At 67.4% G+C, this 56,431-nt stretch carries 52 protein-coding genes, 1 pseudogene and 1 riboswitch (2 of these 54 only partly in view); of the genes and pseudogenes, 31 read left to right on the top strand and 22 right to left on the bottom strand.

From position 1 onward, the window contains the following. Positions 1–23: the start of a WhiB family transcriptional regulator gene (locus tag LGY53_RS36770; RefSeq protein ID WP_167472252.1), read on the bottom strand. 271 nt of this gene lie to the left of the window's left edge; the window shows 23 of its 294 coding nt (coding positions 1–23); the start codon lies at positions 21–23; its stop codon lies beyond the left edge, outside the window. A gap of 625 nt (positions 24–648) precedes the next feature. On the opposite strand from LGY53_RS36770, the gene LGY53_RS36765 reads away from it, so the two are divergent. The 3 genes from LGY53_RS36765 (at position 649) to LGY53_RS36755 (ending at position 3,845) form a co-directional block, all read left to right on the top strand. Then, complete coding sequence (locus tag LGY53_RS36765; protein ID WP_225731308.1) at positions 649–1,992, top strand: hypothetical protein; 1,344 nt, start codon at positions 649–651, stop codon at positions 1,990–1,992. A gap of 184 nt (positions 1,993–2,176) precedes the next feature. Beyond that, positions 2,177–2,755, top strand: coding sequence for a sigma-70 family RNA polymerase sigma factor (locus LGY53_RS36760; RefSeq protein ID WP_225731307.1), 579 nt, complete (start codon positions 2,177–2,179; stop codon positions 2,753–2,755). Continuing rightward, positions 2,748–3,845, top strand: a complete 1,098-nt coding sequence (locus tag LGY53_RS36755) for an anti-sigma-D factor RsdA (protein WP_225731306.1) — start codon at positions 2,748–2,750, stop codon at positions 3,843–3,845. The genes LGY53_RS36760 and LGY53_RS36755 overlap by 8 nt, the downstream gene beginning before the upstream one ends. A 119-nt stretch (positions 3,846–3,964) precedes the next feature. Here the strand turns inward: LGY53_RS36755 and LGY53_RS36750 are convergent, their stop codons facing one another. After that, complete coding sequence (locus tag LGY53_RS36750) at positions 3,965–4,378, bottom strand: DUF5319 domain-containing protein (RefSeq protein WP_011207424.1); 414 nt, start codon at positions 4,376–4,378, stop codon at positions 3,965–3,967. 229 nt (positions 4,379–4,607) lie between these two features. Here LGY53_RS36750 and guaB point away from each other — a divergent pair, with 229 nt between their 5' ends. Both guaB and LGY53_RS36740 read left to right on the top strand, forming a co-directional pair. Continuing rightward, entirely contained in the window at positions 4,608–6,152 is a 1,545-nt protein-coding gene (gene guaB / locus LGY53_RS36745) for an IMP dehydrogenase (RefSeq protein ID WP_174867279.1), read from the top strand. Between the two features lie 152 nt (positions 6,153–6,304). Beyond that, entirely contained in the window at positions 6,305–7,465 is a 1,161-nt protein-coding gene (locus LGY53_RS36740) for a GuaB3 family IMP dehydrogenase-related protein (protein WP_225731305.1), read from the top strand. On the opposite strand, the gene LGY53_RS36735 is transcribed toward LGY53_RS36740, so the two are convergent. Then, positions 7,466–8,266, bottom strand: a complete 801-nt coding sequence (locus LGY53_RS36735; RefSeq protein WP_167472257.1) for an alpha/beta fold hydrolase — start codon at positions 8,264–8,266, stop codon at positions 7,466–7,468. Positions 8,267–8,332: 66 nt separating this feature from the next. On the opposite strand from LGY53_RS36735, the gene guaA reads away from it, so the two are divergent. After that, complete coding sequence (gene guaA / locus LGY53_RS36730; protein ID WP_225731304.1) at positions 8,333–9,904, top strand: glutamine-hydrolyzing GMP synthase; 1,572 nt, start codon at positions 8,333–8,335, stop codon at positions 9,902–9,904. A gap of 33 nt (positions 9,905–9,937) precedes the next feature. Here guaA and LGY53_RS36725 read toward each other — a convergent pair whose 3' ends face one another. The 4 genes from LGY53_RS36725 to LGY53_RS36710 form a co-directional block, all read right to left on the bottom strand. Beyond that, positions 9,938–10,183 (bottom strand): type II toxin-antitoxin system Phd/YefM family antitoxin, encoded by a 246-nt coding sequence (locus LGY53_RS36725; protein WP_225731303.1) that lies wholly within the window; start codon positions 10,181–10,183, stop codon positions 9,938–9,940. A 79-nt stretch (positions 10,184–10,262) separates the two neighbouring features. Continuing rightward, positions 10,263–10,472: a hypothetical protein gene (locus LGY53_RS36720; RefSeq protein ID WP_167472259.1), complete on the bottom strand. Its 210-nt coding sequence runs from the start codon at positions 10,470–10,472 to the stop codon at positions 10,263–10,265. Next, a complete protein-coding gene (locus LGY53_RS36715; protein WP_225731302.1) occupies positions 10,462–11,979 on the bottom strand; it encodes a PspC domain-containing protein in 1,518 nt (505 codons plus the stop codon). Before LGY53_RS36715 ends, LGY53_RS36720 begins: the two co-directional genes overlap by 11 nt. A 92-nt stretch (positions 11,980–12,071) precedes the next feature. Next, positions 12,072–12,725, bottom strand: a complete 654-nt coding sequence (locus tag LGY53_RS36710) for an MspA family porin (RefSeq protein ID WP_225731301.1) — start codon at positions 12,723–12,725, stop codon at positions 12,072–12,074. A gap of 241 nt (positions 12,726–12,966) precedes the next feature. Between LGY53_RS36710 and LGY53_RS36705 the strand changes: the two genes are divergently transcribed. The 4 genes from LGY53_RS36705 (at position 12,967) to LGY53_RS36690 (ending at position 17,238) form a co-directional block, all read left to right on the top strand. Beyond that, a complete protein-coding gene (locus LGY53_RS36705; RefSeq protein ID WP_225731300.1) occupies positions 12,967–13,632 on the top strand; it encodes a transcriptional regulator in 666 nt (221 codons plus the stop codon). An 81-nt stretch (positions 13,633–13,713) separates the two neighbouring features. Beyond that, complete coding sequence (locus LGY53_RS36700; RefSeq protein ID WP_225731299.1) at positions 13,714–14,967, top strand: MFS transporter; 1,254 nt, start codon at positions 13,714–13,716, stop codon at positions 14,965–14,967. A gap of 34 nt (positions 14,968–15,001) precedes the next feature. Next, positions 15,002–16,369 carry an ATP-binding protein gene (locus LGY53_RS36695; protein ID WP_225731298.1) on the top strand — a complete coding sequence of 456 codons (1,368 nt, stop codon included), beginning with the start codon at positions 15,002–15,004 and terminating at the stop codon, positions 16,367–16,369. A gap of 233 nt (positions 16,370–16,602) precedes the next feature. Further along, positions 16,603–17,238 (top strand): response regulator transcription factor, encoded by a 636-nt coding sequence (locus tag LGY53_RS36690; RefSeq protein ID WP_167479006.1) that lies wholly within the window; start codon positions 16,603–16,605, stop codon positions 17,236–17,238. 18 nt (positions 17,239–17,256) lie between these two features. Here LGY53_RS36690 and LGY53_RS36685 read toward each other — a convergent pair whose 3' ends face one another. After that, positions 17,257–18,372, bottom strand: coding sequence for a serine/threonine-protein kinase (locus LGY53_RS36685; RefSeq protein ID WP_225731297.1), 1,116 nt, complete (start codon positions 18,370–18,372; stop codon positions 17,257–17,259). Between the two features lie 330 nt (positions 18,373–18,702). Here LGY53_RS36685 and LGY53_RS36680 point away from each other — a divergent pair, with 330 nt between their 5' ends. After that, positions 18,703–19,440 (top strand): hypothetical protein, encoded by a 738-nt coding sequence (locus LGY53_RS36680; RefSeq protein WP_225731296.1) that lies wholly within the window; start codon positions 18,703–18,705, stop codon positions 19,438–19,440. Between the two features lie 125 nt (positions 19,441–19,565). Here the strand turns inward: LGY53_RS36680 and LGY53_RS36675 are convergent, their stop codons facing one another. Continuing rightward, a complete protein-coding gene (locus LGY53_RS36675) occupies positions 19,566–19,790 on the bottom strand; it encodes a hypothetical protein (RefSeq protein WP_225731295.1) in 225 nt (74 codons plus the stop codon). Positions 19,791–19,859: 69 nt separating this feature from the next. Here LGY53_RS36675 and LGY53_RS36670 point away from each other — a divergent pair, with 69 nt between their 5' ends. Further along, positions 19,860–21,464 carry a DNA polymerase Y family protein gene (locus LGY53_RS36670; RefSeq protein WP_225731294.1) on the top strand — a complete coding sequence of 535 codons (1,605 nt, stop codon included), beginning with the start codon at positions 19,860–19,862 and terminating at the stop codon, positions 21,462–21,464. Positions 21,465–21,470: 6 nt separating this feature from the next. Here LGY53_RS36670 and LGY53_RS36665 read toward each other — a convergent pair whose 3' ends face one another. Next, positions 21,471–22,169: a class I SAM-dependent methyltransferase gene (locus LGY53_RS36665; RefSeq protein ID WP_225731293.1), complete on the bottom strand. Its 699-nt coding sequence runs from the start codon at positions 22,167–22,169 to the stop codon at positions 21,471–21,473. Between the two features lie 86 nt (positions 22,170–22,255). Here LGY53_RS36665 and LGY53_RS36660 point away from each other — a divergent pair, with 86 nt between their 5' ends. Beyond that, positions 22,256–23,047 carry an alpha/beta fold hydrolase gene (locus LGY53_RS36660; RefSeq protein ID WP_225731292.1) on the top strand — a complete coding sequence of 264 codons (792 nt, stop codon included), beginning with the start codon at positions 22,256–22,258 and terminating at the stop codon, positions 23,045–23,047. Positions 23,048–23,061: 14 nt separating this feature from the next. Next, positions 23,062–23,970: a sucrase ferredoxin gene (locus LGY53_RS36655; RefSeq protein ID WP_225731291.1), complete on the top strand. Its 909-nt coding sequence runs from the start codon at positions 23,062–23,064 to the stop codon at positions 23,968–23,970. A gap of 173 nt (positions 23,971–24,143) precedes the next feature. Here the strand turns inward: LGY53_RS36655 and LGY53_RS36650 are convergent, their stop codons facing one another. Further along, complete coding sequence (locus LGY53_RS36650; RefSeq protein ID WP_225731290.1) at positions 24,144–25,130, bottom strand: SDR family NAD(P)-dependent oxidoreductase; 987 nt, start codon at positions 25,128–25,130, stop codon at positions 24,144–24,146. Between the two features lie 159 nt (positions 25,131–25,289). Here LGY53_RS36650 and LGY53_RS36645 point away from each other — a divergent pair, with 159 nt between their 5' ends. From LGY53_RS36645 to LGY53_RS36630, 4 genes are all read left to right on the top strand, one after another. After that, a complete protein-coding gene (locus LGY53_RS36645; protein ID WP_225731289.1) occupies positions 25,290–25,763 on the top strand; it encodes a hypothetical protein in 474 nt (157 codons plus the stop codon). Between the two features lie 15 nt (positions 25,764–25,778). Then, positions 25,779–29,162, top strand: coding sequence for an error-prone DNA polymerase (locus LGY53_RS36640; protein ID WP_225731288.1), 3,384 nt, complete (start codon positions 25,779–25,781; stop codon positions 29,160–29,162). A 78-nt stretch (positions 29,163–29,240) separates the two neighbouring features. After that, a complete protein-coding gene (locus LGY53_RS36635) occupies positions 29,241–30,221 on the top strand; it encodes a DUF4349 domain-containing protein (protein ID WP_225731287.1) in 981 nt (326 codons plus the stop codon). Beyond that, on the top strand, positions 30,175–30,408 hold the full coding sequence (locus LGY53_RS36630) for a DUF167 domain-containing protein (protein ID WP_225731286.1): 234 nt from the start codon (positions 30,175–30,177) through the stop codon (positions 30,406–30,408). Before LGY53_RS36635 ends, LGY53_RS36630 begins: the two co-directional genes overlap by 47 nt. Here the strand turns inward: LGY53_RS36630 and LGY53_RS36625 are convergent. Together LGY53_RS36625 and LGY53_RS36620 are read right to left on the bottom strand one after the other, a co-directional pair. Then, positions 30,405–30,869: a tRNA (cytidine(34)-2'-O)-methyltransferase gene (locus LGY53_RS36625; protein ID WP_225731285.1), complete on the bottom strand. Its 465-nt coding sequence runs from the start codon at positions 30,867–30,869 to the stop codon at positions 30,405–30,407. The two genes, LGY53_RS36630 and LGY53_RS36625, sit on opposite strands and share 4 nt — an antisense overlap. Positions 30,870–30,933: 64 nt before the next feature. Beyond that, on the bottom strand, positions 30,934–31,554 hold the full coding sequence (locus LGY53_RS36620) for a hypothetical protein (protein ID WP_225731284.1): 621 nt from the start codon (positions 31,552–31,554) through the stop codon (positions 30,934–30,936). 250 nt (positions 31,555–31,804) lie between these two features. Between LGY53_RS36620 and LGY53_RS36615 the strand changes: the two genes are divergently transcribed. After that, the gene (locus LGY53_RS36615) at positions 31,805–32,050 is read left to right on the top strand and encodes a DUF3017 domain-containing protein (RefSeq protein ID WP_225731324.1); all 246 of its coding nucleotides are present in this window, start codon (positions 31,805–31,807) and stop codon (positions 32,048–32,050) included. A 126-nt stretch (positions 32,051–32,176) separates the two neighbouring features. After that, positions 32,177–32,251, top strand: a pseudogene (locus LGY53_RS44295) (transcriptional regulator); the annotation flags it as partial. 140 nt (positions 32,252–32,391) lie between these two features. On the opposite strand, the gene LGY53_RS36605 reads toward LGY53_RS44295, so the two are convergent. Beyond that, complete coding sequence (locus tag LGY53_RS36605; protein WP_225731283.1) at positions 32,392–33,339, bottom strand: oxygenase MpaB family protein; 948 nt, start codon at positions 33,337–33,339, stop codon at positions 32,392–32,394. A gap of 126 nt (positions 33,340–33,465) precedes the next feature. Here LGY53_RS36605 and LGY53_RS36600 point away from each other — a divergent pair, with 126 nt between their 5' ends. Next, complete coding sequence (locus tag LGY53_RS36600; RefSeq protein WP_225731282.1) at positions 33,466–34,137, top strand: TetR/AcrR family transcriptional regulator; 672 nt, start codon at positions 33,466–33,468, stop codon at positions 34,135–34,137. Positions 34,138–34,158: 21 nt separating this feature from the next. Here the strand turns inward: LGY53_RS36600 and LGY53_RS36595 are convergent, their stop codons facing one another. From LGY53_RS36595 to LGY53_RS36585, 3 genes are all read right to left on the bottom strand, one after another. Further along, a complete protein-coding gene (locus LGY53_RS36595; RefSeq protein ID WP_225731281.1) occupies positions 34,159–35,322 on the bottom strand; it encodes a homoserine O-acetyltransferase in 1,164 nt (387 codons plus the stop codon). Next, the gene (locus LGY53_RS36590; RefSeq protein WP_225731280.1) at positions 35,319–36,632 is read right to left on the bottom strand and encodes a bifunctional o-acetylhomoserine/o-acetylserine sulfhydrylase; all 1,314 of its coding nucleotides are present in this window, start codon (positions 36,630–36,632) and stop codon (positions 35,319–35,321) included. Before LGY53_RS36590 ends, LGY53_RS36595 begins: the two co-directional genes overlap by 4 nt. An 81-nt stretch (positions 36,633–36,713) precedes the next feature. Beyond that, positions 36,714–36,825, bottom strand: a riboswitch (SAM riboswitch). Positions 36,826–36,877: 52 nt separating this feature from the next. Further along, positions 36,878–37,585, bottom strand: a complete 708-nt coding sequence (locus LGY53_RS36585) for a TetR/AcrR family transcriptional regulator (RefSeq protein WP_225731279.1) — start codon at positions 37,583–37,585, stop codon at positions 36,878–36,880. A 148-nt stretch (positions 37,586–37,733) separates the two neighbouring features. Between LGY53_RS36585 and LGY53_RS36580 the strand changes: the two genes are divergently transcribed. The 3 genes from LGY53_RS36580 to LGY53_RS36570 all read left to right on the top strand — a co-directional run bounded on the left by LGY53_RS36580 (position 37,734) and on the right by LGY53_RS36570 (position 41,775). Next, positions 37,734–39,203 carry an MFS transporter gene (locus LGY53_RS36580; RefSeq protein ID WP_225731278.1) on the top strand — a complete coding sequence of 490 codons (1,470 nt, stop codon included), beginning with the start codon at positions 37,734–37,736 and terminating at the stop codon, positions 39,201–39,203. Positions 39,204–39,508: 305 nt separating this feature from the next. Continuing rightward, positions 39,509–40,726 carry an NADP-dependent isocitrate dehydrogenase gene (locus LGY53_RS36575; RefSeq protein WP_225731277.1) on the top strand — a complete coding sequence of 406 codons (1,218 nt, stop codon included), beginning with the start codon at positions 39,509–39,511 and terminating at the stop codon, positions 40,724–40,726. A gap of 227 nt (positions 40,727–40,953) precedes the next feature. Beyond that, positions 40,954–41,775, top strand: coding sequence for a class I SAM-dependent methyltransferase (locus LGY53_RS36570; RefSeq protein ID WP_225731276.1), 822 nt, complete (start codon positions 40,954–40,956; stop codon positions 41,773–41,775). Positions 41,776–41,796: 21 nt separating this feature from the next. Here the strand turns inward: LGY53_RS36570 and LGY53_RS36565 are convergent, their stop codons facing one another. Beyond that, on the bottom strand, positions 41,797–43,212 hold the full coding sequence (locus LGY53_RS36565; protein ID WP_225731275.1) for an FAD-binding oxidoreductase: 1,416 nt from the start codon (positions 43,210–43,212) through the stop codon (positions 41,797–41,799). 665 nt (positions 43,213–43,877) lie between these two features. On the opposite strand from LGY53_RS36565, the gene LGY53_RS36560 reads away from it, so the two are divergent. Beyond that, the gene (locus tag LGY53_RS36560; RefSeq protein ID WP_225731323.1) at positions 43,878–45,017 is read left to right on the top strand and encodes an MFS transporter; all 1,140 of its coding nucleotides are present in this window, start codon (positions 43,878–43,880) and stop codon (positions 45,015–45,017) included. 3 nt (positions 45,018–45,020) lie between these two features. Here the strand turns inward: LGY53_RS36560 and LGY53_RS36555 are convergent, their stop codons facing one another. Together LGY53_RS36555 and LGY53_RS36550 are read right to left on the bottom strand one after the other, a co-directional pair. Beyond that, entirely contained in the window at positions 45,021–46,430 is a 1,410-nt protein-coding gene (locus LGY53_RS36555; protein ID WP_225731274.1) for a hypothetical protein, read from the bottom strand. Between the two features lie 11 nt (positions 46,431–46,441). Further along, complete coding sequence (locus LGY53_RS36550; RefSeq protein WP_225731273.1) at positions 46,442–48,655, bottom strand: serine/threonine-protein kinase; 2,214 nt, start codon at positions 48,653–48,655, stop codon at positions 46,442–46,444. Positions 48,656–48,854: 199 nt separating this feature from the next. Here LGY53_RS36550 and LGY53_RS36545 point away from each other — a divergent pair, with 199 nt between their 5' ends. After that, the gene (locus LGY53_RS36545) at positions 48,855–49,499 is read left to right on the top strand and encodes a TetR/AcrR family transcriptional regulator (RefSeq protein WP_225731272.1); all 645 of its coding nucleotides are present in this window, start codon (positions 48,855–48,857) and stop codon (positions 49,497–49,499) included. A 61-nt stretch (positions 49,500–49,560) separates the two neighbouring features. On the opposite strand, the gene LGY53_RS36540 is transcribed toward LGY53_RS36545, so the two are convergent. Next, entirely contained in the window at positions 49,561–51,285 is a 1,725-nt protein-coding gene (locus LGY53_RS36540; protein WP_374111286.1) for a cytosine permease, read from the bottom strand. Positions 51,286–51,480: 195 nt separating this feature from the next. Between LGY53_RS36540 and LGY53_RS36535 the strand changes: the two genes are divergently transcribed. Genes LGY53_RS36535 through LGY53_RS36515 form a run of 5 tightly spaced genes read left to right on the top strand, consistent with a single transcriptional unit; the run spans position 51,481 to position 56,247 of the window. Next, positions 51,481–52,686 carry a lipid-transfer protein gene (locus tag LGY53_RS36535; protein WP_225731270.1) on the top strand — a complete coding sequence of 402 codons (1,206 nt, stop codon included), beginning with the start codon at positions 51,481–51,483 and terminating at the stop codon, positions 52,684–52,686. 58 nt (positions 52,687–52,744) lie between these two features. Beyond that, the gene (locus LGY53_RS36530) at positions 52,745–53,179 is read left to right on the top strand and encodes an SRPBCC family protein (protein WP_167472288.1); all 435 of its coding nucleotides are present in this window, start codon (positions 52,745–52,747) and stop codon (positions 53,177–53,179) included. Continuing rightward, positions 53,176–54,051, top strand: coding sequence for a MaoC family dehydratase (locus tag LGY53_RS36525; RefSeq protein WP_225731269.1), 876 nt, complete (start codon positions 53,176–53,178; stop codon positions 54,049–54,051). Before LGY53_RS36530 ends, LGY53_RS36525 begins: the two co-directional genes overlap by 4 nt. Positions 54,052–54,081: 30 nt before the next feature. Beyond that, positions 54,082–54,960 carry an SDR family oxidoreductase gene (locus LGY53_RS36520; RefSeq protein ID WP_225731268.1) on the top strand — a complete coding sequence of 293 codons (879 nt, stop codon included), beginning with the start codon at positions 54,082–54,084 and terminating at the stop codon, positions 54,958–54,960. A gap of 36 nt (positions 54,961–54,996) precedes the next feature. Continuing rightward, on the top strand, positions 54,997–56,247 hold the full coding sequence (locus LGY53_RS36515; RefSeq protein ID WP_225731267.1) for an acyl-CoA dehydrogenase family protein: 1,251 nt from the start codon (positions 54,997–54,999) through the stop codon (positions 56,245–56,247). A gap of 46 nt (positions 56,248–56,293) precedes the next feature. On the opposite strand, the gene LGY53_RS36510 is transcribed toward LGY53_RS36515, so the two are convergent. After that, positions 56,294–56,431, bottom strand: the 3' end of a protein-coding gene (locus LGY53_RS36510) for a hypothetical protein (protein WP_225731266.1). It continues 483 nt past the right edge of the window; the window shows 138 of its 621 coding nt (coding positions 484–621); its start codon lies off the right edge, out of view — the gene reads right to left on this strand; it ends in the stop codon at positions 56,294–56,296.

The following is a 56,431-nucleotide window of genomic DNA, read 5'->3' as shown; positions in this document are numbered from 1 at the left end:
GGAAGGTGGGTGGGCATGGGCATGGTTGTGAACTCCTCGTGGTGCGAGCTCGTCGGCGTTGTCGAGCAGTCGTTCTGCAACAGTTGTCGGGCCACACGCCGGATGGGCGTGCTCTCGGCCTCGCCCGTTGCGGTCGCTGCAATTTCGCGCGGCGCCGACCGTGGCGTTGAGCTACGTTAGGTCCAGGCGCGAAATTCCGTCAATAGTTCGGCGCGGTAGTTTTCCAAATCTTTGGCGGACAAATTTAACCTCCGAGCTGTTTACTTTTCGCATTGGTTCCGGCGATACTGTTCGGTTGACCAATGCGCGGCGATGCCGTCATGCTCTTGTTGATCCCTCGTTTTCGCAGGTGAGAGCGTATTTTTGGGCGGAGCGGCCGGTCGGGATGGTGTCCGGTGCGACAGTGCTGGTCGCAAGCCCTTCCGTGACCCGTCAACTGCGGGCTTGTCGGAGATGGCGGAATCGGGGCGCCGAGGTTAATTGCGCGATAAGCGTGTGAATTTATCTGCCGCGCCCGATCGCATTCCGAAGATGAGTTTTACCTGATGGAAACATGATGTGAAGAGCGAAAATGCTACGGGTTTGCCCCACTCGCATACGGCGCTCCGATCCGGTGCTCGGCGACCTCGGCCGGGATAGAGTTCGGCGGTGCTCGCGCCAGTTCCGCTGACAGATTCACCCACCGCCCGCCTCGCCGCGGCCGCATTCGGCGAACGCCCAGGCGACGCCGCTGCCGAGTTGCCCACCGCCGCATCCGCACTCGATTCGTGGTATCGCGCGGTGATTCTCGGCGGCCAGGGAAGTTATGCCGCGGCGCGCGTGGAACTGCGCATTATTCGGGCGCGTCGCGCAGATTCGATACTTCTTTCGCTGGCCGCCAGCACCGAAGGTTCACTGCTGCGTCAACTCGGTTGGCACGCCCGCGCCGCCGTCCTCGACGGTCACGCCGCCGCCATCGCCCTGCCCCTGCTCCGCTCGCACCCCGACGCTCCGCGACTCCGAACCACCGTCACATCGCCCGATTCCGGCCGCCCGGGCGAGCCGGGATCCAATCGGCAACAGCCCGGGGAGCTCTCGGCACGGTCGGGCGCCGCCACATCCGGCGCTGCGATTCCCGGTGGTGGCCGAGCCGACCACGGGTACGCACCGGACGGCCCGGAACGACAAACCGCATACGCCGACCTCGCATACCGAGTCCATTCGGCCGCGCCGTCCGACTCGGTGCCCACGGACGACGCAGCCGCAGCGTCCGGCTCGGTGCCCCCGCTCGATTCGGTCCTAGCGTCCGGCTCGGCGCGCCCGCTCGATTCGGCCGCGGCGTCCGGCTTGCTGCCTCCGGATGACGCGGCCGCGGCGTCCGACTCGCTGCCCCCGGCAGATTCGCCGCTGTTGGGAATAGCTCTGCCTCGCGAGATTGTGCGCCCCGACATTCGCGACGCCGCGTGCGACGCGCTGACCGGCCTGGCCGCCGACGCGCTCGGCACCGGGCGGTTGGCGCTGGCGCGGCGGTTGTTGCGGCGCTCGGGGGAGCTCTTGCTCGTCGACGAGACCCGTTGGCGCGCATGGATTCGCTGGCACTGGGTGTGCGCCGAGACCGCACTGGCCGGTGGCTCGCCCGTGGCGCTCGCGCACGCCGAGGCCGCCATGGCGCTCGCCGAACGCGCGCCGTCGGTGCGGCACCGGGTCAAATCCCGGCTGCTGGTCGCCGCGGCCAACGCGGCTGCCGGACAACCCGATCGAGCCGCCGCACTCGCCGAGGCGGTGGCGGTGGACTGCGCGCGGCACGATCTGTTGCCGCTGCGCTGGGCCGCCGCGATGCTGCGTGCCGGCCTCGGGCCGGGATCGGATGCGCACCGCGCGGGCGCCGATATCACCCGGCCGGAAAACGATTCGGCCGCAACATCGCTCACCGATCTCACGGACGATCCGGTCGCGGAGGCGGCCATGTGCGCCGCCCGCATCGCGCGCCGCGGGGGCCGGTTCCGGGCCTAGTCGAACGGATTTCCGGTCGCTTCCTGGGAGAATCCTGGGCAAGCGGCGTGAGGTCGCGTCGAACACGACCGTGTTGCCCGGCTGCGTCTGTCGTATCGCTATTGTTAGACCCGTTCCGCCCCTTCGGCGGAAGCACTGGTCTTCACCGGCCGTGCCACTTGTAACGCCAGGAAATTCTCTGACGATGACGCACACGGGCGAAGAGTTGGACCTCGCCGTCGCTGCCGCTGCGCAGGGCGACAGATCCGCTTTAGCTCAGGTACTCGAGATGATCCGCCCGCTGGTGGTGCGTTATTGCCGCGCGCGGATCGGCGCCGCGGAGCGTGGGCAGCTCTCCGCGGATGACGTTGCGCAGGAGGTTTGTCTGGCCGTGATGACAGCCTTGCCCCGGTATCAAGACCAGGGCAGGCCCTTCATGGCTTTCGTGTACGGAATCGCTTCGCACAAGGTCGCCGACGCACATCGCAACGCCAGCCGTAACAAGGCGGAGGCGATGGCCGAAGTACCAGATGTCATATCCACCGACCAAGGGCCGGAACAGCGAGCTCTCGAATCCGAAGCCAGCACGCAGATGAACAAACTGCTGGCGACGCTTCCGGAAAAGCAGCGAGACATCCTGATCCTGCGTTTGGTTGTTGGTTTGTCAGCGGAAGAAACCGCGGTCGTCGTGGGCAGTACGGCGGGCGCTATACGAGTGGCTCAGCACAGGGCGCTCGCGAAACTCAAGTCTCAAGTGGCGAGGGCAGGTGAAATGTATGGCTAGGGATGGCGAGCGCGGTCGGGGCGACTGGAAGGCGCGGCGTGGATCGCGAAACAGCGGTCCCTACGCCGAGGCGTCCGGGGAGACCGGTCCGGTCGACATCGCCGCGGTACGTCGCGACGATGCGCTGATCGAAGCCATCGCCAGCGATGGGCCGGTGCCGACCGACAGCGCGGAGGAGTATCAGCTCGCTACGCTGCTGGCCAGCTGGCGTGCCGAACTTCTCTCCGAACCGCTGCCGAGCGACCCGGGTCTCGATGAGATCGTCGCGGCGGTGAATCAAGAGATCGGTGCGCGCAAGGTCCGTGTGGGCGCGCAGACCAGCAAGGGGCGACTACGGCTACTGCGCCCGCTCGCCGGGGCTGCGGCGGCGCTCGCCCTGGTCATCGGCGGTTTGATGGCGTTCTCCTACAACTCGGGTCCCGGCGATCCGCTGTGGGGAGTCAAGCAGGTCGTGTTCAGCGAGCAGGCGCAGAGCACCGTTGTGCAGCGCGCCAACGACGACCTGACCGCGGCGGCGGCCCTGCTGAACAGCCCGAATCCGAGTCAGCAGGACGTGCAGCAGGCGAAGGCGAAGCTGGAGCAGGCGCGGTCGAACGCGACCTCGGTCAACGACACCGGCAAGCAGGATCAGTTGGCGGAGCAGTTCAATCGACTGCTGGAACGGCTGAAGTCGGTGGCCAAGGACACGAATATCCCGATCCCGGAGATCACCACCGCACCGCATCCCAGCGATAAGCCGACCAGCTCCGGTTCGACGACGGTGCCGGTCACGCCGAATCCTGCGGTGGACGGCACCGTTTCGAATCCGGTCAAGCCGACGCCGTCCAACGGTAGCGAGCCGACCGGAACCGGAACGGGTTCGGGCACGTCGACCGGTTCGGAACCCAGCACCATCGGCAATCCGACCACCGCTCCGGTCACCGTGCCGCCGACGAGCGCGGCCGGGCCGACCTCGGTGCCCAGCCACCCCACCGTCGTGCCGACCACCGTGGCCTCGCCCACGGTGGTCGAGCCGACCGTGGATGGAAACCCCATCACCCGCCCGCATGTGAACCCGGGCACACCGGATAAGGCACCGGGCACTCGATAGTTACGAGCGCCAGCAAACAACTGGAAAACGCCATAATGCAAGACATCAACCGATCGCCGGATGGCGGTCGGCTTTTTGTCTTGTCACGGTGGGTCGTGCTGCGCGTGCCGTGACGAACGTCAGCTGTCGAACCCGTCGAATCCGTCGCCGTGGAACGCCTCGTTCATCGAGGCGTCCGCGTAGCCGCGGCAGTAGTCCCAGGTGACGTAGGCCTCGGGCGTCGGATCGTACGCGGGCTCGTGCGGGCGCACCGTGCCGTCGACCAACAGCTGAAGTAGGTTGGCGCGCAACATGTCCCAGTCGTGGTAGTGGTCTTGCCGGCAATCCTCGCAGCTGACCACGAGCCCGCGGATCCCGCGATGGGCTAGTAGCGCCTCATAGACCGCGAGGTCGGCGAGATCCTCCTCGACCGCAAGGCGCTCGTGGGGATCCAGCGGCTCGCCGGGCTCGATGGCGTCGAGCGCGGCGGACGGGTCGGAGGGGTCTCCGGCGAACGGATCCGGCGGCAAGCCAGGTGGTAGATGGTCACGCACATCCCCACGGTACGCAGAACAGGGTGGTCTGCGCCAGCTATGCGGCGTGCCAGTTTCGGTGGTGGCCTCAGTTGTTCGCGTGATTTGCCGGACAGATACCATGGGGGCAGGCGCGGGGCGGGTACCCGACACCATTCGCCCGGCCTCCACCGTCCATTCCATCAGCTGTCCGCCACGCCGGATCGGTCCGGCGTACGTGCTTTCGACGTTCCAGGAGGGGTCGATCCGAATGAGTGTTCCCGTAACGGGCGAACGAATCGCAGTCCGCCCTCCTACGGGTGGCGACGATCCGAACAAGATCGCCATGCTCGGCCTCACGTTCGACGATGTCCTGTTGCTGCCTGCGGCCTCGGATCTCATTCCAAGCTCGGTGGAGACCACCAGCTACCTCACCCGCGAGATCAAATTGCGCACGCCGCTGGTCAGTTCGGCCATGGACACCGTCACCGAGGCGCGAATGGCCATCTCGATGGCCCGCGCCGGCGGTATGGGCGTGTTGCACCGCAATCTGGCGACCGCGGATCAAGCCGCCCAGGTGGAGACGGTGAAGCGGTCCGAGGCGGGCATGGTGACCGATCCGGTCACCTGTCGTCCCACCGACACCCTCGCCGAGGTGGACGCGATGTGCGCTCGCTTCCGCATCTCCGGCCTGCCGGTGGTGGACGAGACCGGCGCGCTCGTCGGCATCATCACCAACCGCGACATGCGTTTCGAGGTCGATCAGGACCGCAAGGTCGCCGACGTGATGACCAAGGCACCGCTGATCACCGCGCAGGAGGGAGTCACCGCCGAGGCGGCGCTCGGCCTGCTGCGCAGGCACAAGGTGGAGAAGCTGCCGATAGTCGACGGCAACGGCAGGCTGCGCGGGCTCATCACCGTCAAGGATTTCGTCAAGACTGATCAGTACCCGAACGCCACCAAGGATCGCGACGGCCGCCTGCTGGTCGGCGCGGCGGTCGGCGTCGGCGAGGACGCCTGGTCGCGCGCCATGACGCTGGCCGACGCGGGTGTCGATGTGCTGATCGTCGATACCGCGCACGGCCATCAGGCCGGCGTGCTGCAGATGGTGGCCAAGGTGAAGGCCGAGGTCGGCGATCGCATCCAGATCGTCGGCGGCAATGTCGCCACTCGCGCCGGCGCGGCCGCACTGGTCGAGGCGGGCGCGGACGCGGTGAAGGTGGGTGTCGGTCCCGGCTCCATCTGCACCACCCGGGTGGTCGCCGGTGTCGGCGCCCCGCAGATCACCGCGATCCTGGAGGCCGTGGCGGCGTGCAGGCCGCACGGTGTTCCGGTGATCGCCGACGGCGGCATCCAGTTCTCCGGCGATATCGCCAAGGCGATCGCGGCGGGTGCGTCGACCGTGATGCTCGGCTCGCTGCTGGCGGGCACCGCGGAATCGCCCGGCGAGCTGATCCTGGTGGGCGGCAAGCAGTTCAAGAGCTATCGGGGTATGGGTTCGCTCGGCGCGATGCAGGGGCGCGGCCAGGCCAAGTCGTACTCCAAGGACCGCTACTTCCAGGACGACGTGCTCGCCGAGGACAAGCTGGTCCCCGAGGGCATCGAGGGCCGGGTGCCGTTCCGCGGCCCGGTCAATCAGGTGATCCATCAGCTGGTCGGCGGCCTGCGTGCGGCCATGGGCTACACCGGTTCGCAGTCCATCGCGGATCTGCAGCAGAAGCAGTTCGTGCAGATCACCGCGGCGGGGCTGAAAGAGAGCCACCCGCACGACATCACGATGACCGTCGAGGCGCCGAACTACACCGGGCGCGGCTGACGCCGAACCGGGTCCGGCGGCCGGATGCGCCGGACCCGGAAGCTTCGCCTACCCTGCTTGACGCGGGTGTACTGGACTGGACGGTCCGAGCATGATGGAACCTGTCCGCGGACGCCGGAAATCAACAGAGCAATCAGACACAGGAGACAAGCGTGCGCGACATGGTCGAGATCGGCATGGGCCGGACCGCCCGCCGTACCTATGAACTGGACGATGTGAACATCGTTCCGTCGCGCCGGACCCGTTCGTCGAAGCAGGTGTCGCTGTCCTGGCAGATGGACGCCTACCGTTTCGAGATCCCGTTCCTGACGCACCCGACCGATGCGCTCGTCTCGCCCGAATTCGCCGTTCAGCTCGGCAAACTCGGCGGTCTCGGGGTCATCAACGGCGAGGGTCTGTGGGCGCGGCACGCCGATGTCGCCGCCAAGATCGATCAGCTGCTCGAGCTGGTCAACAAGGGTGGATACGAGCGCGCCATCGGGTTGCTGCAGGAGCTGCACGCCGCGCCGATGCAGCCGGATCTGCTCGCGGCCGCGGTCGCGCACGTGCGGGCCGCGGGCGTGACGGTCGCCGTGCGGGTCAGCCCGCAGAACGCCCGCACGCTCACCCCGGCGCTGGTGCAGGCCGGGATCGATCTGCTCGTCGTGCACGGCACGATCATCTCCGCCGAACATGTCGGCGACGGTGAGCCGCTGAACCTCAAGACCTTCATCGCCGAACTCGATGTGCCGGTGGTCGCGGGCGGTGTCAGCGATCACCGCACCGCGCTGCATCTGATGCGGACCGGCGCGGCGGGCGTCATCGTCGGCTACGGTTCCACGCCCGGCGCGACGACGACGGGCGAGGTGCTCGGCATCGGCGTGCCGATGGCCACCGCGATCGCCGACGCCGCGGCCGCCAGGCGCGACTACCTGGACGAGACCGGCGGGCGCTACGTGCACGTCATCGCGGACGGGCAGATCGCGAACTCGGGCCAGCTGGCCAAGGCCATCGCCTGCGGCGCGGACGCCGCGATGCTCGGCTATCCGCTCGCGGTAGCCGCCGAGGCGCCGGGCCGCGGCTGGTACTGGCCGTCGGCGGCCGCGCATCCGTCGGTGCCGCGCGGCGCGCTGCTACCGGTCGACGAGGGCTGGCTCGACGACGAGGACTCCGGCGAGCTGGTCCAGCCGAGCCTGGAGCGGGTGCTCTACGGTCCGTCCGACGATCCGTTCGGTTCGCTGAATCTGGTTGGCGGACTGCGTCGTTCGATGGCGAAGGCCGGATATTCGGATCTGAAGGAGTTCCAGAAGGTCGGGCTCAGCGTCCGCGCCTGATCACGGCGCGTGCTGCGGTTCGGTGGTCGCGCGCAGGAATTGCTGGATGGCATGGTTCACCGGCTCCGGATGGGTCATGGTGACCGCGAGCCGGGCGCCCGCGATTTCCAGATAGGTGGAATCGGCGATGCCGCGCGCGAGCTGTTTGGCGCGTTCGCGGGCGATACCGCTGTCGGTGGCGTGAATCACCAAAGCGGGACAGGCGATTTCGGATAGCCGCTCCAGCACCGAATCGCGGCCGAGCAGACAGCCCGCCGCCACCTCGATGCCGCGACGGTCGCGCACCAGCCAGCGTTTGGTCCAGATCTCGCGGTACCAGTCGTCGTCGCCGATCAACCAGGAGGCGAGCCGATGCACGGCGGCCTCGCGCGATTCGTCGTCGTACCACTCGTCCAGGAATTTCTGAGTGGCCGACGACTGCTCCGGCGTCGGTCCATTCGCCTCGGTGCTGATCAGGATGAGCGCCGAAACCCGTTCCGGCGCGATGAGTGCGGTGCGCAGCGCGGTGAACCCGCCCTGTGCCGTGCCGCCGACCACCGCGCGTTCGACGCCGAGGTGGTCCAGGACGGTCAGCGCGTCGCGGGCGGCGGTCCAGTAGGTGAAGGGCAGGCCCTCGTCCCTGGTGCGGCCGTGTCCGCGCGCATCCCAGGAGACGATGCGGAATTCCGGTGACAGCGCGGCCATCTGGGACGCGAACATCGTTCGGTCCATGAAGAATTCGTGTGCCAGCAACACGACCGGACCGGTGCCACCGCTGTCCTCGTAATGGATGTCGGCATCGATCGCACGGGCGAATGGCACGAGCAAGAGGATAACCAGCGGTGAGGGGTGTGCGGACGAGTTCACCCCCATCACTAGACTGTGCCGGTGGCAGAATCCCAGAGACCCGTCCTCGTCGTCGACTTCGGTGCGCAATATGCCCAACTGATTGCCCGGCGGGTCCGTGAGTCGAGTGTCTACTCCGAGGTGATTCCGCATACCACCACCGTCGAGGAGATCGCGCGGCGGCAGCCGCTCGCGGTCATCCTGTCGGGCGGCCCGTCGAGCGTGTATGCCGATGGCGCACCGCAATTGGATCCGCGGCTGTTCGATCTCGACGTGCCGGTCTTCGGCATCTGCTACGGCTTCCAAGCGATGGCGCAGGCGCTCGGCGGCACGGTCACGCACACCGGAACCCGCGAATACGGCCGCACCGAACTGAGCGTGGACGGCGGCGTGTTGCACGGCGGCCTGCCGACGTTGCAGCCGGTCTGGATGAGCCACGGCGACGCGGTCACCGACGCGCCGTCGGGTTTCGAGGTCACCGGTACCAGTGCGGGTGCGCCGGTCGCGGCCTTCGAGGATCGGGCGCGCAAGCTGGCGGGTGTGCAGTACCACCCGGAGGTGCTGCATTCGCCGCACGGTCAGCAGGTGCTGAGCAGGTTCCTGCACGAGATGGCGGGTATTCCGGCCACCTGGACCCCGGCCAATATCGCCGAATCGCTGATCGCGCGGGTGCGCGAGCAGATCGGTACGGGTCATGCGATCTGTGGGCTGTCCGGCGGTGTCGATTCGGCGGTCGCCGCCGCGCTGGTGCAGCGGGCCATCGGGGATCGGCTCACCTGTGTGTTCGTCGATCACGGCCTGTTACGGGCGGGGGAGCGCGAGCAGGTGCAGCAGGATTTCGTCGCCGCGACCGGCGCCAAACTGGTGACCGTCGACGCGGTGGACAAGTTCCTCGGTGAGCTGAAGGGTGTCACCGATCCGGAGGAGAAGCGCAAGATCATCGGGCGTGAGTTCATCCGCTCGTTCGAGGACGCGGTGAGCGGGATCGTCACCGAACACGGCTCCGGCGGCGCGGTCCCGGAGGTCGAATTCCTGGTGCAGGGCACGCTTTACCCGGATGTCGTCGAATCCGGCGGCGGCAGCGGCACCGCGAACATCAAGAGCCATCACAATGTCGGCGGGCTGCCGGACGACCTGGAATTCGAACTGGTCGAGCCGCTGCGGCTGCTGTTCAAGGACGAGGTCCGCGCGGTCGGCCGCGAGCTCGGGCTGCCGGAGGAAATCGTCGCGCGCCAACCGTTCCCGGGTCCGGGGTTGGCCATCCGCATCGTCGGCGAGGTGACCGCGGACCGGTTGCGCACGCTGCGGCAGGCCGATGCCATCGCGCGCGAGGAGCTCACCGCCGCCGGACTGGACCGCCAGATCTGGCAGTGCCCGGTGGTGCTGCTCGCCGATGTGCGCAGCGTCGGCGTGCAGGGCGACGGCCGCACCTACGGACATCCGATCGTGCTGCGCCCGGTATCCAGCGAGGACGCGATGACCGCCGACTGGACCCGCCTCCCCTACGACGTCCTGGAACGCATCTCCACCCGCATCACCAACGAGGTGGCGGAGGTCAACCGCGTCGTACTCGACGTGACGAGCAAGCCCCCGGGCACCATCGAATGGGAGTGATTGCACCGCAAGCGTTTCGACGTCCGCGTGGGCTCAGTCCCCGTGGAAGTGAGCGGTGATGGCCTCGTTCGTGTTCGGGGAATCCAGATCTCGGCCCAAGACGAGTTGGCCGCGTAGCGAGCCGCGACCGGTACGGGCACGCATCGGTCGTATCGGGATCACCTTGGCGACGGGCGTGCCCGCGCGGCTGATCACGATTTCCTCGCCGTGTTCGACTCGGTCGATGATCCGGGAGAAGTGGGTTTCGGCGTCGTGGATGTCGAACTGCTCAGCTGGCATGTGGCCTCCTGGCCATGGGGTGATCTGGCAACGAAAATGGCCCATCCAGTGGATGGGCCATTTTACGAGTTGCGGCGTGTCAGCGGCGTTTTCGGGGGGACAGGACCAGGAGGCCGCCGACGATGATGGCGGCGAAGACGAGGACCCAGCCGAAGGGGATGGCGCCGCCGAAGAGGAGTGAGGACGGGCTGATGAAGGCCCAGAGGCTGACCAGCAGGGCCAGCACGCCGAGGATCAGCAGCATGGCGGATGGGCCTCGGGTCTGCCTGGTGTCGGGATTATCGGCCACGTTGCACCTCCGCGCTTCCGGTTCGGACGTTGATGTTCAGGTCGAGCACCGGATCGTTCGGTTTGTTCGGTCCGGTGATGCCCGCCGGGCATTTGCTGTTGTCGCCCATCCGCACATGGCAGGTGGTTCGCACGGTCATGTCGTCCGGCACCAGGATTCGGGCCTCACCCATCTTCACCGTGACATCCACCTTGTAGTTCTCGGTCAGATGCAGTGAGCGCAGATCGAGGGTGCCCTCGCCGACGCTGAGGTCGTACCTCGGCTGCAGGTCGGCCATAGTCGACGGCGCCCAGAGACGGTCGCCGACCTCGCCGCCGTTGAGGTCGATCGGCCCGGCCAGCGAGGCGAGGATCACGAATCCGGTGAGCGGGGCGGCGAGCACCAGCAGCCCGTAGCCGCGGCGCAGGAACGCGCCCGCCACCATGCCGAGCCCGAGCACCGCCAGCGCCACCGCGCCGATCCGGCCTGGCGTCATCCATTCCACCCCGGAGGCGGCCACCGCGCCCGCGGCCGCCGCCGCGAGGATGGCAAGGCCGATCACCACGGCCGTCAGCCGGGAACGCGGACGTTTGGGCTGCGGTGGCGCGACGACCGTGCGCACCGGCGTCGGATCGGGCAGATCCCAGGCCAGCGGCGCGACGCCGAGCGGATCCCACGACGGCGGGGTGCGGCCCTGACCGATGGAAGAGCTTGCGGCCGAAGATATTCCACCGGACCGCGGGCCGGCGTCGTTGCCGGCCGCGGCGTCGTTGCCGTGCTGATCCGGAGTCTTCCCTGGTGCGATCCCCTCTGAAGTCGTTGTCGCGGCTGATGATTCGGGCTTGGTGAGCAGCACCGTGTCGTTATCCTTCGGCAGCACAGTGGTTTTCGCCTCGTCATCCACGACAGGGTTATCGGGGACGTAGGAGTCCGGCAGCTTGGTGTACGGGCTGTACACATCGGTGCGCGGCACGCCGTTGGCGAAGGCGTCACCCGGATTGCGATGTCCCATTGGGAAAACGGCACCCGGATATCCCGTGGCGTTGAGTCCGCTGTCCGGGTACGGGCCGTCGGCCAGCGCACTGGTGCCCGGCGGCGGTTGCGGCGTGCGCATGTGCAGCATCCACCAGCCGGCGAGCAGCAGGGCCATACCGATCACCCCGGATCCGCCGAATCCGACGCCGACCGGGCCCGCGGCGCTCACCACGATGGCGAGCGCGACGATCAACACCACCGTTTTGGTGGTGGATTGCGAGCTGCGGCCCTTGCCGAGCAGCGCCTCGGCGGCCGACGACTCGCCGGCTTCGGGGAACAGCAGCCAGGCAAGCAGATAGAGCACGACACCGGAGCCGCCGAAGATCGTCGTCACCACCAGCGCGACCCGCACCAGCACGGGGTCGACTCCGTAGCGTTGACCGAATCCGGCCGCGACGCCGGCGATCGGGCCCTGCCGCGGCAACCGGACGGGCCGCGTGTGCCACATCTGCTGGAGCTGATCGCCGAAGCTTGTTTTCGTCATGGCTCCCATGGTGCGTTCGCGCCGAGCTCAGGCGCATCGGGGGGAACCCTGAAATGCCGCCTGATTCCTTGGAATGACCCCGGTAAGAGGGCTATTCGCGACTACAGCACGGTCGGGTCGCCGACCACCGCCCCCATTCCGGTGACCGCCGGGGATTCCGCGGTGATGGTGGTGTACGCCTGGATGGTCAGCGGTCCGGCGCAGTCCTCCACTCTGATATGGAAATCCTTGCTGATGATCGATCCGGTGACGCCGTCGGACAGATCCTTCTCACCGACCGGGACATCGGTGACCTTCCCCGGCTGCAGCGGCAGATCGAGCCCGATGCTGCCGCTGACCGTCGGTCCCGCGCTCAGATCGATGCTCGGCAGCAGTGCCGCCGGGCTGAGATCGACGCCGGCGGTGGCGCTCGCGCTGAAGCCGACCGAGGTATTCAGGTCCAGTTTCGGTTTCAACTCCACCGCGCACGCCACGAAATAACCGGTCTTCAAATGGCCTTTACCGGTGCCGATGACCTTGCCATATGCGGTGTCGTCCAGCATGACCTCCCGAACCGTCGGCATTCCGTTCAACGCGGGAATGGGATGCGCCACATTTTCGGTGTTCCCGACGGTGAATTCGAAACCCCCTGGCACGGTGTAGGTTTTCTCGTGCGGTGCGGGTCCGTCGGCCGTCGCCGCCGGCGCCGCGGCAAGACCGCCCAGCATGGTTGCGGCCACCGCGAGCACAGACTTCCAGTACATCGGTCCACCCATTCCCATTCCCTATTACCGTGACCCGCAAAAGGTTTCGTGGTCCTGCACACCAGAAACCCACCGTCGCGAAACAGCCTTCCGCCGCTTGCTGTACATCCCCTGGGAATTTCCGGGTAACGAGGTGTGACTCGGCTTAGCGCCGGGCTGTCACCGAGCCGAGTACGCCAGTGGCGCATAACCGCCAACAGTTCTTCGCGAAGAAGTCTTCGCGAAGAACTGTTGGCGGTTTACGGTGGCTGATATGAGTGACGCAAGCGCGGGGTCGACCGAGTCGAAATCCGAAGCGGCAACGGTGATTTTGGACGCCAAGGGGCTACGCGCCCTGGCTCATCCGGTGCGGGTGCAGGTGGTGGGGTTGCTGCGAAAGTACGGCCCGACCACTGCTACCCGTCTCGCCGAGCGGCTGGGCGTGAACTCGGGTACGGCCAGCTACCACCTGCGTCAACTCGGCGCGGCCGGGTTCGTCGAGGAGGACACCGAACGTGGCAATGCGCGCGAACGCTGGTGGCGCGCAGTACATCTGGCGACGAGATTCGACGACCCGGAGCTGGTCGAGCGAGAACCCGAGGCGGTGCTGGCCTATATGCAGTCCATCGCCGCGGTCCACAGCCTCGGCGCACAGCGGGCACTGAACGAATTTCAGACGATGCCGCGCGTGTGGCAAGACGTCTTCGAGATGAGCGACTGGGCCTTGCGACTCACTCCCGCGGAGGCCATCAACTTGCAGCGCGACTTGCACGACGTCATCGACCGCTATCGGCGTGATGCGCCAGGGGTGACAGCCGCTGCGCCCGACGGGGCCGAGCGAGTCGGCCTCGTCGTGCACGTGCTGCCCGAACTAGGTACCGCTGCCGAGTCGGGGACCGAGGCCAGTCTTCGGAATGCGTCGACAACGGAGACGTCCTGACCGTCGAGATCGGCCATCGCGAGGACGAGAGCAGTAGATCCTTGCTCTCGCAAGAGGTTACGCCTGGAGGGGGATTGTCCTGTGAGTGCACTATTGCAGGCCGAGCCGTTGGCTCCGTTGCGGCACAGAAACTTTCGCAGACTCGCTACTGGTCGTCTCATGACGTACTCGGCGAACATGATGGCGCCGGTGGCGCTCGCGTTCGCGGTGCTCGACCTGACGGGCTCGACCACCGACCTGGGATACGTCGTGGGGACACGCTCGATCACAAATGTGGCTCTGCTACTGCTCGGCGGTGTTGTCGCAGACCGCGTATCACGGGCGATGGTCCTACAGGGTTCGGCTCTGGTGGCGGCATGCGTTCAGGCTGCGATCGCGGCGAGCGTGCTGCTGCATTTCGCCTCGATCCCACTGCTGGTCGGGTTGAGCGCGCTCAATGGCGCGGTCGCGGCCATGTCGTTCCCGGCTTCGGCCGCGTCGACGCCGCAAACGGTGCCGCAGGAATTGTTGCGGCAGGCGAACGCCGTCATGCGGATCACGGTCAATATCGGCACGATCATCGGAGCCTCGCTCGGGGGTGTGCTCGTCGCGTCGTTGGGGCCGGGCTGGGGCCTGGGCTGCAACGCCGTGTTGTTCGCGTGCGCGGCGATGTTCTTCGCCGGGATCCGGATACCGGCCGCCACCGCGCAGTCCGTCGAACACGCACATCCGCTCACCGAGCTGGCCGATGGATGGCGTGAATTCTGGTCTCGCTCATGGGTGTGGAGTGTTGTACTCCTGTGCACGGTGGTGAATGCGGTACAGGCAGGTGGTGTGCAAGTCCTCGGGCCGGTGATCGCCAACCAGACCATGGGACGAACAGCGTGGGGTGTCGCGCTCACCGCGCAAATGGTCGGGGCGGTCGCCGGAGGGCTCATAGCAGCCAGATCCCGGATACACCGCATGCTCTACCTCGGGGTAGCCCTCATTCTCATGGCCGCACTACCGCTGATAGTCCTCGCCCTGGCCCCTACCGTCGCGCTGCTGGCCTTCACCATGTTCCTCAGCGGTGTAGCCCTCGAGCAAGTCACGGTCGCGTGGGATCTGTCTCTGCAGGAGAACATTCCGCCTGATCGTCTGGCCCGCGTGTACTCCTACGACGCGGTCGGATCGTTCCTGGCCCTCCCGATCGGGGAGATCGGTGCCGGAATACTCGCACAACATATCGGCAACAGCGCGACCCTGCTCGGCGGATCCGCAGCACTGGTAGCGGCCACCATCGCCACCCTCGGTAATCGCCAAGTGCGGAATCTGACCGCGCTACACGGTCGGGAAGATCAGGGTCTTTCCCCATAGCTGGCTGTCGGTGGGACATGCCAGTATCGAAGGCATGTATCCGTCTGCTCCTGCCTTCGAGGCCAGGGGGTTCCATGCGGCCCGCGGATTTGGTTCCGCGCCGGCCCTGGATCCCGGGCCGAACGTGTCGCGGCTGGTGCGGCGCTCGGGGGGCCGGATCGTCGGCGGCGTCGCAGGTGGCCTCGCCGACCATCTGCGGGTCGACGTGTTCAAGGTGCGGATGGCGTTCGTTCTGCTGTCCGCGCTGGCCGGGGCGGGCATCGTCGCGTACGGCCTGCTGTGGATCTTCACACCCGGCGGCGCCGACCAGGTTCGTCCATCGGGTGAGGAGCGGCGGCAGGCGATCGGGTTGGCGCTGCTCGGGCTCGGTCTCGCGGTCGCGGTGGGCTGGGTGTTCAGCGGGACCGCCGCCGATGTGATCGTCCCGATCGTCGTCGTCGCGGTCGGTGCGGCCCTGGTATGGCGCGAGTACGACACCGAAGGGCCGAAATCGCTGCTCGGCCTGCCCGCCAAACCGACGGTGGTTACCTGGGCGCGCATCATCGGCGGCGTCACGCTGATCGTGGTCGGGCTCGGCGTGATCGTGCTCGCGCAGATCGATCTGAGTTCGCTCGGGTCGGCGCTGGTGGCGGTGGCGGTCACGCTGATCGGCGGCGGTCTGCTCACGGTGCCGCTGTGGCTGCGCACCGTGCGGGCGCTGAATGCCGAGCGGGCGGCCCGCATCCGCAATGAGGAGCGCGAGGAGATCGCGTCCCACCTGCACGATTCGGTACTGCAGACGCTCGCGCTGATCCAGCGCCAGGCCAACGATCCGCAGGAGGTGGTCCGGCTGGCCCGCAGCCAGGAGCGCGAACTGCGCAGGTGGTTGTTCGAGGATTCCGGTCCGGCCCAGTCGAGTCTGGCGGCGGCGCTGCGCACCATCGCGGGCGAGGTGGAGGACCAGCACGGGGTGAAGGTGGCCCCGGTGACCGTCGGCGATGTGTCCATGGATGTCGGCGACACCGGATGCGGTCTGCCGAAGGAGCATTTCACGGCGCTGCTCGGCGCCACCCGCGAGGCGCTGGTGAACGCCGCCAAACATGCGGGCGTCCCGGAGATCGACCTGTTCGCCGAGGTAGAACCGCATCAGGTGAGTATTTTCGTACGCGACCGCGGCACCGGTTTCGATGTGTCCGCGGTGGCGTCCGACCGGCAGGGCGTCGCGAAATCCATTCACGCCAGGATCGAGCGGCGTGGCGGTTCGGTGGAGATCCTGTCCACCCCGGGCCGCGGCACCGAGGTGCGAATCTTCATGCCGCGCACCGACTCCGGCGACCAGAACGAGGTCGCCGAGGCCACGCCGGACGAGGTTCCGGTCTCGGCCACCGCGGTCACCGAGCCGGTGCGCATCCCCGGAGAATGAGTCCGGCTCCGGCTGCTCCGACGAAACAGCACGTCAGCCATTCGGCATGCGACGAAACGGCACACGACCGAGAGGCAAGGTTAAGGTGGCAGGGCAAACCAGCAGACCGATCTCGCCGGTCCATGGATAACTCGTCGGATACGCCCGAGACTCGGCCGGATATGCGGGCCGGGTACGAAATCGGCGAGACGTCCGCGATCGGTGAGGAGACACCGAGAGGCGGGGGAACGACCGTGCGGGTCTTTCTCGTCGATGATCACGCGGTATTCCGTTCCGGGGTGCGGGCGGAATTGAGCCGGGAAACCGATATGGAGGTGGTCGGCGAGGCGGGCGGAGTCGCCGAGGCGATCGCGGGCATCAATACGGCCAAACCGGATGTCGTGCTGCTCGACGTGCACATGCCGGACGGCGGCGGCGTCGCGGTACTGTCCGGAATCGACGACGGCCCGGTCTGTCTGGCGCTGAGCGTGTCCGATGCCGCGGAGGATGTGATCGCGGTGATCCGGGCGGGCGCTCGGGGCTATGTGACCAAGACCATCTCGGGCGCCGAACTGGCCGAGGGCATTCGGCGCGTCGCGGGTGGGGACGCGGTGTTCAGTCCGCGGCTGGCCGGTTTCGTCCTCGACTCGTTCACCGGCAGGTCACCGGCGCCGGAGCCGCCGCTGGATCCGGAACTCGATTCGCTGACCCCGCGCGAACTGGAGGTGTTGCGGCTGCTCGCCCGCGGCTACACCTACCGGGAGATCGCGGAAACGCTGTTCATCTCGGTGAAGACCGTGGAGACGCACGCCTCCAACGTGTTGCGGAAAACCCAGCAGTCCAATCGGAACGCACTCACCAGATGGGCGCATCGACGCCGGATCGATTGACCGCGTTGATCTTTCGCATCACATCAGCGCGATGATGATCGCGATGATGATGATCAGGCCGATCAGCAGGCCGATGGCGATGGCCAGCGGCGCGTTGCTCGGTTCCTTCTGCTTGGTGCGCTGCGGCGGTGTGGCGGGGCCGGCCTGCTGATTGCGGTGCGGCCGGGGCAGCGGTGTGGTGAGCGGGCTGCGCAGGCCCGGCGCCGAATTCCGGGCCGCCCACGCCGGAATGGTGCCGTCCTCGGTGCGTACCGGGGAACCGAGAATGTACGGCCCGGTGCCGGGACCGAAAGCGGCGGTGAGGATTTCGTCTCTGGCCTCGGCCATGGTCGGGCGGCGCTGCGGTGCGGGCTCCATCATGTGCAGCAGTGCCGCGGTGAGCACGCCGCTGCGGCTCGGCGGAATGATCTGCGCCATCGCCGCGCGCTGGACCAGGATTTCCGGATCCTCTTCGAGACCGAACGGCGGCTGACCCTCGATCGCGGTGTACAGCGTTGCGCCGAGCGCGAATACGTCGCTGGCTCTGGTCGGTTGCGCGCCGCGGGCGACCTCGGGGGGTAGGTACGCGGGGGTTCCGGTGATGACGCCGTCGGCCTCGTCGGCGTCGCCCGCGCCGCTGGAGATGCCGAAGTCGCTGAGCTTCGCCATGCCGACGGCCGGGCCGCGGTCGGCGACCAGGATATTGCCCGGCTTGATGTCGCGGTGCACGATGCCAGCGGCGTGCGCGGCGGCCAGCGCGTCGGCGACCTGCGCACCGATCTGGGCGACCTCGATCGGCGGCAGAATGTCCACCAGCGCCAGCGCTTTCGCGATGCTGCGCGATGGCAGATGCTCCATCACCAGCCAGGGTTCACCCGCCTCCAGCACCACGTCGTAGACGGCGATGGCGTGTTCGTGTGAGAGCTTCGCGGCGACCCGGCCCTCGTGCATGATCCGGTTGCGGATCTCGTTCGCCTCGGCTTCGCCGAGCCCGGCCGTGGAGAGCACCTGCTTGATGGCGACGTCCCGATCGAGTAGGCGGTCGTGCGCGAGCCAGACCGCGCCCATACCGCCACCGCCGATCTTGGATTGCAGACGGTAGCGGCCGGCCACCAGATAGTCGGGGCCGACGATGGGACGGGGACGATCGATCATGGGAGCAGAGTAGCTCCCCCGCCTCTCCGAGTCTTCAGGCCAGACTAAGTGCCGCGAGATTTCCGTTGGCGGCCGACGGTGGTCTCTCAGGCGGGTTAGCCCGTACCCGACAAGTTACCCATGTCCGTGCGAAATCAGCTGTTGCGTCGGATGTTCCATGGATACCTGTTATGGGTGCTCTTGACGGATTCCGGGGGTGGGTTTTCACTGAGGTCAACTCGAACGTATATTCGATAAGGATCGATAGCTGGATCGGTGCTGGCTTCCCTTTCGGTGGGGCGGCTCCGCGTGCTTCGCCCTGCGGTCCATCGTGGGAAGTAGGTGGTAGGGATGGGTTCGGATGCGGAATTGCCCAAGCCGACACTGGATGAGCTGCGCGGCAGGATTGCGGCGATACCCGGGCGTGGCGAATCGTCGGCTGCCGGGGCCCCGGCGGCGGATGGGCCGCGCCGGGAGCCGCTACCCGTGCCCGCCGCGCTTGCCGAATTGTTGCCGATGGGCGGGTTGGCGCGTGGATCCGTCGTCTCCTACACCGGGGCGAGCTCACTGCTCGCCGGGTTGCTGGCTACCGTGACCGGCACCGGCGGGTATGCCGCGCTGGTCGGGGTGCCCCGGCTCGGGTTGCTCGCCGCGGTGGAAATGGGGGCCCGGCTGGAGCGACTCGCGGTGGTCGCCGATCCCGGTCCGGATCCGGTGGCGGTGACCGCCGTGTTGCTCGACGGCATCGATCTGATCGTGCTCGGGCTCGGCGGCGCCGCGGTGCCGCCGAGCCGCGCCAAGGTGATCGCCGCACGCGCCCGCAGCAGGGGCGCGACCCTGGTGGTCACCGACGGCCGCTGGGACAATCCCGCGCTGCGGCTCACCGCCCGCATCGCCGGTTACGGCGGACTCGGCGCGGGCTCGGGGCGATTGCGTTCGGTCAGCCTCGACGTCGAGGCCCGCGGGAAGGCGGGCCCGCCCCGTCGTGGCCGAATCGACCTGCGCCCCAACGCCGGTCGCGTGGAATGGGTACGGCTGGACGCGATCACCTCGGTTCCGGATGCGACGACCGATGCCGCCGTCTCCTGAGTGCAGCGCGGTCCCACCCGTCGCGGCCCGATTGCGTTGTCGCCGTAGCCGATACAACTCCGGTATCGGTTACTTGCCGGGCGTCGAGCCGGGTCGCGGCGGCAGGCCGGGCTTCGATACCGGGCTCAGGCCGGTGAGCGGCGGTCGCGCGGGCGGCGGCGGCCGGGGTTGGCCTCCGCGAGATGTTCCAGGTGGTGGCGGCGGTTGTTCGGTTCGGGTTGCTGTGTCGCGACCGGAGTTGTGCCGTGGCGGTACAGGTTGGCTTCGGCGATGCGGTCCAGGTGATGGCGTTCGCCGCGGCGGGGTTGACCCGCCGAACGGCGCCGCTGGTTGTCGGTGTCGGTGTACACGGCCGTCGATCTTATTGTGCGCGCGCCGGTTTGGCGCAGAAAGTCCGGTTCGATCGGCCGGTGTCGTGCATGCGTATGGCGCGACGGGTTGATTCGGCCCTGGGTCCGGCGCGGGTGCTGGCGCTGTGGTGCCAGGACTGGGCCGCGGTGGCGGCGGCCGCGGTCGCCGAGGTGCCCGCGACGCGGCCGGTGGCGGTGCTCGCCGCGAATCGGGTGATCGAATGTTCGGCGATCGCAAGGGGTGATGGGGTCCGGATCGGGCTGACCCGCCGCGAGGCGCAGTCACGATGTCCGGAACTCTTACTGGTACAGGCGGATCCGGATCGGGACGCGCGATTGTTCGAACCGGTGGTCGCGGCCGTCGACGCGACGGTGCCCGGAGTCGAAGTGCTGCGTCCCGGGCTGCTGATCCTGAACGCGCGCGGTGCGGCACGGTTTTTCGGTTCCGAGGCGGCCGCGGCGGAGCGGCTGGTGGACGCGGTGGCCGCGGTCGGGGTCGAGGCGCAGATCGGCATCGCCGACGTGCTGTCCACTGCGGTGCTCGCAGCCCGGCGGGCGGCGCTGGTCCCGCCCGGCGGTGGCGCCGAATACCTTGCGCCGCTGCCGATCCGGGAGCTGGCGGTGGAGCCGAGCCTGGCCGCGCCGGAGCGAGCCGAGCTGGTGGATCTGTTGGACCGCTTGGGTTTACGCCGCATCGGCGACTTCGCCCGGCTGACCCCGGCCGAGGTGGCGTCGCGCTTCGGCGCCGATGCCGTGCTGGCCCACCGCTGTGCCCGCGCGCTGCCGGAGCGTCCGGTGTCCGCGCGCCCGGTGCCGCCGGATCTGGCCGTCGAATACCCCTGCGATCCGCCCATCGAGCGGGTCGACACGGCCGCCTTCGCCGGACGGCTGCTCGCCACCGAACTGCACGCGCGGCTGTCCGCCGCGTCGGTGGCCTGCACCCGCCTCGCGGTGATCGCGAGAACTGAGGCAGGCGAAGAGCTTTCACGTATCTGGCGATGCGCCGAACCGCTGACCCCGGCGGGCACGGCCGATCGGGTGCGCTGGCAGTTGGATGGTTGGCTCACCCGCCGCACGGGCGCCCGGCCCACCGGACCGATCACCGTGCTGCGGCTGGAGCCGGTCGAGGTGGTGGCCGCCGGGGCGCTCCAGCTCGGCCTGTGGGGCGGTGTCGGCGAGACCGAGGAGCGGTTCCGCCGGGTGTTGGTCCGGGTGCAGGGCCTGCTCGGCGGGGAGGCGGTGCGGCTCGGCGTGCTCAGCGGCGGGCGGGGCCCGGCCGAACGCATCACCATGGTCGCACTCGGTGACGAGCCGGTCCCGGCCGCCGATCCGGCGCTGCCATGGCCGGGACAACTGCCGCAGCCCGCCCCCGCGGTGATCCTGTTGAACCGCCCGCAGGTCCGGTTGGTCGATGCGGCGACCGCCGATGTCCACGTCACCGAGCGGGGACTGTTCAGCGCGGAGCCCGCCCGATTGCACTGGGGCAGCAGACAGTGGCGCCTGGACGGTTGGGCGGGCCCGTGGCCGGTCGACGAGCGTTGGTGGACACCGGAATCCGCCGACGCGTTCATCGCCCGTGCGCAGGTGCGACTCGCGGCCGAACCCGCCGACATGCGCGTCCTGCTGCTCAGCTACCGCGGCGGTTCCTGGTATGTGGAGGGCATTTACGCCTGATGGCCGCTACGGTCGCGACCACACCAACGCCATGCTGAAGGGCTGGCCGAGCAGCTCACCCCACTTGGGCTTGCGCGTCAACCAGCTCTCGTCGATGACATTCTCCGCGATCTCGGTCAGCGTCCAGCCGGAATCCATTGCCGCGGTGAGGTGTTCGCTGATCAGATGCAGGTGGGTGCTGATCGCGACCGGTTCGCCGGAGCGCGCGGTGTAGTGTGTCGGCATCCCGGTCACCATGATGAATTGCGGATGGAAGCAGACCATCACGCATTTTCCGCCCGGCGCGGCGATCCGGAATGCCTCGGCGTAGAAGGGTTTCAGGTCGGGCAGGTGCTCGTCGATCAGCGAAGCGATCACCAGATCGTATGTGCCGCTCGATAATCCGGTGTCACGAACATCGGCCTGAGTGAGTGTTTCGTGTATGCCGCGCTCCTTTGCCAGCGCCAGCATGCCCGCGCTCGCGTCGATGCCGTCGATGTGCGCGACGCCGTGCCCGCGCAACCAGCTCCCGGTGCGCCCCGTCCCGCAGCCGAGGTCGGCGGCCCGCCCGACGCCCGCCCAGTCCGGGGTGCGCAGGCGGTCGAGCAGCGCCAGGTCCATTTCGTCCATGACGGTCTGCTCATAGGTCGGCGCCCACCCGTCGTACCCGGTGGCGACGTCGACGATCGGGTAATTGCGGCGGTCGAAATCGGCGAAAGACGGCATGCGCCGAGTCTTTCGTGAACCCGTCGCCCGATGCCACCCAATAAGCCGCTCGGCAGTGATCCGCGTGACAACTTGCCCGAACCGGCATGACCGGCAAAGTACCCTCGAAGATCGTGGATCTGACAACGGCCAGGGTGGAGCTGGACGGGGTGCATATCGCTTACCGCGATTCCGCCCCGGCGCACCGCCATGCCGCCGACCTGCCGCCGGTGCTGCTGGTGCACGGCATGGGCGGGGACGGATACACCTGGGACCGGTTCGCGCACACCCTCGTCAAGCGGGGGCGGCGGGTGATCGTCCCGGATCTGCGCGGGCACGGCCGCAGCGCGCACACCGATTCCTACCGATTCGAGGAATTCGGCACCGACCTGCGCAAACTCTGCGACCGGCTGGAGCTGTCCACGGTCGATCTGGTCGGGCATTCGCTGGGCGGCTACGCCGTCTCGTGCGTGGCGCAGGAGCGTCCCGAACTGGTGCGCAGGCTGGTCATCGAGGAATGTCCGCTGCCGCTGCGCTCCGGCGTCGAGGAGCTGACGCTGACCCGCCGTTTCCCGACCGTTCCCGAGCTCTGGCACGCCGCGACCAGCGTGCTGCGTCACCCGCGCGCCGTGCTGGCCTTCGACCGGTCGATGACCGGGACCGCGCTGGAGCAGTTCCGCAAACCCAATCCGGAGTGGTGGGATCGCCTGCCCGATATCACCGCACCCACCCTGGTGCTGCGCGGTGGCCCGGGTGGCATGGTCGATCCGGAGAAGTTGGCGGTGCTGTGCGAGGCCGTTCCCGACTGCTCGGTCACCGCCTTCACCTGCGGCCACAGCATCCATCGCGACCGGCACCGGGAATTCGAGGCCGCGGTGCTGCCGTTCCTGGCCGGGTGAGTGGAGAGTTCGGCATGAGTTTCGCGGGGATGCCGTGTTCGGTGGCGGCCGCGGTGGATATCCCGTTGCCCGGCACCGCGACTCAGGTCACCGGCTGGCTGTGCGTCGAGCAGCCGGGCGCCTGGGGGCGCGATGTGATCGGTGACGAGGTGCTCGGCCCCGAGCTGACCGCCGAACTGGCGGTGCGCACCAAGGCGGCGCGGGTGCGGCCGACGCTGATCCGCCGCCCCGGGCGCAACGAATTCACCGGTACCAGAATGGTTTTGCTCGCCAGCACGGGGCCGGAGGGTTCCTGGTGCGAGCGTTTGGAGATCACCGACCTGAAGCAGCTGCTCGATCTGGATCTGCATGCGGTGGCCGGTCCGCCGCCGAATATCGGTGTGCCCGTTACCGATCCGCTGGTGTTGGTGTGCGCGCACGGCAAACGCGACCAGTGCTGCGCGCGCTACGGCCGTCCGATCGCCGCCGCGCTGGCCGCCGATTTCCCGGATCGGGTCTGGGAGTGCTCGCACACCGGCGGGCACCGCTTCGCGCCCGCGGTGGTGCTGCTGCCGTCCGGCCTGACCTACGGGCGCGTCGACGCCGCCGCGGCAATGGAATTGGTGGACGCGGCCGATCGCGGCGCGGTGTCGCTGCGTGGCCTACGCGGGCGCAGCTGCTATCGGCCGCTCGAGCAGCTCGCCGAAGTCGCGGTGCGCGAACGGGTTCCGGCGGGCGTCGCCGACCTCACGGTGCGGTCGGAAATCGATTCTCCCGCAGCGGATCCCGATTTCGCCGGAGCCGCGATCGTGACCCATCGCGATGGCAGGCGCTGGCGGGTCGTCGCGCGAATGGTCGCCTATGCTCCACGACAGGCCAGCTGCGGCGCGGCTCCGAAACCAGCTACCGGCCTGATGGTCGACGAGGTATGCGAGCTACCGTAACTCCCGCTGTGCCAGGGCATTTCGCGGCCGCTCGCCCGAGGGTTCGATCGGACTACTTCGCGGGCGTGGTCGGGGCAGTCCGCATGGGCGCTCATGTCGGGCGGCCGGAATCCGGCGCGGACCTGGTGGCAACTCGCGGGACAGCGGCCTTTGTCGCACCGTCGGGCGGCGGATCACCAATGGGTGCCGGGCACCCAGCGGGCCGCACGGCGTAGCGCGGTGCCCGCGGCCCGTGCGGCGGGCGACTGGGTGCGTGGCTTCGGTTGGTGGACAACGGGTTCCGGCTCGTCTTCGACGACTTCACCCTTCGCTGCGGGTGAATCGGGAAGGGCGCGGTAGTACCGGTGCAGGATGCGGTCGCGCAGCTTGGGTGTGAGCAGCGCGCCGTATTCGGCGACGGTGCCCAGCGGGACATCGATGCGCTTGGGGCGCTCGATGAGCGCGCGCACGATGGTGGCCGCCGCCCATTCGGGGGATTCGGCCGGACCCTGCTTGCCGCTCGGCGTGATCATCGGGGTGCGCACCAGCGGCATGTGGATGGTGGTGAAGGTGACGCCGTCGGCCATCGTCTCCACCGCCGCCACCTCGGTGAACTTGTCCAGCGCCGCCTTGCTGGCCAGATAGGCGGAGAAGCGTGGGGTGGCCACCTGCACGCCGGCGCTGGAAATATTGACGATGTGGCCGAATTTGCGTTCGCGCATCTGCGGCAGCAGCGCGAGCGTAAGCCGCAGTGCGCCGAAGTAGTTCACCGCCATGGTGCGCTCGTAGTCGTGCAGCCGGTCGGTGGAGCGGTGGATGGCGCGCCGGATGGACCGGCCCGCGTTGTTCACCAGCATGTCGACGTGATCATGTTCGGCGAGAACGGTTTTGACGACCTCGTCGACGGAATCGGAGTCGGTGACATCGCATTGGTAGCCGTAGGCGGCGCCGCCCGCGGCCCTGATCTCCTCGACGACGGCGTTCAGCTCGTCGGCCCGGCGCGCGAGCAGGAAGACGATGGCGCCCTTGTCCGCGACGGCGAGTGCGGCCGCCCGGCCGATGCCGGAGGAGGCGCCCGTGATGAGCACGTGCCGTCCGGTCAGGTCGCGATTGCGGCGGATACGTCCCGGTATCGCGAAGCGATTCGATGGGGGGCGGTGGCCGGGTGACGGGTTGGCCATCGGTGCTCCTTTGCGTCGATAACGACCACGAACTTACTCTGAAGTAAGTTTACCCGCCAAGTGCGTTTCGTCACCTCGGGGGTCATCGGGTGTCGCCCCCGGGGAGCTCGCCGCGCCAGCCTCTCGTGTCGCTCGAACATATGTGCGATACTCTGCGCCATGGCGGAGGATCGGATGGCGGACATCTTTGCCGCGGTGCGGCTCGGCGGTGAGGATCCGGAGGCGGCGCGCCGGGCGCTGCAGGCTCTCTGGGACGACCTCGAACGCGGCGGTGATCCCTTGCAGCGCTGCGTGATCGCGCATCATCTCGCCAATCTGCAGGACTCCGCCGAGGTGGCGCTGCGCTGGGATCAGCGGGCGCTCGGCGCGGTATTCGGCCCCGGCGTCCCGCTCGACGAGGGTATGCGCGGCTTCCTGCCCGCGCTCTACCTCAATCTGGCCGACAGCCACCGGCGCGTCGGCGAATTCGACATGGCCAGAATGCAATCGACGATCGCGCGGGGCCATCTCGACGTGCTCGCCGACGACGCCTACGGCGCGCTGATCCGGGCCCGGCTGGACCGGGTCGAGGCCGCGCTCGCCGCAGGCTCCACCGACCGGCTGCCCGCCGATCTGCTCGGCCGCCGCTGCTGAGGATCCGGGGCTGCGATGGGCTGGGGCAACGGGCCGCCGAGTTGGTCGGAGATGGAGCGGGTGCTGTCGGGCCGGCCGGGCCGCGCCGATCCGGGCGACGGCGGCGACAGCCCGGCGTGGTCGCGCAAGCGGGGCGAATACGTCGCCGAACGGCTGGCCCGGCCAGACGGGCCCGTTGTGCCGTACGCCGAACTGCACGCGCATTCGGCCTACAGCTTCCTCGACGGGGCGAGTCAGCCGGAGGAACTGGTCGAGGAGGCGGTGCGGCTCGGATTGACCGCGATCGCGCTCACCGATCACGACGGTTTCTACGGAACGGTGCGCTTCGCCGAGGCGGCCAGGGAGTGGAAGATGCCGACGGTATTCGGTTCGGAGCTTTCGCTCGGCACCGGTGGCGACCCGAAAGAGCTTGGGCGAGTGAGGGGTTCGGCCAAGCAGTCGGGTGAGTGGAATTCCGGGGCCCATGCGACGGCCCCGGATTCCGCGCCGCGCACCGGCGCCCCCGACCCGGCGGGCCCGCATCTGCTGGTGCTCGCGCGCGGCCAGGAGGGCTATCGCAGGCTCTCCCGCGAGATCGCCGCCGCGCATATGGCCGCGGGCGAGAAGGGCATCCTCCGCTATGACATCGACGAGCTCACCGCGGCGGCGGGCGGGCACTGGCACATCCTCACCGGATGCCGGAAAGGTCATGTGCGCCAAGCACTTCAACGCGATCTGGCAGCAGGCCGGACGCGCCTGCCCCGGGCCGAGGCGGCGCTGCGCGACCTGATCGAGCGTTTCGGCGCCGACCGGGTGAGCGTCGAGCTCACCCACCACGGCGTCGCGGAGGACGATGAGCGCAACGCCCACCTCATCGCGCTGGCCGATCGTCTCGGATTGCCCGTACTCGCCACCACCGGAGCGCATTTCGCCGCGCCGAGGCAGCGCCGCAGGGCCATGGCGCTGGCCGCCATCCGGGCCAGGAGCAGCCTGGACGATATCGCGGGCTGGCTGGCGCCCGCCGGTGGTGCGCATCTGCGTTCCGGCGCGGAAATGGCCCGGCTGTTCGCCGCCTGCCCGCGCGCGGTCGCGAACGCGGTCACCCTGGCCGAGGAGTGCGCCTTCGACCTGAAGTTGATCGCGCCGGAGCTGCCGCCGTTCGAGGTGCCCGATGGGCACGACGAAAGATCTTGGCTGCGTGCGCTCACCATGAAGGGCGCGGCCGACCGCTATGGCCCGCCCGAGCGAAATCCCAAGGCATATCGGCAGATCGAGCACGAGCTCGCGGTGATCGAACAACGGAACTTCCCCGGCTATTTCCTGGTGGTGCACGATATCGTCAGCTTCTGCCGGGAGCAGAACATCCTGTGCCAGGGCCGGGGTTCGGCGGCGAATTCGGCGGTCTGCTACGCCATCGGCATCACCAATGTCGATCCGGTCGCCGCCAATCTGCTTTTCGAGCGCTTTCTCTCCCCGGAGCGCGACGGGCCACCGGATATCGATGTCGATATCGAATCCGATCGCCGCGAGGAGGCGATCCAGCACGTCTACGCCAAATATGGACGGGAGCACGCCGCACAGGTGGCCAATGTGATCACCTATCGCGGTAAGTCGGCGGTCCGCGATGCCGCACGGGCGCTGGGGTTTTCACCGGGGCAGCAGGACGCTTGGAGTAAGCAGGTGAGCCGCTGGACCGGCGTCGGCGCCGAATCCGGCACCGACATCCCGGCCGAGGTACTTCAGCTTGCCGCCGAAATCGAAGGACTGCCAAGGCATTTGGGTATCCACTCGGGCGGCATGGTGATCTGCGACCGGCCCATCGCCGATGTCTGCCCGGTCGAGTGGGCCCGCATGCCCGGCCGCAGCGTGCTGCAGTGGGATAAAGATGATTGCGCCGCAATAGATCTGGTGAAATTCGACCTGCTCGGCCTCGGCATGCTCTCCGCGCTGCACTACATGATCGACCTGGTGCGCGAGCACGAAGGGAAGACGGTCGAACTGCACAAGCTCGATCTCCAGGAGGCCGCCGTCTACGAAATGCTCTCCCGCGCCGACTCGGTGGGCGTTTTCCAGGTCGAATCGCGGGCGCAGATGGCGACGCTGCCCCGGCTGAAACCCCGCGAGTTCTACGACCTGGTGGTGGAGGTGGCGCTGATCCGGCCCGGACCCATCCAGGGCGGTTCGGTGCACCCATATATCCGGCGGCGCAACGGGAAAGAGAAATGGGAACACGACCATCCCGCCCTGAAGAATTCACTCGACCGCACCTACGGCGTGCCGCTGTTCCAGGAGCAACTCATGCAGATGGCCGTCGACGTCGCCGGTTTCACCGCCGCCGAGGCCGACCAACTGCGCCGCGCGATGGGCTCCAAACGCTCGCCCGAACGCATGGAACGATTGAAAGACCGGCTCTACCAAGGCATGCGGGAGCGGCACGGCATCACCGGCGAACTCGCCGACCGCATATACGAGAAGCTCTACGCGTTCGCGAATTTCGGTTTCCCGGAAAGTCATTCACAGAGCTTCGCCTCGATCGTGTTCTATTCGGCCTGGTTCAAACTGCATCACCCAGCGGCGTTCTGCGCCGGTCTGTTACGGGCACAGCCGATGGGTTTCTACTCGCCGCAGTCACTGGTCGCCGACGCCCGCAGGCACGGGGTCGCGGTGCACGGACCGGATATCAACGCCAGCCTCGCCGACGCGACATTGGAGCGGCACGGCGCCGAGGTCAGACTCGGGCTGGCCGCGATCCGGCATATCGGGCCTGAGCTCGCCGAAAAGATAGTCGCCGCAAGGGAATCCGGACCATATACCTCCTTCCTCGAGCTCACCGGACGGGTGGAGCTCACCGTCGCGCAGGCCGAGGCGCTGGCAACGGCGGGCGCGCTCGGCAGCCTCGGCATCACCCGCCGCGAGGCCCTCTGGGCCGCCGGGGCCGCGGCGGGGGAGCGCCCGGATCGCCTGCCCGGCACCGGCGCCGCCACCGCGGCGCCCGCACTGCCCGGCATGACCGAACTGGAACTCGCCGCCGCCGACGTGTGGGCCACCGGTGTCTCGCCGGGCAGCTATCCCACCGAATTCCTGCGACCGCAACTGGATGCGCTCGGCGTCGTCCCGGCGGCCGGCCTGCTCGACGTCCCCGACGGTTCCCGGGTGCTGGTCGGCGGGGCGGTCACCCACCGGCAGCGGCCCGCGACCGCCGGCGGGGTCACCTTCCTGAACCTGGAGGACGAGACGGGGATGGTGAACGTCGTCTGCTCGGTCGGCCTGTGGACCCGCTACCGGCGCATCGCCCAGGGCGCGCCCGCCCTGCTGATCCGCGGCCGGGTACAGAACGCCGAGGGCGCGGTCAGCGTCGTCGCCGAATATCTGCAGCGGATGGATCTGCGGGTGGAGTCGAAGTCGCGCGACTTCCGGTGATTTAAGGAATCGTTAGAGACCATCTAGGGATGGGTTAGGTACGGCTTTTCCCGGCTGAGCAGCGCTTACGCTGCGATCATGCGAAGGCTGACGGTTATTTTCGTAGGGATCTCGGTCATGGCCGCGCTTGTCGCCTGCGGTAGCAACACCGCCAGCGACAAGCCGAAGCCTACTGTCTCGGGGACGTTCGCACCGGCCGCACCCGCGCCGGGCATGCTGGATCAGCGCTCAGGGCCGGTCGGCAAGAACGCGCCGGATATCGTCACAGACCGCAAGGAGGTCGTCACCGGCACGGTCGACATCACCGTCGAGCACCCGATCGACGCGGCGCAGCAGATCGCCGATCGGGTGCGGGATGCGGGCGGCCGGGTCGACAGCCGGACCGAACAACCCGGCGCCGACGACAAACCGGCGCAGGCGACGTTGACCGTGCGGGTGCCCGCCGACCAGACCGACAAATTCATCACCGGACTCGACGGCATCGGCAAGGTCACCAAGGTGAGCACCAACCGCGACGACGTCACCATGCGCTGGGAGGATCTCGACGCGCGCATCAAGGCGCTGCAAGCCTCCGTGGACCGGTTGCGCGGGCTCATCGCCGGCGCGACCAACACCGCCGATCTGATCGCCGCCGAGAACGCGCTGTCGGGCAGGCAGGGCGAGCTCGACAGCCTCACCGCGCAGAAGAAGCACCTCGACGACGAGATCGCGCTCTCCACGCTGACCATCGAAATCACAAGTAAGGCAAAGAGTTCCAGCGCCGACAACTTCGGCGACGGGATCGTTTCCGGCTGGCATTCGCTGGTGAACTGGCTGAAGGACGCGGTGGTGTTCACCGGTAAGGCGATTCCGTGGCTCGGCTTCCTCGGCGTGCTCGCGGCATTGGTGCTCGCGATCGTGCGCGGGGTGCGGCGGTGGCGCGGGAAGTCTCGTTCGGAACAATCGGCGGTGGAAAAGCCGGAGGTTGCGAAGCAGGCCGTTCCGGCGGGAACCTCCGAGACAGGAGCAGCCGGTGCCGCCGACGGTAGTGCGGGCAACGATCAAACCGAACAGCCGTAAGGGGCCGCTCGTCGAAACCCTCGACGACGGCACCCTGCAGCTGTACGTGCGGGCGCCCGCCGTCGAGGGCAAGGCGAACAAGGCGGCGATCGAACTGCTCGCCGCGCATTTCGGGGTCGCGAAGAGCGCGGTCCGGTTGGCGGCGGGGGCGAGTTCCCGATTCAAGCGGTTCGAAGTGGAAATTTAGATACCACCGGGGAAGCCGAGCTGACGCCACGCCTCGTAGACGGTGACCGCGGCGGCATTCGACAGGTTCATCGAGCGACGCCCCGGCAACATCGGGATGCGCAGTTGCTCGGTGATATGCGGGTCGTCGAGCACCTGCCGCGGCAGCCCGGTGGGCTCGGTTCCGAACAGCAGCACGTCCCCCGGCCGGTAGGCGATATCGGTATACCGCACCGTGGCCTGCGTCGTGAACGCGAACACCCGCTCCGGCCGCAGCTTTTCCCAAGCGGCAGTGAGACTTTCGTGCACCGTCACCGAGGCCAGGTCGTGATAGTCCAACCCGGCCCTGCGCAGCTTCGACTCCGACAGATCGAACCCCAGCGGCTCGATCAGATGCAACTCACATCCGGTCCCCGCCACCAACCGAATCGCATTCCCGGTATTCGGCGGAATCACCGGCTCGTGAAACATCAAATGGAACACGGATGGTAGTTAACCAGGATGATTGCGCGTACCGCCGACAGCCTCGGTCAACCGACCGGGCGGGTCAGAAGAGGGATTGGGCTTCGGCGGCGAGGGTGAAGCCGTGGCCGCCTATGTCGCAGCGGACGCCGGTGCGCAGGGAGGTGCATGCGGCGCCGCGGACGATGATGGTGGCGTCGTAGGGGAGGACCTTGCCGCCGCCTTTTGTGCCGCCGTCCAGCGGCTGGCCTACGTAGAGGCCCTGATTGAGGCATCTGAATTTGGGTGTGGTGCCGGTGATTTCGGCGGCGACCTCGCGGTCGGGGCGGGTGCCGCAGTCGGCCAGTTCCGGCGGGACCGACGTGGCCTGCGCCAGCTGACAGCCCACCGTCGCCCCGCCCTGAACGTTGAACCCGCACAGGATGTTTCCGCTCGGCGACTGGAAGTAGAAGGCCTGGCCCTGCTGGTAGTCGCGGGCGTCGACGGTCGCGTCGTTCTTGGTCGGCAAGGTGGTCGAAACCTTTTGCGGAGCACTGTTTTCGGTCGTCCGGTTACCGGCGGAGGCCGCGGCGGGTGTGTTCGCGGTACCGGTCGGCTTCCCGCCGTCGGTGGTCCCGCTGTCGGTGCAGCCCACCAGACCACCCACCGCGAGCACCGCCGCGGCCGCAATCAGGATCGTTCGCATATTCGCCTCACCCTCACTCACCGGGCACCTGGCCGTCGCCGAGTACCTCCGCCTGTCGTCCGGCGAATGCGCGATCGGCGCGCACCGCACAGCAAGAAACTGGCAAATCGCACACTAACCGTAGCCCGGCATCGGCGGCAGGCCCCGGATTCCTTCGGCAATGTGTTCATCGGTAGCTCGGACGTACACCGGCGTCTGCAAGAATCGTGGGGTGACCGACGTCGAAAAGGGTGCGCCTGTGTGGCGGCAGTTCCTGCGGTGCCATCTGCCGATGCTGGTGGTGACGGTGGTCATCGTATTGGCGGTGATCCTGGTCGCCTCGGATCGGTGGCGCCGCGGCGCGCTGTTCTTCGGTGGCGCGACGCTACTCGCCGCCGCATTCCGGCTCTGCCTGCCCACCGACCGGGTCGGTTTGCTGGCGGTGCGCAGCAAACCGTTCGATGTGGGTGCGCTGACCCTGCTCGGCACCGCGATAGTGCTGATCGCCTACACCGTAAACCCGCTCGGCGTCGCCTGAAAACCCAAGGACCACAGGCGATTCAGGCACCATAACGCTCGGTGAGCACAGTGTGCGCCAGTGGGCGGCGCCCGTGATGCGGCGGGATGCGTTATACCGATCTGCATCGACGGCGTATCGCAGAAGATGTTCACGCAGACGCTGCGTCAGTTGGAGGTGGACGGATCCGTAACGCGCACAGTGCATCCCACCGTACCGCCGCGGGTCGAATACGCCCTCACCGAGCTCGGGCACGGCCTGCACGTCCCCATCGCGGCTCTGGATAGAGACGAATATCTACGAGATCGAGGCGGCTCGCCGCGCGGCGATGGAGTCCTAGAACTGGTGCCGCGCAACGAGATTCAGCTAACCGAGGATACGGCGCGCGATCCGTGTGTTCCGTACAGCCGCCGTGCCTCGGCGGGCGTGATGGTCTCCTGCCGCGTCGGCGGTTCCATCTTCAGGTGCTGTTCCAGGATCTGCCCGGCCATCGGCGCGATGTAGGGCGCCGACTTGATCATTCCGAACGAGTTGAACCGGCTGGCCAGCCACACGATGATCCGCGCCGGAATCCGCACCGCGAGATCGACGATGCCGGGCCGGTCGAAGTGGCCCAGCTTGCGCATCCATTTCGGCAGTGTGGCAACGGACGCCAGTGAGAGCAGCCTGCTGCCGAGCGCGTAGCTCAGCCCGGCGCCGTTGCGCGGCGAGGTCCACAGCAGATGATGCATGCCCTCCTCGGCGCGCTCCGAACTGCAAAGGCGCGGACGGACTTTCGCGAAATACTCGCGAACCTCGTCCCGGGAGCGGGGCACATCCTCCGGCTTGCAGGTCTGCAACTCGGCCGCGATCGCGCATTCGGCCCAGTAGCGGCTCTCCTCTTCGGGGCTCAGCGGCCCGGGACCGAACACCTCGTATGCCTCGAGCACCGAATGCCAGCCGGTGATGTGGATCCACAGTTGGGATTCCGGGTTGTTGGCGCTGTAGCGCTTGCCGCTGATCGGTTCGATGCCGGTCATCTTGGCGTGCACCTGCATCAGATGTTCGGAGGCCTGGATCGCGGTGCGGCCGTCGGCGACCGCGACGAGCAGGAAGTAGGCGAAGGTGTTGTCCAGGCGGCTGCGCGGATCGGTGTAGATGCCGCGCGAATCGGCGACGGCCGCGGTCAGGAACGGATCGAAGTGTTCCAGGACCACCGCGCGCTGGAACCCGATCACCGCGGTGGGCGCGGTCCATATCTTCCAACTCGGCGAGCCCGGGCCGAAGAATCCGTAGTCGTCCCGGCGGAGGGTGGTCGGATCGAAGGTCATCTACCTGCTCCTTTGCAGCGGTCGCCGAGCGAAACAGCGAATACAACGCAACCGTAGCAATTACCCGTGACGAATACAACGGTCGCGTAGGATTTGTTATCGGGAACCCGGCTGACAGGATGGGCGATGGGAGGTGAATCGGTGGTGACCACATCACGCGCGGCGGACCGGCCGCGACGGCGCTACGCGCCACGCCTGCCACCCGAACAGCGCCGCGCCCAACTCCTCGACGCCGCCTTCGAAGTCCTCGGCCGGATGGAATTACACGAGCTGAGCATGGAAGCGGTCGCACAGCAGGCGGGCGTCGGAAAACCGGTGCTGTACACCGTCTTCAAGACCCGCGCGGAATTGGTTGCGGCCCTGCTGGAACGGGAGCGCGAACGCGGGCTGGAGCAGGTCGCCGAAACCCTGCCGACGAACCTGATGGGCGCCGACCCGATCGTCGCCGCCTCCGCCACCGTCGAGGCGTTCGTCGGTGTGGCACTGGAGAATCCGACCCGTTGGCGGCTCATCCTCGCCGGTCCCGGCAGCGCGCCCGCCGAATTCCGCGAGGCCATCCGCAGCTCCCGCGCCGGCATCTTCGACCAGGCCGAGGCGCTGGTCCGGATGGGTTTCGCCGTCGACCCCCGCTGGGCCGCAATGGATTCCGAACTGGTCACCGACTCGCTGCTGACCGTCGCCGAAATGCTGGGCCGCATGGCCGTCAGCGATCCCGAAACCTATCCGCGCGAACGGCTGGAGGCGTTCGTCCAGTCCATCGTCGGCCTGTTGGCGGGCCGAATCCAGCCCGGTCCTTGAGCTTTCGACGGGCACTGCCGCTCAGCCGTTTCGGCCACCCTGGTGCAGCCGCGCCAAACGCATTGTCTCCGTGAGGAGTTTCGAGACCGCCGCCGCTTCGGTGAGGAATCCGTCGTGCCCGTCGCGGGAGTGGACCACCTCGAGCCCTTCGCAACCCGGTAGTAGATCGGCCAGTTCCTGCTGGGTGTGCAGCGGGTACAGGCGGTCGGAGTCGACGCCGCCGACGACGCAGGGGACGGGGGTGGCCGCGAGCGCCGCGGCGATACCGCCGCGGCCGCGCCCGACGTCGTGCCGGTTCATCGCCTCGGTGAGCAGTACGTAGGTGGCGGGATCGAAACGGTTGCAAAGCTTTTCGGCCTGGTGTTCCAGGTAGCTCTGCACCGCGTAGCGGCCGCCGTTCCACGGATCCTCCGCGCCCTGCGCCCGGTTCTCGAAGCGGTGATCGAGTTCGGCCTCGGTGCGGTAGGTGAGGTGGGCGATGCGGCGGGCCAGGCCCATACCGGTCATCGGTGCGCGATCGGTGTCGTGGTAGTCGCCGCCCTGCCAGTCCGGATCGGCCTTGATCGCCGCAATTTGCGTTGTCTGGGTACCGATTTGGTCGGCGGTGGCGCGGGCTCCGACGGCGAGCACCAGGGCCGCGCCGACGCGCGACGGCGCACCGGTCATCCACTCCAGCACCCGCATGCCGCCCATCGAGCCGCCGACGACGGCGGCCAGCCTGGAGATGCCGAGCAGATCGAACAACTGCGCCTCGGCGGTCACCTGGTCGCGGATGGAGATCTCGGGAAACCTTGCGCCCCAAGGCCTTCCGTCCGGCGCCAGGGAGGATGGCCCGGTGCTGCCCTTACAGCCGCCGAGCACGTTGGTCGCGATGACGCACCATTCGTCGGTGTCCAGCGGCGCGCCCGGACCGACCATGCCGTCCCACCAACCCGGCAGCGGGTGGATATCGTCCGGCGAGCCGACGACGTGCGAATCGCCGGTGAGCGCGTGCTCGACCAGCACCACGTTGTCCAGTGCCGCCGAGAGCGTGCCCCAGCGCTGCACGGCCAGATGCACATCCGGCAGTACCGCACCGCTCTCCAGGCGCACGTCGCCGATCGGAATGATGCCGAGCTCCCCGTTCGGGGGCGGCAACGCCACCCCCGAAACGCGCAACGTACTCGGTTCGATCTCCACGGTCACGTCGTCGCCGCCGTGAAACCGGCGCGCAGGTCGGCGAGGATGTCGTCGATGCCTTCGATACCCACCGCCAGGCGCACGAGGCCCGGTGTGACGCCCGCAGCGAGCTGCTCCTCCGGCGTCAACTGCGAGTGCGTGGTCGACGCGGGATGAATGACCAAAGATCGCACGTCACCGATATTAGCCACGTGCGAATGCAGCACGAGCGCGTCGACGAAGCGCTTACCTGCGTCTACGCCGCCTTTTAGCTCGAATGCGACGATCGCCCCCACACCTTTAGGGGCAATTTTCCGGCCGATCTCATACCACGGCGAGCTCGGCAGTCCGGCGTAGAAGACCCGCTCGACCGCCGGGTGAGTCGAGAGGAATTCGGCGACCGCCTTCGCGTTCGCGACGTGCCGTTCGACCCGCAGGCTCAATGTCTCGAGGCCTTGGCCGATCAGGAATGCGTTGAACGGCGCCACTGCGGCCCCGAGATCGCGCAGCAACTGCACCCGGGCCTTGAGCGCGAAAGCGGGCGCGCCGAGATCGGCGAAGACGACGCCGTGGTAGCTCGGGTCGGGGGTGGTGAAGCCGGGGTAGCGGTGCGCGCCGTCGGCGTCGCGGACCGTCCAGTCGAAGGTGCCGCCGTCGACGATCACGCCCGCGATGGCGGCGCCGTGCCCGCCCAGGTATTTGGTCGCCGAGTGCACGACGATGTCGGCGCCGTGCGCCAGCGGTTGGATCAGGTACGGGGTCGCGACCGTGTTGTCGACGATCAGCGGCAGCCCCGCGGCGTGCGCGACCTGCGCGATGCCGGGGATGTCGAGCACCGAACTGCTCGGGTTGGCGATCGTTTCGCCGTAGAGCGCCTTGGTGTTCGGCCGGATCGCCGCCTGCCAGTGGGCCAGGTCGTCGGGGTCGTCGACGAACGAGACCTCGATGCCGAGCTTGGGCAGCGAGTAGTGGAAGAGGTTGTAGGTGCCGCCGTAGAGGTGCGGGCTGGACACGATGTGATCGCCCGCCCCGGCCAGGTTCAGGATCGCGTAGGTCTCCGCGGCCTGTCCGGACGCCAGCAGCAGCGCGGCGACGCCGCCCTCCAGCGCCGCGATGCGCTGCTCGACCGCGTCCTGAGTGGGGTTCATGATGCGGGTGTAGATGTTGCCCGGCTCGCTCAGCCCGAACAGGGCGGCCGCGTGATCGGTGTCGCGGAACACGTACGAGGTGGTCTGGTATATCGGCAGGGCGCGGGCGCCGGTGGTGTCGTCGGGGGACTGGCCCGCGTGGATCTGCTTGGTTTCGAACGACCAGGCGGTGGGGTCGATGACGGTCATGACTTACTCCGAAGATGTTGTGCCAGGCGGTCTTTGGGGGATGCGCAGACGACAGCGACAACACATAGGGATGACCTCCTGACAGCGCGCTTGCTTCCCGACTTTCGGGAGCCCGGTCATCACCCGGAGCACCCCACCGCAGCTGGAGGGTTGCCGACCAGCGAGCCGGGGCTTGGCGCTGGTACTCATGACCTGACGGATATGGTAACCGGCGAACGCGCGCGGTTCGAAATCGATGGTCTATGTCACAGCGATTCGACCGACCGCGCCCCCGCGCACGTGCGCACGAATTCGTTGTAGGTCTCGGTGAGCCGGTCGCGGGCGGCGCGGGCCGCGACCCCCAGGTCGCCGTTGAGCACCGCCTCGTTGGACTGTTCCATGGACAGTTGGCCGATGACTTGCCAGGTGTTCAGCACGAGCCGGACGGTGATGCTGTCCGGCGTGGCGCCGAGCCGCTCGGCGAGCACCGTGGCCAGCATGACGTTCTTCGTATCGGACATCTCGCGCTGCCGCGCGGCCACCGACGGTGCGTCGCGGATGATTCGCTGCAGCTGCTGGAACTGCTCGAACGGAACGGGTCCGCCGCCGGCCGCCGCGGCGTCAACCACCTGAAGGAACGCCTCGCACAGCGATTCCAGCTCGTTGCCGCGGACCGGCAGGCCGCGCAGGGCCTCGGCCACCTCGGTGCCGAAGTCGAGGACGGTGGCGAGCACGATGTCCTCTTTGCTGTCGAAGTAGCGGTTGATCGTGCGCGCGGAGACGTCCGCGGCATCGGCGATCTGCTCGACCGTGGTCGCATCGAAACCCCTTGCGGCGCAAAGGCGCAGCGCGACCTCGATGATCCGGGTCCTGGTCTGCTGCTTTTTGCGTTCACGCAGGCTCGGCCGGGCGGTGGACGCGGCGCCCGTGCCGCTGTCCGCCGCGGCGCCCGTCGGCATCGATGACTCGAGCATGGTCCTCACCTTAGCGCAACCCGGCGTTCTCATGTCCTTAACCGCCAAATGTCGTAGTGCGACATTTTTCTCTTGACGACAAATGTCTGCTGATGACAGGATATCGGCATCCGATCGACAGGAGATAGCCGTGAGCACGGAAACCGCAATGAAAACCTCTGACAGACAAGGAGGTTCGGCGCGCTGGTGGGCGCTCGGGGTCATCGGCCTGGCCCAACTGATGGTGGTGCTCGACGCGACCATCGTGACCATCTCGCTGCCGTTCGCGCAGCGGGATCTGGGCATCAGCGATGGCAACAAGCAGTGGATGGTCACCGCATACACGCTGATCTTCGGTGGTCTGCTGCTGCTCGGCGGCAGGCTGGCCGACTACCTCGGCAGGCGCAACATCTTCATCACCGGCCTGGTCGGCTTCGCCGCCGCGTCGGCACTTGCCGGACTCGCGCAGAACGGCGCGGAGATGTTCGTCGGGCGCGGCCTGCAGGGCGCGTTCGCGGCGCTGCTCGCCCCGGCCGCGCTGTCGCTGCTGTCGGTGACCTTCACCGAGCCGCAGGAGCGGGCCAGGGCATTCGGCGTATTCGCGGGCATTTCCGCGGGCGGCGCCGCGTTGGGGCTGATCGCGGGCGGCGCGCTCACCGAATACGCCTCATGGCGCTGGTGCCTGCTGGTGAACACGCCGGTCGCATTGCTCGCGCTGATCGGTGCGCTGCTGTTCGTCGTCAAGGATGTGCCCGCGCCGCGGACCGGCGGCTACGACGTGCCCGGCGCCGTCACGGTGACGCTCGGTCTGGTCGCGGTGGTGTACGGGTTCAGTCGCGCCGCCGAGGACGGCTGGCTGGCGGCGACGACGCTCGGCTTCCTCATCTCGGGCGCCGCGCTGCTGCTCGCCTTTGTCGCGATCGAGCGGCGGTCGGCGAATCCGCTTCTGCCGCTGCACATTCCGGGCGAGATCAACCGCGGCGGAGCCTACCTGTCCGCACTGCTGCTGCCGATCGCCATGTTCGCGATGTTCCTGTTCCTGAGCTACTACTTCCAGGTGACGCTCGGTTACTCGTCGTTGAAGGCGGGCATCGCCTTCCTGCCCTTCCCCGCGGGTATCGCGATCTCCGCGGGTGTCTCCAGTGCGCTGCTGCCGAAGATCGGGCCGCGTCCGCTGATGATCGCGGGCGCCGTGCTCGGCACGATCGGCCTGCTGTGGCTGGCGCGGCTCGGTTACGGCGACGGCTACGCCACCGTCGTGCTGCCCGCCGAGGCGCTGATCGCGCTCGGCATGGGTCCGCTGTTCGTCAGCATGCAGACCGTCGCGCTGCATCAGGTCGAGGCGAAGGATTCGGGTGTGGCGAGCGCGCTGCTGAACGCCGGGCAGCAGGTGGGCGGCGCGGTCGGCACCGCACTGCTGACCACCATCTCGGTACAGGCGCAGAAGAGTTACCTGACCGGGCATCAGGGGCTGGACAACCTGTTCGCGCGCGCCGCGATTCACAGCTACGACGTGGCGTTCTATATCGGCGCCGGATTCTTCGTCGCCGCCATCCCGGTCATCGCGCTGATGATCAGGGACCGGCCGCGGAATCTGATCGAGGGCGACGCCGAGCAACTGGTGGCCGTCGGGGTCTGAGCGCACGGTTCGTGTGCCGCATCGAAATGTGCGATGCGGCACGCGGATTGCCGCGTTTACGGGTCCTTGCTGGTCGCGCGGGTGCCGGTCCCGCGTACCGATCGGTAGCCTGGGTGGTGTCCGTCACTCGTGGGGGCACCCGCACACCGAGATCATCGGCAGCAGTACGCTTGTCTTGTTTGCACCACGCGTCCCGCGGACAACGCGGGGCATATACGTTGTCTGTTGAACAGCTGGGGTCCGCTCACAAGCGTGTTCGCCTGGCCGTGCAATGAGGGCACCATCCTAGGAGGACACGAAGATCCATGTCCAAGATCAAGGTTGAAGGCACCGTCGTAGAACTAGACGGCGACGAGATGACTCGGATCATCTGGCAGTTCATCAAGGACAAGCTGATCCACCCGTATCTCGACGTGAACCTCGAGTACTACGACCTCGGCATCGAATACCGCGACAAGACAGACGACCAGGTCACCATCGACGCGGCCAACGCCATCAAGCAGCACGGCGTCGGCGTCAAGTGCGCCACCATCACCCCGGACGAGGCCCGGGTCAAGGAATTCGGCCTCAAGAAGATGTGGAAGTCGCCGAACGGCACCATCCGCAACATTCTCGGCGGCACCATTTTCCGCGCGCCGATCATCATCTCCAACGTTCCGCGACTGGTTCCCGGCTGGACCAAGCCGATCATCATCGGCCGCCACGCCTTCGGCGACCAGTACCGCGCCACCGACTTCAAGGTGCACCAGGCGGGCACCGTCACCCTGACCTTCACCCCGGAGGACGGCAGCGAGCCGATCGTCCACGAGGTCGTGAAGATCCCCGAGGACGGCGGCGTCGTGCTCGGTATGTACAACTTCAAGAAGTCGATCGAGGACTTCGCGCGGGCGTCGTTCAACTACGGGCTGCAGCAGAACTACCCGGTGTACCTCTCCACGAAGAACACCATCCTCAAGGCGTACGACGGCATGTTCAAGGACACCTTCCAGGACATCTTCGACGCCGAGTTCAAGACCCAGTTCGACGCGGCGGGCCTCACCTACGAGCACCGTCTCATCGACGATATGGTCGCCTCCTCCATGAAGTGGGAGGGCGGTTACGTCTGGGCGTGCAAGAACTACGACGGCGACGTGCAGTCCGACACCGTCGCGCAGGGCTTCGGCTCGCTCGGCCTGATGACCTCGGTGCTGCTCACCCCGGACGGCAAGACCTGTGAGGCGGAGGCCGCGCACGGCACAGTCACCCGGCACTACCGCCAGCACCAGCAGGGCAAGCCGACCTCGACCAACCCGATCGCGTCGATCTTCGCCTGGACCCGCGGCCTCGAGCATCGCGGCAAGCTGGACAACACCCCCGAGGTGATCGGCTTCGCGCAGACGCTGGAGGATGTCGTCATCAAGACCGTCGAGGGCGGCCAGATGACCAAGGACCTGGCGCTGCTGGTCGGCGGCGATCAGGGCTACCTCACCACCGAGGAATTCCTCTCCGCGCTCGACGCGAACCTGGCTCGCGCCCTGCGCTGAGCTTGTCCGGCCGCGCTGTCCGCTAACTGCGCAGAGCCGAGTAATACCCCGGCGCTGGGATTCGCCCGGCGCCGGGCGACGGACACGGGCACTCGTACCACCGCACGGTGGGACGGGTGCCCGAGCTGTTTTCCGGTGCGGCGCAGATCACAGCGAACTTTTGGCAAACCGGTTCGACAATGGCAGTGTGCAACGTTTCACGCCCGTCTAGCCGGAGGAACAGTGCCATGGTGATCGCGTACGACGGTGGCGCCAGCGCGCCGATCAGTTCGGAATGGGCGCTCGGCGACTATCACCGATTCGCCAAGATGGCACTCTGGGACTTCGGCCCGAAACTGGTTGCCGCCTGCGATATCCGGCCGGGCCTGCGGGTGCTCGATGTCGGTACGGGGACCGGCAATACCGCGATTCCTGCGGCACTCGCCGGTGCCGAGGTGATCGCCTCGGATATCACCACCGAGAATTTCCCGGCCGGTCGTGCGGAGGCGGCGGCCTGCGGCGCCCGGCTCGATTGGGTGCGCGGTGATGCTCAGCGGCTGCCCTTCTCCGATCACACCTTCGACGTGGTGACCTCCTCGGTCGGTGCGATTTTCGCGCCACGCCACCAGGACGTCGCCGACGAGTTGGTTCGGGTGACCAAACCCGGCGGCACCATCGGGATGATTTGCTGGACCCGGCGCTCCTGGGTCTGCGAAATCCTTGCCACGCTGGCCCATTACGATCCGCCCGCGCCCGACGCGCTGCCGGTGCGGCTGTGGGGCGATCCCGAACACGTCCGGTCGCTGTTCGGCGATCGGCTCGCGACGCTGTCGTATACGACGCACGGGTACACCCGCGGTGCGGCGACACCGGTCGAATTCGCCGATTTCTTCATGACCACATTCGGGCCGATCCAGGCGGCCTTCGAGGCGGTGCGGGATCGGCCCGGCCGGACCGCCGCACTGCGCCGGGATCTGTACGATCTGGCGCGGCGCCACGATGTCGGCACGGCCGGGGCCGCGGCATTCCGCTTCGAATACCTCCTGCTGGTGGCCACTACCGCGGTCTGAAACCGTTTGCCGCGCAATGGGTTACCAAAGGGCGGGGGAGGAGCGCATCCGGTCGCCGGGGTCGGTTCCCGCGCGGATGCGACGCAGCCGATCGAGATTGTCTTTGAAGTAGCGGCGCGGGGAATCCGCCGGCTCGAGATAGTTGACGTAGCCGCCGACCGAATGCGCGCCGAGACGTTCGTGTGCGGCGGCGATCCACCGCGCCGCCTCGCCCGGGTCGGCGGGTTCGGAGACGAACCACTGCAGCAGGGCGATGTGGTCGCGCCACGGGAAGACGGTGTAGTCGAAGGGAATATCGCCGACCGCACCGTTGAGCGGGTCGACGAGCAGGCCGCCGGTGGCACCGGATCGTGCTCGCGCCGTGAGGATTTCGACGATCACGTCGGCGTTCTCCGGCGGCAGGTCGATCAGTACGTCGGAGCCCGCGACGAAGGCGGTGTGACCGGGATCGGTGGTGCTGCCCGCCAGAAGTAGCGCGGCGTCGCGCTGGCCGAGGGTGTGGCTGTCGACGGAAACCGGTGTGGCGCTTGCGGAAGCGGTGATGGCGGTGATGTTCGCGGCCCCGGTGCCCGCCGGGCAGACCAGCAGCACGTCGGTGGTGACGTCGCCGTCCCGTACGGCGAATTCCGCTTTGGCCCAGGCGGATCGGTCCGCGGTGCGCAGCCATTCGGCCCAGCCGGTGAGCACCCGGGTCGCCGACCCGCTCGGAAAGGTCAGCCGCACAATATCTTTGGCGGTTCCCGGGCAGGTGCGGAAGGTCAGCGATGTCACGACGCCGACCTGGCCGCCGCCACCGCCGCGCAGCGCCCAGAACAGGTCGGGTTCCTGTGTCGCGGAGATATCGACCAGGCGGCCGTCGGGGCGCACCAGCGTCGCGGCGCTGAGCCGGTCGCAGGTCAGCCCGTACGCGCGGGATTCGACGCCGATACCACCGCCGAGCGCGCTGCCCGCGACGCCGACGGTCGGGCAGGTGCCGAGCGGAAGGGTCTGCGCGAACGGCGCGAGCCGGTCTTGTACCGCGAAAGTCGACGCACCCGCGCCGACGGTGACGTGTCCGGTGGGCGCGTCCGGACCCGGGGCCGGGTCGTAGCGGATGTCGTCGACCTTGCGCAGATCGACCACGACGGTGCCATCGGCGGCCGAGGCGCCGGTGTAGGAGTGGCCGCCGCCGCGCGCGGTTGTCGCGAGGCCGTTCGCCGCGGCGAAGGTCAGCGCGGCCTGGACGTCATCGGTGGTCGCGGCCTGCACCACCGCCGCGGGCAGCGCCGCGTCGAACCGGGTGTCGAACAAGCGCTTCGCCGCCGCGTAGTCGGCCTCGCCGGGCAGCAGCACCCGGCCCTGTACATCCTTGCGCAGTTTGCCCCAATCCCGTTGCGGCACTTGTGGTTCCGCGTGTGCGGTGCCCGCGGCCAACAGCGGCACACCGGAGCAGGCCAACGCCGCTCCGGTACCCAGCGCGCCGCGCAGGAACGCCGCCCGTGACAGAGGTTTGTCGATACGGCGAAGTCTATCGACGCCGCACTCGTGATCGCTTACGCCGCCGCAGGGCACGGCGGCGGTTGCCGATCCGCACCGGAACTCTTCGGTGCCCGGACGTCGTACTCATCCAGCGGTATGTCAGGCCCTGGGTTCGATCGACCCGGTGGTTCTTTCGTTCGCAATCGCCGGGAGTGAAGGTAGGCGGGTGGCCGCGCGAATAGCGTTGCCAGACTTGTACATTCGCTTGTTCGATGGGTGCGTTCGGCGGCGCGGCCGGACCGGCGATGTGCCGATGATCACTTGGCGGCCGATCGGCGGGCTCGAGTGGGCCCGTGCGTCGACGTCGGCCGAGCGGGGCTGGGGCCCGGATCGACTGCGGTTCAACGGCTTTGCGGTAACTAAGTTCCATTCGGTAGTAGCTGGGCTGGGTGGCCTGCCTGCCTGATTTGCCCATTTCTATTAGCTGACCTGCACAGATTTTTAACACGGCGGTGGTGGACGTCACGTTTACTCGGGAAGCGGATATGCTCAACGGCCGGTTTCATGAATACGTGATCAGCGCCATCGATACCCAGCGACCCGCCCGCGTCGAGCCCGGGCGGACGGATTGGCATATCCCGGCGATGCTGGCGCTGGCGCTCGGCGGATTCGGGATCGGCACCACCGAATTCGCCACCATGGGCCTGCTGCCGGATATCGCGGCCACCATGCACGTCTCGGAGCCGACCGCGGGGCATGCCGTCTCCGCCTACGCGCTCGGCGTGGTGCTCGGCGCACCGCTGATCGCGGCGCTGTGCGCGCGGGTGCCGCGCAAACGGCTGCTGGTGCTGTTGATGGTCGCGTTCACCGTCGGCAACGCGGCCTCGGTCGTCGCGCCGTCGTTCGCGACGCTGGTGCTCGCGCGCTTCGTCTCCGGGCTGCCGCACGGCGCGTACTTCGGCGTCGCCTCGCTCGCGGCCGCCACCCTCGCGCCGGTCGGGCAGCGGGCGAAAGCCGTTGCGGCCGTGATGCTCGGGCTCAGCGCGGCCAATGTGATCGGCGTCCCCGCCGCGACCTGGCTCGGCCAGCACCTCGGCTGGCGCGACGCGTTCGTCGTCGTCGCGGTTATCGGGGTGGCGACGGTGGCGGCGCTCATCCGCTTCGTGCCCGAGCTCACCGGCATCACCGTGACCAACCCGATGACCGAACTCGGCGCGCTGCGCCGCCCACAGGTGCTGCTGACCCTGCTGGTCGGCGCGATCGGCTTCGGCGGCATGTTCGCCGTGTACACCTACATCACCACCACGCTCACCACCGTCGGCGGCATGTCCGCCGGGTTGGTGCCGCTGGTGCTGATGCTGTTCGGCGTCGGCATGGTGACCGGCAATATCGTCGGCGGGGTGCTGGCCGACCGCGGGGTGGATCGCGCGATCTTCGCCGCGATGATCGCGATGGCCGTCATCCTCGCGGGTTTCGTTGCCGCGGCGCACAATCCGTACACGGCGGCGCTCGGCGCATTCCTGATCGGCGGGGCGGGGGCCGCGCTGGCGCCCGGTCTGCAGACCCGGCTGATGGATGTGGCCGCCGACGCGCAGACCCTCGCCGCCGCGCTCAACCACGCGGCGCTCAATATCGCCAACGCGGCGGGCGCCTGGCTCGGCGGTCTGGTGATCGCCGCCCAGCTCGGCTACACCGCGCCCGCCGCGGTCGGCGCCATGCTCGCGGTGCTCGGCGTGCTGCTGTTCACCGCGACGGTGTTCGCGAACCGGCGCCGACCGGCCTGAGGCTCAACGATATTCGGCGAGGCGCGGTCGAATTCCAAGCAGTACCAGCACCGCGATAAGCGCGGCGGCGCCGTACGGCAGCCACGCGGTCCAGCCGCTGAGATCGTCCTCGCTGTCGGCGATCGCCGCGTCGAAGGCGTGTTGGTTGATGTCGATGACCGACCCGAGCGCCTTGTCGAACTGGTTGAAATCGTAGTTCGACGTGCCGGTGTCGAAGGCGATCGCCGCAGGCAGATCGTTTGTCTTCGAACGGATTTGAAGGTCGTCGTGCTGGTAGGTCTGGTAGGTCGTCAGCATGGTGTCGACGGCTGCTTGCTCGTCGGGGGATGTGATGTTTCCTGCCTCGGCGCCGAGAAATCCGCCGAATGTCACCTTCTTGTTCGTCTGGTACGAGGCCAGTGCCTGGTCGAGCGAGGTGTTGTACTCCTGCACGGTGTGCGCGCCGAAATGCGCGAGTTGTTCCGAGCTGAGCAGGAATCTGGACTGGTACATCCCCGCCCGCTCCGGAGCGAGCAGGTAGCGACTTTCGTAGGCGTTGGCGTCGGAACTGTCGGAGTGGGCCAGGCGAAGCACGATCAGCGAATCGAACGCGTCCTCCTTGGCGACCCGGAGTCGCTGCGCCGCAGCCGCATTCGCGGCGAATCCGCCGACCATCAGCGCGACCACCAGGAGGCTCGCCGCCGCGAGCGCCGGATTGACCCGGCGGCGATGCCGCAGCCGCAGCAGTACCTGCAACCAGATCAGCAGTGCCAGCGCGAGCACGCCGAGCAGCGCCGACCAGACCCGCGCCGCCGTGGTCGCACTCCGCGAATGGCGGTAATCATGTTGCAGAACATTGCCATTGGATTCGGTCAGATCCCGCGCAATGCTCAGCATATTGCGGACCGCATCGGTGGCGTCGCGATACGACTGCAGCGTACGAGCGGACGGCCTGCCCGCAGGGGCTTTGTCGATATCGTTGAGCTGCAACGTTTTCGCCGCCAGCGCCTGATAGCGGCCGAACAGGTCCAACAGATTGCGGATACTGTCCGCGTCCGCACCGGCCACCGTGGTGGCCTGTTGCAGGTCGGTATCGGCTTGGACGCGGCGCAATTCGAAGGCCTTCAGCGCCGCATCGCGGACACCGGCCAGATTCGGATCGGCCCCTGCCAGCAGCACATTCGCCAGTTGCGCGTCCATATCGGCGAAGGCGAAGCCGAGATCGGCCGTCGCTGTCACCGCCGGTCCGGTGCGATGCCCGATGGTGTCGATATCCTTGCCGGTCGTCCGCGCATAGGCGGCCACGACCAGTGCGAGCACCACTGTGACGGCGACCGAGGCGATGGCGAGGATGCGCAGCCGCTCCGGCGTCTCCCACCGGGGCAGTTTCGGCGCCGCGACACGCGGCATCGGGCGGACGGCGACCGTGGTCATGGTTCCTGCCTCTAAAACCAGCTGAGTGGGCGAATTGTATTGGCGCGGTGGACGAGTGCGTGCCGGGCGGCACGGTCCGGCGCCAGCCGGGCCAGCCCGCGGAACTCCGTTTCCAGCGCGCGGCGCAGCGCGGTTTCGGCGAGTTGGCAGCCGAGCACCGCGATGGCGGCCCGCTGCCCGTGCCCGTCGACGAATCGCAGCGCCGCCTCCAGCACCTCGACCCTGGCCCAGGCCTTGCGTTCGGGGGCGAGGTCGAGTGCGTTGAGCCGATCGCCCGCGTCGACCAGATACTTTTCCGTATTGCCGCCGATGCGGGCCCGGATCGCGGCCAGCTGCGCCGCCACGTACCGGCTGGAGCTCTCCGGAACCGATTCCGCGGCGGCGATCGCGCCGTCGATATCGCCGAGGCTCATTCGGGTGCGCGCCAAACCGAATGCGGCACTTGGATAGCCGTGATCGGTGCGCCAAACCTGTTCGTAGCGGCGGGTTGCGGCGGCGTCGTCACCCGCGCACTCGGCCGCCGCGGCCAGCGCCAGTTTGGCGGCGGGCTCGCCGGGCAGCAGGGTGTAGACGGTGTCGAAGAATTCGCGCGCCGCGGCCGGATCGCGGGCGACGAGCGCGGTGAGCCCGCGATACCAGACGATCCGCCAATCCGCGTCGTCGGTCTGCTCCAGCGCGTCGAGTTCGTCGGTGGCATAGTCGATTCGGCGTTCGGCGAGGTACGCGCGCACCTGTGCCAGCCGCACCTCGACGGTGCGCACCGGCGCGGCGGCCAACGTGCCGAGCAACTGGCGAGGATCGGCGGCCGATGCGGTGGCCAGCAGCCCGGCGGCCGAATCGGCCGGATCCACCAGGGGCACCGGCAATGCGCTCGCGACCGCGACCGGATCCAGCGCGAGCGGCCAATTCTGCTGCTCCGCACCGAAAATCAGCCGTTCTCCGGTGAAAACCGTTGATACCGCTGGGCGCGGCGTCCCCTCCTCGGCGGCGACCACCTCGCGCAGCACGCCGGTGACCTGCTCGGCCATCTCCGTCGCAGACCCGAAGCGCATGTCCGGATCCGCGGCGGTGGCCCGCAGCAGCAGCCGATGCAACGACGGATGTGCCGCGAGCACCGGCACATCCGCGGCGGGCGGCAATTCGTGCCGGTACCGGTGCCGGAAATCGAAGTTGAAGGTCAGCACCGCCAGCGTGCGGCCGACGGTGTACAGATCCGATTCCACGGACGGCCCTTCGGCCTCCAGCTCCGGTGCGCAGTAGCCGTCGGTCTTGTAACCGACGCTGTCGGCGTCGTCCATCCGGCGCACCGCGCCGAGGTCGATCAGCTTGAGCTGCTCCTCGGTCTGAATTACGTTGTCCGGCTTGAAATCGCAGTACAGCAGCCCGGAGGCGTGCAGATGCCCCATGGCGGGCAGGATCTCCAGCAGGTACGCCAGCGCGGCGGCCACCGGCAGCGGGCGCAGCGAGCCGTCGGAATCATGCTGGGAGCGAAGCTCTTTCAGCGAGGCGCCGCCGACATACTCCATCACGATGTAGCCGACCGGATTGCCGGTCCTCGGGTCGGGATGGTTGACGAAGTTGAAGATCTTGACGATGTTCGGGTGCTCGACGGTGGCGAGGAACTGCCGCTCGGCCATCGCGGCCGCCATGGCATCGGCGTCGCCGGTGTCGAGCAGGCCTTTGAGCACCACCCAGCGGTCGCTCACATTGTGGTCGCGCGCCAGGTAGATCCAGCCCAGACCGCCGTGTGCCAGGCAGCCGAGCACCTCGTACTGGCCGCCGACCAGGTCGCCCGCCACCAGCTTGGGCGTGAAGGAGTACGCGGTGCCGCACCTGGTACAGAAGCCCTCGGTGCGGCCGGGCGCGCCGTCGTGCGCCCGCCCGACCTGGTTGCCGCAGCTGCTGCAGAACCGGTCGCGTTCGGCCACCCGTGGCTCGGCCATGATCGCGGTGGTCGGATCCCGGTACGGCACTTGGGGAATCGAGACCAATCCCGCGCCGAGCCGGCCGCGGCTGGAGCGGGCCGAGCGGGTGGACCTGGTGGAGGAGCGGGCGGTGCCGCGCCTGCTGCGGCCGGTATTCACCCATCCCGTCGGCTTGGCCGTCGATGGTTCCCCGGTCGGGCTCAACACGCCGAGGGGCGCGGGTTCCGGTGCGAGACCGCAGATATCGCAGTAGCCGTCGGCGATCGTGCCGCCGCAATCGGGTTGGGTGCAGCGGTTCATCGCGCACACCGTCCCGAAAATGACAGTGCGGCATCATATTCAACAAGCGACAACGTCCCCGGCCCCTATCCCAACGATCAACGGGATATCCTGTTCCCCGTGCGCCCATGCTGCCAGATCCGGGCGTAAACGAAGCGTAAGTTTTCGCTGTGACAGCCGCAGCTACATACAGATCTGTATGTAAGTGTAGAATCGCCTGATGGCCAGGACCGTGGACGCCAAACCGCAGCGGCGTACCCAGGAGCAGCGCAGCACCGAGATGCGGGCGCGGCTGCTCGACGCGACCATCGACTGTCTGGTCGAATACGGTTACACGGGCACGACGACGCCCAGGGTGGCCGAGCGCGCCGGCGTCACCCGCGGCGCGCAGGTGCACCACTTCGGCTCCAAGACCGATCTGGTGGTCGCCGCCATCAGCCACCTGGCCCAGCTGCGCGCGGAGACCGCGATGCGGGAGATGTCGAAGGTGCAGACCGGCGACGACCCGGTGGGCGCCGCACTCGACTTCCTGTGGGAACTGCACCAGGGGCCGCTGTTCATCGCCACCGCGGAACTGTGGGTCGCCGGGCGCACCGATCCGGTGCTGGCCGCGGCGATGGAAAAGGTGGAGCCGTTCGTCAACAACGCGGTGCTGATGGCGGTGGCCCGATTCGTGCCGGATGAGATGCGGCGCAAGGAGGCTCGCGATTTCATCTACACCGCGATGGACGCGTTGCGCGGAATTCTGGTGGCCAATTTCATCGATCCGGATAACGAACGGGCGCACCGGCGCTGGCAGCGCGCCTCGGTACATCTGCGCACCATCGCGGCCGCGACGCTCGGAGGCACCCAACTCTCCGGCTGAAAGGTCATGTGCCGCATGCCGTAACGGCCGCCGAGCGGAATCGCCCGGCGGCCGTTCGCGTTCAGCGCTGCTCGGGCAGCAGGTGCACCCCGTGCCGGTCGGTCGAGAGCGCCAGTGAGCTGATGTACTGGATCTCGCCCTCGGGCCCGGGCACCGCGGAGGCGACCATATCCGGACGCTCGAATTCCATTCCGGTGACATGGCAGGTCAGCAGCTCACCCGACGGGTTGCCGTGTTCGTCGAACATCGGCAGGTCGATGCCGTCGTCGCCGCGGCGCAGGTAGTACCGGCCCTTGGTCGCGATCGCGGTGATCGGCGTCGCGACGAATGCGACCACCACCGCGACCAGCGGCGAATACGGCTTCAACAGATCGCCGAACAGACCGAAGAACGTCATGATCGACAGCGCCCCGGACAGGCCGAAGCCAACCAGCCCAACGGGATTGAAGTCGTAGAGCATGCCGCGGCGGAACTCCGGCCGCTTCGGTGAGATCTTCAGCAGATACTTGTTGATCGCGATATCCGTTGCGACGGTGACGATCCAGGCGATACCGCAGTTGGCGTAGAAGCCGAGAATATTGTTGAGGAAGTCGAACATGTTGGCTTCCATCAGGATCAGCGCGATCACCAGGTTCACGCCTAGGAAGATCAGTCGGCCCGGGTAGGTCTTGGTGATCCGGGTGTAGGAGTTGGTCCAGGCCAGCGAGCCGGAGTAGGCGTTGGTCACGTTGATCTTGATCTGGCTGATGACCACGAGCACCACGGCGAGGGTCATGGCCAGCCAGCCCGGCACCATATCGCGGTAGATCTCCAGGAACTGATGCACCGGCTGGTTGGCGATGCCTTGCGCCGCAGGCAGATTCGCGATCAGGTAGACCGCGAGGAAGAGGCCGACCACCTGCTTGAGCGCGCCGAACAGCACCCAGCCGGGTCCGGCCAGCAGCATCCAGCCCCACCACTTGCGCGCGTTCTCCGGCGTGCGCGGCGGCATGAAGCGCAGGTAGTCGATCTGCTCGGCGATCTGACCGATCAGCGAAAGGCATACGCCCGCGGCCAGCAGCGCACCGGAAACGCTTACACCCGAACCATTTTCACCGCCGTAACCGAAGAATGCGGATACCGAGTCCGGATGGCGCACCAGCAGGAAGCCGAACGGCAGCACCATCAGCAGCAGCCACAGCGGCGTCGTCCACACCTGCAGCTTCGCCAACGTATTCATGCCGTAGATGACCAGCGGGAAGATGATCAGCGTCGAGGTGGCATAGCCCAGCCAAAGCGGCACGCCCAGGCCGAGTTTCAGGCCCTGGGCCATGATCGACCCCTCGAGCGCGAAGAAGATGAAGGTGAACGAGGCGAATACGATATTGGTGATCACCGAGCCGTAGTAGCCGAAACCGCTACCGCGCGTGATCAAGTCGAGATCGATGTTGTAGCGCGCTGCGTAGTAGGCCAGCGGGAATCCGGTCAACAGGATGACGATCGCGAAGATGCCGATGCCGAGCAGGGCGTTTCCGGTGCCGTACGAGATGCCGATATTCGCGCCGATGGCGAAATCGGCCAGGTAGGCGATGCCGCCGAGGGCGGAGATGCCGACAACTGCCGGACTCCACTTGCGGTAGCTGCGCGGCGCGAAGCGCAGCGTGTAATCCTCCAGCGTCTCTTTGGCGGCCGCTATCCCGTCGGTATTCGACGAGCGGGTATCGACATCGACCACGTTCTCTCCTTCAAACAAAAAGCAACCATTCGAAGTTCGTACATGGTTGTGGACAGGCAATTGCCGCGTCATTACGCCGCTGTTACGGCAGTTACCCGGGTGTTTTGGGTCACAGTCGGCGCGCTCGGGCCGAGCCGGACCCTTGCGGTGTTACATACAGCTCTGTATGTTTGTTTCAGCACGATCCGCTGGATCGGCCAGCGCCGTCCGCCGCGGGTGCGGACGGCCCCCGGCAGTGCGCCGGGCAGGCACAACCTGAGGAGTTCGATGGCGAACAGGGTTTATGTCGTCGGTGTCGGCATGACGAAGTTCGAGAAGCCGGGCCGTCGCAAGAACGAGGACGGCAGCGACTGGGACTACCCGGACATGGCCAGGGAATCCGGTACCAAGGCGCTCGCCGATGCGGGTATCGCCTACGACCTGGTCGAACAGGCCTACGTCGGCTTCGTCTACGGCGAGTCGACCTCCGGCCAGCGCGCGGTATATGAACTGGGCATGACCGGTATCCCCGTCGTCAACGTCAACAACAACTGCTCCACCGGTTCGACCGCGCTTTACCTTGCGGCACAAGCGATTCGGGGCGGCCTGGCCCAGTGCACGCTGGCGCTCGGCTTCGAGAAGATGCAGCCCGGCTCGCTCGGCTCCACCTGGGACGACCGGGAACAGCCGATGGCCAAACACATTTTGGCGCTCGCCGAGATCTCCGAGGTGCTCTTTCCGGTGGCGCCGTGGATGTTCGGCGCCGCGGGCCGTGAGCATATGAAGCAATACGGTTCCACCGCAGAGCATTTCGCCAAAATCGGGTACAAGAACCACAAGCATTCGGTGAACAATCCCTATTCGCAGTTCCAGGACGAGTATTCGCTCGACGACATCCTGAATTCGCGAATGATCTACGACCCGCTCACCAAACTGCAGTGCTCGCCGACCTCCGACGGATCCGGTGCGGTGATCCTGGCGAGCGAGGAGTTCGTCGACAAGCACGATCTGGCCGGGCAGGCGGTGGAGATCGTCGGACAGACGATGACCACCGACTTCAGGTCCACCTTCGACGGCAGCGCCAAGAACATCATCGGTTATGACATGAATGTTCAAGCGGCGCAGCAGGTTTACCGGCAGTCCGGACTCGGGCCGGAGGACTTCCAGGTGATCGAGCTGCACGACTGCTTCTCCGCCAACGAGCTGCTGCTGTACGAGGCGCTCGGATTGTGCGGCCCCGGCGAGGCTCCGAAGCTGATCGACGCGAACCAGACCACCTACGGCGGCAAATGGGTGGTGAATCCGTCCGGCGGCCTCATCTCCAAGGGACATCCCTTGGGCGCAACGGGTTTGGCGCAATGCTCCGAACTCACCTGGCAGCTGCGCGGCACGGCCGACAAGCGACAGGTGGACAACGTGACCGCGGCCCTGCAGCACAACATCGGCCTCGGTGGCGCCGCCGTCATCACCGCCTACCAGCGCGCCGACCGCTGATTGCGTTGCGCCACGGCGAGTTTCGCCGACCGGAATACCAAGATCAAGAGGAGTACAAATGGGCCACATCGAAGCAACCAAGGACGTCAACGCCACCCCGGACGCGCTGTGGGCGGTGGTCTCCGACCCGCAGACCTGGGACAAGTGGTTCACCATCCATGAGCGCTTCATGGAGGAGCCGCCCGCCGTGCTGAGCGAGGGCGCCAAACTGGTCGCCAAGATCGTCATGCTCGGCATGGCGAACAAGCTGGAGTGGACAATCGTTTCCATCGCCGCGCCGAATAAGCTGACCCTCGGCGGCACCGGAATGGCCGGTGTGAAAACCGAATTCACGTTCGACATCCAGCCGAAGGGTGACGGCAGCACCATCGTGGTCTCCGGTGACTTCGAGGGTGCGCTGATCAAGGGCGCGCTCGGCAAGGCGGTGGAGAAGGACGGCATCAAGCAGCTGGACAAATCGCTCGAGCAGCTTGACGCATTGGCCTCGGCATGACCTCCGAAACCGCGGCCCGGGTCGTCGAATTCGACGATTCGGGCCTGGAGATTTGGTCGGACGAGGATCGGTTCACGGTCACCGGCGAGCGGATCGCCGAATACGCCGCCGCCACCAACGATCCCATCGAGGCGCATCTGAAAGGCGAGGTGGCCTCCCCGATCTTCGGCATCGTCCCGGTATTCGAGGCGATGATGATGCCGGTCATCGACGTGGTGCCGCTGGATATCTTCGGCCGAGTCGTGCACGGGGAGCAGGACTTCCACTTCCATCGGGCGATCCGGCCCGGTGACGAGCTGGTCTCGCGGGCCAAGGCCGTCGGCTACGCCGGGCGCTCCAACGGCAGCACCGTCACCATCCTCATCGAATGCCGCACCGCCGCCGGGGAATTGGTCAACGAGCAGTACCTGACCGCGTTCTTCCGCAATATCGATGCGGGCAAGACGGTCGGCGCCGCAGCGCCGCCGCACAAATTCGACGAGGCACTGCGTGCGCGAGAACCGGACGCGGTGGTGGCGCAGCACGTGGACGACGACCAAACCTTCCGCTACTCACCGGCTTCCGGCGACCCGGTGCCGCTGCACCTGGACGAACAGGTCGCCAAGGACGCCGGGTTGCCCGGCATCATCGCGCACGGGCTGTGCACCATGGCCTTCGCGTCGTGGGCGGTGCTGACCGCGGTCGGCGATTCGGATGTCGACCGGCTGAAGCGTTTCGCGGTGCGTTTCGCGAAGATGGTCTTTCCCGGCGACGATCTGGTCACCAGGATCTGGCGGGCGGGCTCCGAAAACGGCCGCACCACATACACATTCGAAACTCTGCGCGGAGACGACGTCGTGCTCAGCGACGGGCTCGCCGAGATCGCGGACTGAAATCCCCAGGACGAGAACAGGAGGCACTCGATGGGTGCATTGGCAGGACGGGTCGCCGTCGTCACCGGCGCCGGTCGCGGCATCGGCCGTGAGCACGCGCTGCTCTTCGCGCGGGAGGGCGCCGCGGTCGTGGTCAACGACCTCGGCGGCAGCAACGCCGGTGAGGGCACCGACGCGGGCCCGGCGCACGAGGTGGTCGAGGAGATACTGGCCGCCGGTGGCCGCGCGGTCGCCAACACCGATAATGTCGCCACCTGGGAAGGCGCGAAGAATCTTGTGGCCCAGGCTATTTCGGAGTTCGGTGGGCTCGACGTCGTGGTGAACAACGCGGGTATTCTGCGCGACGCGTTCATCGCGGGCATGGAAGAGTCCCAGTGGGATGCGGTGATCGCCGTGCACCTGAAGGGACATGCCGCGGTGCTGCACCATGCCGCCGCGTACTGGAAGGAACAGAGCAAGGCGGGCAACCAGCCGAACGCCGCGGTGATCAACACCGCCTCCGCGTCCGGCACCACGGTCCCCAACGCCGGACAGGCCAACTACGGCGCGGCCAAGGCGGGGATCGCCGCGCTGACCCTCGTCGCCGCCGACGAACTCGCGCGCTACGGCGTGCGGGTGAACGCCATCGCGCCGATCGCGCGCACCCGGCTCACCCTGGCCACTCCCGGCATGGGTGCGATGATGGCGGCCGAGGCGGAGGATGTCGAGGACGGCGGGTTCGACGCCTTCAGCCCGGCCAATATCGCACCGCTGGTGGCCTATCTGGCCACCGACAAGTGCCCGGTCACCGGCAAGGTGTTCGCGGTGCAGGGCGGGGCCATCTCCGAATTGGCCGGCTGGCACGACGTGAAGACCATCGAAACCGATGGGCCGTGGTCGATCGACGATATCGCCGCACGGCTGCCGTGACGGTGACCGGCTCGCGGGAACGATAGGAGAACGACGATGTTCGAATGGTCCGAGACCGATGTGTTGATCCGCGACGCGGTGCGCACCTTCATCGACAGGGAGATCCGGCCGAATCTGGACGCACTCGACAGCGGGGAGCTGTCGCCGTATCCGATCATCCGGAAACTGTTCGGGGAGTTCGGCATCGACGCCATGGGTGGGGAGGCGGTCGACAAGCTGCTGGCCAAGCAGCGGGAGAGGGAGGCCGGCGAGGTTCCCGCCGAGAAGAAGGAAAAGTCTTCCGGTGCAAGCCCATTCGCTGGTCAGGAATCGCTGATGGCGGTGCTGATCGGCGAACTGTCCGGCGTCTGTATGGGTTTGGTGACGGCGCTGGGCGTCAGCATCGGGCTCGGTGCCACCACAATCCTCTCGCGCGGCACGCTCGCGCAGAAGGAGCGCTGGCTCAAGGACATCGTGACCATGAAAAAGGTTGCGTCCTGGGCGATTACCGAACCCGACAGCGGGTCCGACGCGTTCGGTGGGATGAAGACCTACGTGAAACGCGACGGTGAGGATTACCTGCTCAACGGGCAGAAGACGTTCATCACCAATGGGCCCTACGCCGATGTGATGATCGTCTACGCCAAGCTCGACGAGGGTGACGGCGCGGACCGGCGGGAACGCAAGGTGCTCACCTTCGTACTGGATAAAGGTATGGAGGGGCTCACCCAGGGCAAGCCGTTCAAGAAGATGGGTTTGCACGCCTCGCCGACCGGCGAATTGTTCTTCGACAACGTCCGATTGGGCCGGGACCGGCTGCTCGGCGAGACCGAGGAACACAAGGGTGGGGACGGACGGGAAAGTGCCCGTTCGAGTTTCACCGCCGAACGGATCGGCGTCGCGTTCATGGCGCTCGGCATCATCAACGAATGCCACCGGCTGTGCGTCGATTACGCCAAGAACCGCAAGCTGTGGGGTCAGGAGATCGGTCGCTTCCAACTCGTCCAGCTCAAACTGGCCAAGATGGAAATCGCTCGGATCAACGTGCAGAATATGGTGTTCAACACGCTGGAACGCGGCCGCGCGGGTAAACCGCCGACCCTCGCCGAGGCCTCGGCGATGAAGCTGTACGCCTCCGAAGCGGCCACCGAGGTCGCCATGGAAGCCGTCCAGCTCTTCGGCGGCAACGGATATATGACCGAATACCGGGTCGAACAGCTGGCCCGCGACGCCAAATCCCTGATGATCTACGCGGGCAGCAACGAAATCCAGGTCACCCACATCGCCAAAGGTCTACTCGCCCAATAGTCGACGCGTTCCGGGTGCGCACCCAACCCCGCACCCGGAACCCGCCTCACTCCACCCGCTTCTTCAACAAATCGGCCACCGACTCCAGCGTCGCCGAGTTCTGCCGCACGCTCTCGCCCACCAGACCCACCTCCGACGCCAACCCATCCAACCGGTTGTCGACGTTGTAGAGCCTGGAGCCCAT

This window comes from Nocardia sp. JCM 34519.1 (assembly GCF_020361265.1).
In the GTDB taxonomy this organism is placed as follows: domain Bacteria; phylum Actinomycetota; class Actinomycetes; order Mycobacteriales; family Mycobacteriaceae; genus Nocardia; species Nocardia arthritidis_A.
Note: the sequence above shows the minus strand (reverse complement) of the source record. Positions and strands in the feature narration are given on the sequence as shown.

Excerpts from the sequence above, each read along its gene's own strand:
- LGY53_RS36760 (WP_225731307.1), top strand. The coding sequence starts at position 2,177 with ATGACGCACACGGGCGAAGAGTTGGACCTCGCCGTCGCTGCCGCTGCG.
- LGY53_RS36545 (WP_225731272.1), top strand. The coding sequence starts at position 48,855 with ATGGCCAGGACCGTGGACGCCAAACCGCAGCGGCGTACCCAGGAGCAG.
- LGY53_RS36695 (WP_225731298.1), top strand. The coding sequence starts at position 15,002 with ATGTATCCGTCTGCTCCTGCCTTCGAGGCCAGGGGGTTCCATGCGGCC.
- LGY53_RS36580 (WP_225731278.1), top strand. The coding sequence starts at position 37,734 with ATGAAAACCTCTGACAGACAAGGAGGTTCGGCGCGCTGGTGGGCGCTC.
- LGY53_RS36525 (WP_225731269.1), top strand. The coding sequence starts at position 53,176 with ATGACCTCCGAAACCGCGGCCCGGGTCGTCGAATTCGACGATTCGGGC.
- LGY53_RS36600 (WP_225731282.1), top strand. The coding sequence starts at position 33,466 with ATGGGAGGTGAATCGGTGGTGACCACATCACGCGCGGCGGACCGGCCG.
- LGY53_RS36655 (WP_225731291.1), top strand. The coding sequence starts at position 23,062 with ATGAGTTTCGCGGGGATGCCGTGTTCGGTGGCGGCCGCGGTGGATATC.
- LGY53_RS36605 (WP_225731283.1), bottom strand. The coding sequence starts at position 33,339 with ATGACCTTCGATCCGACCACCCTCCGCCGGGACGACTACGGATTCTTC.
- LGY53_RS36755 (WP_225731306.1), top strand. The coding sequence starts at position 2,748 with ATGGCTAGGGATGGCGAGCGCGGTCGGGGCGACTGGAAGGCGCGGCGT.
- LGY53_RS36550 (WP_225731273.1), bottom strand. The coding sequence starts at position 48,655 with ATGAACCGCTGCACCCAACCCGATTGCGGCGGCACGATCGCCGACGGC.
- LGY53_RS36640 (WP_225731288.1), top strand. The coding sequence starts at position 25,779 with ATGGGCTGGGGCAACGGGCCGCCGAGTTGGTCGGAGATGGAGCGGGTG.
- LGY53_RS36645 (WP_225731289.1), top strand. The coding sequence starts at position 25,290 with ATGGCGGAGGATCGGATGGCGGACATCTTTGCCGCGGTGCGGCTCGGC.
- LGY53_RS36585 (WP_225731279.1), bottom strand. The coding sequence starts at position 37,585 with ATGCTCGAGTCATCGATGCCGACGGGCGCCGCGGCGGACAGCGGCACG.
- LGY53_RS36570 (WP_225731276.1), top strand. The coding sequence starts at position 40,954 with ATGGTGATCGCGTACGACGGTGGCGCCAGCGCGCCGATCAGTTCGGAA.
- LGY53_RS36590 (WP_225731280.1), bottom strand. The coding sequence starts at position 36,632 with ATGACCGTCATCGACCCCACCGCCTGGTCGTTCGAAACCAAGCAGATC.
- LGY53_RS36535 (WP_225731270.1), top strand. The coding sequence starts at position 51,481 with ATGGCGAACAGGGTTTATGTCGTCGGTGTCGGCATGACGAAGTTCGAG.
- LGY53_RS36555 (WP_225731274.1), bottom strand. The coding sequence starts at position 46,430 with ATGACCACGGTCGCCGTCCGCCCGATGCCGCGTGTCGCGGCGCCGAAA.
- LGY53_RS36515 (WP_225731267.1), top strand. The coding sequence starts at position 54,997 with ATGTTCGAATGGTCCGAGACCGATGTGTTGATCCGCGACGCGGTGCGC.
- LGY53_RS36685 (WP_225731297.1), bottom strand. The coding sequence starts at position 18,372 with ATGATCGATCGTCCCCGTCCCATCGTCGGCCCCGACTATCTGGTGGCC.
- LGY53_RS36670 (WP_225731294.1), top strand. The coding sequence starts at position 19,860 with ATGCGTATGGCGCGACGGGTTGATTCGGCCCTGGGTCCGGCGCGGGTG.
- LGY53_RS36680 (WP_225731296.1), top strand. The coding sequence starts at position 18,703 with ATGGGTTCGGATGCGGAATTGCCCAAGCCGACACTGGATGAGCTGCGC.
- LGY53_RS36635 (WP_225731287.1), top strand. The coding sequence starts at position 29,241 with ATGCGAAGGCTGACGGTTATTTTCGTAGGGATCTCGGTCATGGCCGCG.
- LGY53_RS36665 (WP_225731293.1), bottom strand. The coding sequence starts at position 22,169 with ATGCCGTCTTTCGCCGATTTCGACCGCCGCAATTACCCGATCGTCGAC.
- LGY53_RS36560 (WP_225731323.1), top strand. The coding sequence starts at position 43,878 with ATGCTGGCGCTGGCGCTCGGCGGATTCGGGATCGGCACCACCGAATTC.
- LGY53_RS36650 (WP_225731290.1), bottom strand. The coding sequence starts at position 25,130 with ATGGCCAACCCGTCACCCGGCCACCGCCCCCCATCGAATCGCTTCGCG.
- LGY53_RS36575 (WP_225731277.1), top strand. The coding sequence starts at position 39,509 with ATGTCCAAGATCAAGGTTGAAGGCACCGTCGTAGAACTAGACGGCGAC.
- LGY53_RS36615 (WP_225731324.1), top strand. The coding sequence starts at position 31,805 with ATGCTGGTGGTGACGGTGGTCATCGTATTGGCGGTGATCCTGGTCGCC.
- LGY53_RS36725 (WP_225731303.1), bottom strand. The coding sequence starts at position 10,183 with ATGCCAGCTGAGCAGTTCGACATCCACGACGCCGAAACCCACTTCTCC.
- LGY53_RS36540 (WP_374111286.1), bottom strand. The coding sequence starts at position 51,285 with ATGACGCGGCAATTGCCTGTCCACAACCATGTACGAACTTCGAATGGT.
- LGY53_RS36520 (WP_225731268.1), top strand. The coding sequence starts at position 54,082 with ATGGGTGCATTGGCAGGACGGGTCGCCGTCGTCACCGGCGCCGGTCGC.
- guaB (WP_174867279.1), top strand. The coding sequence starts at position 4,608 with ATGAGTGTTCCCGTAACGGGCGAACGAATCGCAGTCCGCCCTCCTACG.
- LGY53_RS36530 (WP_167472288.1), top strand. The coding sequence starts at position 52,745 with ATGGGCCACATCGAAGCAACCAAGGACGTCAACGCCACCCCGGACGCG.
- LGY53_RS36715 (WP_225731302.1), bottom strand. The coding sequence starts at position 11,979 with ATGGGAGCCATGACGAAAACAAGCTTCGGCGATCAGCTCCAGCAGATG.
- LGY53_RS36710 (WP_225731301.1), bottom strand. The coding sequence starts at position 12,725 with ATGGGTGGACCGATGTACTGGAAGTCTGTGCTCGCGGTGGCCGCAACC.
- LGY53_RS36660 (WP_225731292.1), top strand. The coding sequence starts at position 22,256 with ATGACCGGCAAAGTACCCTCGAAGATCGTGGATCTGACAACGGCCAGG.
- LGY53_RS36705 (WP_225731300.1), top strand. The coding sequence starts at position 12,967 with ATGAGTGACGCAAGCGCGGGGTCGACCGAGTCGAAATCCGAAGCGGCA.